This is a genomic window from Thalassospira profundimaris, assembly GCF_003326675.1.
Taxonomy (GTDB): domain Bacteria; phylum Pseudomonadota; class Alphaproteobacteria; order Rhodospirillales; family Thalassospiraceae; genus Thalassospira; species Thalassospira aquimaris.
On record NZ_JPWF01000008.1, the window covers coordinates 115,344 to 173,014 of the forward strand.

The window sequence follows — 57,671 nt, forward strand, 5'->3', positions numbered from 1 at the left end:
TCCGATGTCGCTGGCAACCGAACTTTCCGGCCATCATCTGATCAACGGCAAGCTTGTCGCCCCGAAAAATGGCAAGACCTTTGATGTCATCAACCCTGCCTCCGGCAAGGTTATTGGTCAGGCAGCTGACGGTGACGCCGATGATGTGGGAATCGCGGTTGCGGTCGCAAAGGCAGCACAAAAGGACTGGGCAGAACGCCCTGCCCGTGAACGCGGCAAGCTTGTTGCCGAGTGCGGCCGTATTTTGATGGCACATACCGAAGAACTTGGTCGCCTGGTTGCTCTGGAATCCGGCAAAGCTCTTCGCACCGAAAGCCGGGTCGAGGCATCCGTTCTTGCCGACATGTTCGTCTTCTTCGGCGGCCTTGCCTCTGAACTCAAAGGCGAAACCGTTCCATTTAATCCGAATATGATGACCCTGACCACCCGCGAAGCCGTTGGTGTAGTGGGCGCGATCATTCCATGGAACGTGCCGCTTCTTTTGATGGCGATCAAGGTTGCCCCGGCACTGGTCGCCGGAAACTCGGTAGTCGTCAAATCGGCCGAAGACACGCCGCTTACCGTGCTGCGTGTATGCCAAATCATGCAGGAAATCCTTCCGGCTGGCGTTTTGAACATCCTTTCGGGCTTTGGTCCGTCTTGCGGTGGTCCGCTGGTTGAACACAAGGACGTCAAAAAGGTCTCCTTTACCGGGTCGGTCGAAACCGGTCGTACCGTATACAAAGCCGCCGCCGAAAAACTTATTCCGGTGACGCTGGAACTTGGTGGCAAGTCCCCGATGATCGTCATGGATGATGCCGATCTCGACAAGGCGGTTGCCGGTGCAATCGGTGGCATGCGCTTTACCCGCCAGGGTCAGAGTTGCACGGCATCATCACGTATGCTTGTTCATGAAAAACTTCATGATGAGTTCGTTAAGCGTCTGGTCGACAAGGTTAATACCCTTAAGATGGGTAACCCGCTTGATGAGGAAACCGACATCGGCACGATCATTAACCGCAAGCAGTTTGATAAGGTATGCGGCTATATCGAGATCGGTGAAAAAGAAGGCGCAACCAAGCACGAACTCAGTGCCCTTCCAACCGATGCCGAACTTTCTGACGGTCTTTTCGTTCGTCCGGTGATCTTCACCAATGTTGATCCGAATGCCCGTGTCGCACGTGAAGAAATCTTTGGCCCGGTCGCCTGCGTCTTCAAATTCAAGACATTCGAAGAGGCGCTTGAACTTGCCAATGACAGTGACTTCGGCCTTGCTGCAACTGTATGGACCACGGATCTGAAAACCGCACTGGTTGCAACCAAGCGCCTGGAAGCAGGCTTTGTCCAGGTCAACCAGAACCTTGTTGTTCAGCCGAACCTTTCCTATGGCGGGATCAAGCTTTCGGGCCTTGGCAAGGAAGCATCGCTTGAAAGCATGCTTGAGCATTTCACCTACAAGAAAACCGTCATTCTTAATATGGAATAACGCCGGATACCCCATGCCAGGCGTTTTACTCGACCGGGTTGCAGATACTGCAACCCGGTTTTTCTTTTGCGGGTCTTGACCTTGCCCGGTTAATCCGCAAAGCTGCCTTTCGAAACACATCACCAACCCAGAAAGAACATGGCTATGTCTGCATATACTGACATCCTTTCATCGCATTCCCGTCCGACGCTTCGTGCCGGTGCGATGGCCATGATTATTGGGATTTCCAGCCTGCGAATGTGATCCCTGTCATCTGCGGATGACAGGTCCGGTTAACTACCGTTTTTCACCCATTACATGATATTATTGCCGCCATACCAGATGGATGGTGGCCGCAGGAGCATGGAAATTATGACTGTTTCCTATCACGATATTGTACGCGCATCCGGCTTGCTTGAAGGCATCGTCGCAAAGACGCCGCTGGTAAAATCCCTTACACTTTCAAGCATTTGCCAGGCCGAAGTTTATCTTAAACTTGAAAACCAGCAATATACCGCCTCGTTCAAGGAGCGCGGTGCATATGTCAAACTGGCAAGCCTGACACCCGAAGAACGCGCAAATGGCGTTATCGCCGTGTCAGCAGGCAATCATGCACAAGGTGTTGCCTATAACGCCAAACGCCTTGGCATTCCGGCCACCATTGTGATGCCGAAAAACACCCCGTTTACAAAGGTTCACCATACCCGTTCCCACGGGGCGGAAGTTGTCCTTACCGGGAATGTCTTCGCCGAAAGCCTTGAGGCCGCCGGACGCATCCAGCAGGAACGCGGCCTAACCTTTGTTCATCCGTTTGATGATCCGCATATCATTGCCGGTCAGGGAACAGTCGGCCTCGAAATCCTGAACGAAAATGTTGATATCGACACCATCGTTGTTCCGATTGGCGGCGGTGGACTGGCATCAGGCATCGCAACGGCGGTCAAATCGCGCCGTCCGGATATCGAAATTGTTGGCGTCGAAACCAAGCTTTATCCTTGCATGTATGAAGGCATCCGCGGCGAGGAATATACCGGCGGCGGCGTTACCATTGCCGAAGGCATTGCAGTCAAGCAGCCCGGCGGCCTTACGCTTGAAATCTGCAAGGAAAAGCTCGATGACGTGGTTCTGGTTGATGAAAGCTCGATCGAACGATCCATCCAGATGCTGATCGAGATCGAGAAAAGCGTTGTCGAAGGCGCTGGTGCCGCCCCGCTTGCCGCCCTTCTCGATCATCCGGAAAAATTCAAGGGCAAGAAAGTCTGCCTGATCGTCAGTGGTGGTAACATTGACACCCGCCTTCTGGCGCAGGTCCTGATGCGTGGCATGGCCCGCCAGGGTCGTCTGGTGCGTGTACGCATCGAAATCCCCGATGTACCGGGCGCACTTGCGACCATCAGCTCCCTGATCGGCGAAGAAGAAGCCAATATTATCGAAGTCTATCACCAGCGTCATTTCTATGACGTTCCGGCAAAACAGACCGATGTTGATATGGTTCTTGAAGTTCGCGATACCGGCCATGCCCAGCAGGTCATCGAACGCCTGATCAAAGCCGGGTTTGGCGGACGCCTTCTGGGCAACACGTCGCTTGACTGACGCACGGTCTTAGCTTGTCAGAAAACAGGCATAAAGAAGCGGGCCGCAGAATAAATCTGCGGCCCGCTTTCATTAATAGTTATTCGCGATCAAGTCCGCGATAACGCCCACCGTAATAAAGCAACGGGTCCCCCGTCTGCCCCATCACCAGATGATCGACCTGCCCGACAATGATGCTGTGATCGCCGCCATCATGAACAGCATGGCGTTTGCAAGAAAAGGATGCCAGCGCACCAGTCAGGCGCGGCATGCCATGGCCGTCATCTTCAAATGACACATTATCCCAGCCATCTTGTCCTGGTGCGGAAAACAGCTCGGAAACCGCCTGCTGATTTTGATGCAGGATGTTGATGCAAAAGCGTGTGCACGGCCCGGCAAACAAGGCATGGGTTGCGGCGCGCTGATCAACGGAAAAAAGAACAAGTGCCGGATCAAGCGAAACAGACGCGAAACTGTTGATCGTGATGCCCGCTTTGGAACCGTCCCCGGTACGGGTCGTCACAACTGCAACACCGGTTGCGAATTGACCAAGACAGTCGCGAAAATCACGCGGAGAGAATGACATATTGAAGAATGCTCTTGCTGACTAAACCTATTAAAGCACAGCCCCGTAAAAAGGCTTGGGGAAAATGGCGATTAAACTGCGTTCTGTCAAACCTAACTCGCATCCGATTTAAACGGGATATTAATAAGATTAAAACCTAATAGTGTCATATAGATGCCAGACAGACCTTGTCCCTGCACGTCATTGTTTTGTGATTACATGAACATGTAGTGGGCCAATCTGGATGACTGTCATGGCGTAGCGGGGAAAAATAAGAATGTTTTTGATCATTGGGTACGTCGTTGTGATTGGCGCTGTTCTCGGCGGTTACTTGCCGCACGGCGATTTCGGCGTCCTGGTACAACCCCTTGAAGTTCTTATTATTTTTGGCGCAGCGTTCGGTACATTCCTGATCGCAAACCCGATGAGCATCCTGAAAAAGGCAATTGCCTATACGCTCCGCGCTCTTAAAGGCCCGAAAAAGAAAGCTGCCTATGTCGAATTGCTGGTGTGCCTTTACGCTGTTTTCCGCCTGGCAAAATCAAAAGGTGACCTCGCCCTTGAAAGCCATGTCGAGAATCCGGAAGGCTCCAGCCTGTTCAGCAATTTCCCCGAATTGATGAAAGACCATCACGCAGTTGAATTCCTGTGCGATTACCTGCGCCTTCTGACGCTGGGCACCACGAATGCCTACGAACTCGAAGCCGTGATTGATCAGGAACTGGAAGCCCATCATGAAGAGGACCATATGGTCCCGGCTGCAATCCAGACCGTGGGCGATGCCCTGCCCGGCCTAGGCATTGTTGCAGCTGTTCTTGGCGTTATCGTCACCATGGGATCTGTGACCGAACCGCCGGAAATCCTTGGTGGTCTGATTGCAGCGGCCCTTGTTGGTACATTCCTTGGTATTCTTGCATCTTATGGCTTTGTTGGCCCGACCTCGGAAATCATCAAAAAGACCCTTGATCAGGACGGCAAGTATTTCAGCTGCATGAAGGCGGCACTGATTGGCCATATGCAGGGTTACGCCCCCCAGGTTTCGGTGGAATTTGCCCGTAAAACATTGCCGTCAACCGTTCGACCGAGCTTCAAGGAACTTGAAGACGCCCTTCAGGATGCCCCGTCGGCCTGAGCCTGACAGTCTTACGGATATAAAAAGTAAACCACGGAATTTGCAGCAAAAATGCCTGATATCGTAATCAAGAAAGTCAAAAAAGGCGGACATGGCGGCCATCATGGCGGCTCATGGAAAGTTGCCTATGCTGACTTTGTCACGGCGATGATGGCGTTCTTCCTGTTGCTTTGGCTGCTTTCAAGCGCCACCGAAGAACAGCTGCAAGGGGTTTCGATGTATTTCACCCCGGAAACCATTTCACAGAATGATTCCGGGTCCGGCGGAGTTCTGGGCGGCACCAGCCTGGCAGAAGAAGGATCGCAACGATCCGAATTCGGCATGCCAACTGTCAGCATGGATATTCCGCCGCAACAAACCCCGGAAGAGCGCGAAGCCATCCGGGTTGCCCAGATGGAAGAAAAGGAATTCAACGAAGCCAAGGAGGAACTCCTTAAGGCGATCGAAGAAAGCCCGGAACTTCAGGGCCTCGAAAAGAACATCCGTATCGAGGAAACCCCGGAAGGCCTTCGTATCCAGATCCTTGATGAAGATGGTACTTCGATGTTCCCAAGCGGCAGCGCAGTGATGGCAGACCACACAAGGTTGCTGCTTGATAAGGTCGCGGCTGTGATTGAAAAGATGCCACAGGATGTATCGATCGAAGGTCACACCGATGCAGTGCCATTTAATCGTGCAGATGGCTATTCCAACTGGGAACTTTCGGCAGACCGCGCCTTGGCAACCCGCCGCACGCTTGAAGATCTGGGACTGGAAACGGCACGCTTTGCGAAGGTTGCAGGCCTTTCTGATACAGACCCGCTGGTTCCTGAAGACCCTAAAAACGAAACCAACCGCCGCATCAGCATTACCCTGCTGCGCGGAACCGGCGAACGCCCGGAGCTTACCCAGGAAGGCAGCACAACGGCACCGCAACCAACGGGTGGCGCTATTCCGGCACAGCCACAGGCGGAAACACCACCGGCCGGTGCAACACCACGCCGTCCAACATTCGGCGTACCATCCCAACCGTAATCTATACCCGGCTTGCTGTAGAAATTTCAGTGCCCTTTTGGTTTCATGACCTTTAAACTGTCATAAACAACGCTTAATCTCATAAGATAGATGATCTGACAGGATCGGGATTGAGAACACCAAATGACAGTTAACCAGCGCCGCCTGACGCAGCACTATTTCATGACTGCCCCGATGCCGTGCCCCTACCTGCCCGGCCGGTTTGAACGCAAGCTAGTCACGGAACTTCGCGGGCCGGAAGCGAACAATATCCATGACCTTTTGTCACGTTCAGGTTTCCGTCGCAGCCATTCAATTGCCTATTTGCCAGCATGCAGCGACTGCAACGCCTGTATCCCCGTTCGCGTGCGATGTGCTAATTTTGAAAGCAGTCGATCCTTCCGCCGCATCCAGAACCGCAATGCCGATTTGACCCGTACTGTATTGCCCGCAACAGCAACCCAGGAACAATACCAGCTGTTCAGCACCTATCAGGACGCCCGTCATGGGAATGGTGACATGGCGCGCATGGATGCACGCGACTATCGCGCCATGATCGAAGACAGCACGATTGATACATCGATCCACGAATATCGCCGCCCGGATGGCAGCCTGATTGCCGTTGCATTGGTCGATAATCTTGCCGACGGCCTGTCTGCTGTTTACAGCTTCTTTGATCCGGCAGAGCACAAACGTGGTCTTGGTACATTCATCATCCTTGACCTGATAGAAGAAGCGCAACTTCTTGATTTACCACACATCTATCTGGGCTACTGGATCGGTGACTGTCGTAAAATGTCGTACAAGATGCGCTTTCAACCACTTGAAGGTTTCCGCAACGGTCAGTGGGTCTCGATGAAAAACAGCGGTCATAACATTGATTGACCGCCCCCATTCCGCATAGCCCACTTCTTCACATTAGACTAAAGTCCAAGATCACAATTCGATCCTCAGTTGCCTGTCAGTAAAGACGCATATAAGCTGCTGGTCAAAGCCGATTAACCGGCTTTGACATATAAATCATGAGCTTGCATCTTTGGGAGGCTGTAACTAATGAAACGTCGCCAATTTCTTTCTGGCGCTGCTGTAGCAGGTGCAACCGCTGCTGCATCCACCTTCGCCAAACCGGCACTTGCGCAGGACGTTCGCGAATGGCGTATGGTCACCACCTGGCCGAAAAACTTCCCGGGCCTTGGCACCGGCGCAAACCTTCTTGCTGAATACATCACCAAGGCATCCGACGGTCGCCTGAAAGTCACCGTTTTCGGTGCTGGTGAAATTGTTCCGGCATTCGAAGCAATTGACGCTGTTGGCAGCGGCACCGTCGAAATGGGTCACGGCGCCCCTTACTACTGGAAAGGTAAAGTTGACGCGACCCAATACATCGCAGCAATGCCGTTTGGTCTGAACGCGCAGGAACAGAACGCATGGTTCCAGTGGGGCGGCGGTCAGGAACTTGCTGACAAAGTTTATGCCGAACTGAACTGTAAGTTCTTCCCGTCGGGCAATACCGGCACCCAGATGGGTGGCTGGTTCAACAAGGAAATGAACACCATTGCAGACTATCAGGGTCTGAAAATGCGTATTCCGGGCCTTGGTGGCGAAGTTGTCAAAGCAGCTGGCGCGAACGTTGTGAACCTTCCGGGCGGCGAAATTCCGCCGGCACTTCAGTCGGGCGCGATTGACGCGACCGAATGGGTTGGTCCGTACAACGATCTGGCATTTGGTCTCTATAAATCGGCCAAGTATTACTACTATCCGGGCTGGCACGAGCCGGCGACCGTTCTTGATAACTTCATCAACCTGGATGCATGGAACGCACTCCCGGATGACCTGAAGGCAATCGTTGAACAGGCAAACCGCGCAGTAAACCAGATGGTTCTGTCGGAATTCACCGCACGTAACGTTCAGGCGCTTGATACCCTGCGCAACAAGCACAATGTCGATGTTCGTCCGTTCTCCGACGACATTCTGACTGGCCTTGGCAAACTGTCTGGCGAAGTTCTGCGTGACCTGGTTGCGTCGAACCCGCTGTCGAAAGAAGTCTTTGAAAGCCTTGTGGCATTCCGTACGCAGTCGATCGCATGGTCGAAATTCTCGGAATCTGCATTTGCTCAGGCACGTGTATTGCCGTTCAAATACTAAGTTTTCCGATTTCTCGGAAAACGACGAAGGGCTGGCTTTTGCCAGCCCTTTTTGTTTGCCTGCATGACAGGTAACTCCTCTTTTGGGTGTCGCGTTCGACCGCTGCGCCCAAAGCCCCCTTGCCGCGCACGTCCTAGTCCTAATACAGACATCCGCACATCTAAAGTTTTCAGCGGTCGTTGCGCTTAAACGCACAAGCCGATCCGGTCTAATTGCATAAAGTCGTAGAATATTACCCTGCGACCTCACCGAGCGTTTGACGAGTTATCCGCGATATACGTCCCGCACCATCGTCATAAACGTCCAATATCTTCCTTTTGTCGAAATTCTCATGCACACAGATCGACCAAAAAGATAGAAATATCGACTGAACTTGACGTTATTTTCCGCATTTTATGCTGATACATGACACTTAATATAATACTTATAGATAGTGACATATGTAAAATATCATGATTCTCTAAGGAAAATTAACCCAACCAAATCAACTGCTATATTCCTTAAATAAACATCTTGTCTGTGACCTTCATTTGACACAGAGTTTTGAACTATTGATAAATAGAGAAACAAAACGTAGCAACATGCCAAAATAAACACCTGCGTAGAAGGTTATAAGCATATGACTCGTTTGCTGTTCCTGGGGGCCGGCGATATTGGCAAGGCGATGATTTCGCGCCTGACGGAAACCGGCATGGCTGGGAAAATCGAAATTTCGGTTTGTGACCCGTATTTCAATAATACCGACATTCAAACAACATCCGAAATTACAGCAATCTACCCGACACTCGAAGCAGCCCAGTTGAACGGCGCTTATGATGTAATCGTAATTGCCATTGCGCCCGAGCTTTTTGGTAAACTTGCCCATCTGATGAAGCTCGTCACAACACGGCAATCGCTTGTTATTTCTGTTATGCCCGGGATCAATGTCGAAACATTGCGCCACAATCACGCCTATAGCGTGGTACGGGCCATGCCCAATATCGGTGCTAAATCGGGTCATTCCGCAACCGGCTGCTATGCTGGTCCCTATGTCACCGAAGCTGGTCGCGCCATTGCCACCCGCCTTCTTCAGACAATCGGATCCGTTTACTGGGTCAAGGAAGAAAGTCACCTGCACGCGGTAACAGCCATCTCGGGCTGTGGTCCGGCATATTTCTTTGCCTTTACCGAGGCTCTTGCCAAAGCCGGTATTTCACTTGGTTTGCCAGACGATCTGGCCTTGGATCTTGCCATAGATACACTTCATAGCGCCTCGGCTTCCCTTCACGCGGATCGTTCACCGGCGCGATTGCGCGACGAAGTCACGACACCGCGCGGCGTGACCGCCGCAGCGTTGAAACTGTTTGGCGAAGAGAACAATCTCGAAACACTGGTACGCCGCGCCACAAAGGCGGCCAATGACCGGTCGACGGACCTGGAATAACCCCTTCGGGGGCACCCGTGTCGCGAAAGCGCACGACTGCGACTTCATTTCACACAACATTAGCGCAAAATAATTATGCGACCTGTTTTACTGTTGCGCGTATTTTACTCTACGCCAAATGTCCAATTTTATTATGCATAATTAACCATTTCGATATGCATATCGCATTTATGCTTATTTCTCATTTTGAAAATATCGACACCGTACAAAACTCTGTAATTTACATTTCACATTGTCTAATTCACTGCTTTAAAAATAGTTTTTTCGTCTTTATTTCGCGTTTGCAGCATTCAAGTGATCTGCTTAACGTCAAGCGGCACTGTGTTTTGACATAAAGCACCGTGGCGTAGGGGCTATTACCTGAACAGGGAGACTGCATTCAATGAAAAGACGTCAATTTCTAAGCGGCGCAGCTGTTGTCGGCGCGACCGCCGCTGCTGCTTCTACTTTTGCCAAACCGGCAATTGCACAGGACAAGCGCGAATGGCGTATGGTAACCACCTGGCCGAAAAACTATCCGGGCCTTGGTACCGGCGCTGAATTGCTGGCAAAATACATCACCGAAGCATCTGAAGGCCGCCTGACGGTCAAAGTTTTCGGTGCTGGTGAAATCGTTCCGGCATTTGAATCCATCGAAGCTGTTGGCACCGGTGCTGTCGAAATGGGACACGGCGCACCTTATTACTGGAAGGGCAAAGTTCCGGCGACCGAGTTCATCGCGTCCATGCCGTTCGGCCTGACCGCGCAGGAACAGAACGCATGGTTCTACTATTTCGGCGGACAGGAACTTGCTGATAAAGCCTATGCCGAACTGAACTGCAAGTTCTTTGCATCTGGTAACACTGCGGCAACCATGGGCGGCTGGTACAACAAGGAAATCAACAGCATCGCAGATTTCAACGGCCTTAAGATCCGCATTCCGGGTCTGGGCGGCGAAGTTCTGAAAGCTGCTGGCTCAAACGTTGTGAACCTTCCGGGCGGTGAACTTGCGCCAGCCCTTCAGACCGGATCGATCGACGCTGTTGACTGGGTTGGCCCGTATAACGACCTGGCATTCGGCCTGTATAAATCGGCAAAATACTATGTCCATCCGGGCTGGTACGAGCCGGCAACGGTTCTTGATAACTTCATCAACCTTGATGCCTGGAACGAGCTTCCGGCCGACCTGAAAGCCATTGTCGAAGCAGCAAACAAAGCTGTTAACGTCATGGTGATGTCGGAGTTCACCGCACGTAACAACGATGCGCTGAAAACCCTGATCGAGAAGCACAATGTTCAACTTAAACGTCTTTCTGACGACACCATCAAAGGCCTTGGCAAGCTGACCGGTGAAGTTCTGTCTGACGTCGCGGCGCGTGATCCGCTGGCCAAAGAAGTCTTTGACAGCCTGATCAAGTTCCGCACCCAGTCTGTTGCCTGGTCGAAAATTTCCGAGGGCGGCTTCATGGAAGCCCGCGCGATGGATTACGCATTCCCGACCAGCTAATCTGCCGTCGGTTTGCCCCGACAAAGCTGGTTGCGTGTTCGGAAAAGGGTCGGTTTACACCGGCCCTTTTTCATATCCGCCTATACCGGCAACCGTTTTCTGACCTTGAGTTCCACACCGTTTGCACCGGCTTTTTCGTTGGCAATAAGCCATCTCTTCGCCGGAATTTCCGTTCCCTTGCCCGTGACATATGCACCAAGCAACAAGGTCAAATCACACTCGTCATCAAGTCCGGTCTCGACCTCGCCAAATGCAATTGCGTCGTCAACAAACTGAACCATGACGACCAACGCACGGACCGAAGTATCATTTCCCGCTTCGGCGCTTAAAAGGCGCTTATGATCATCGCTTGAGATATCTATCCGTAATCCCGGATAGATGTGGCTATGATGCGCGCGCATGATAACGGGATCAGTCATCGACACCTTGCCCACTGGAGTCAAAACGTAGGGACTGAAAAGGATCAGAACCCTTCGAATGCTTCGCTGACAATTTCGTAAGTGTTCTGGATATGGTTGCGCGCAGCTTCTTCAGCGCGTTTGGCATCATGCGCCTTCAGACCTTCAAAGATCTCGCGGTGCTGGTCATTGGACGCAACAGTTTGTTCTTTGGTGAAAATGATCGGTAGACGAAGATTCCAGTACTGGAACTGGGTCCGCTCATACATTTCCTTGAAGAAGGGATTGGCAGATGCTTCGACAATCTTTTCATGGAAGTGATGGTTGATGCGGTTGATTTCCGAGCGCGGTTTGCTCTCGACATCATCCATTTCAGAGATCATCGCATCAAGTTCGGCCAGCACTTCTTCTGAGATCTTGGCTGCTGCAAAACCTGTTGCAACACCCTCGATCGCAAAGCGGTTTTCGAACACTTCCTGTATCCGGGATGGCTCGATCGGTTTGACAAACCAGCCCTTTGAGCGGGTTACAAGCCCCTCGCCCTGCAAGCGCAAAAGTGCTTCACGAACCGGCGTTCTGCCCACATTGAGCATAGCAGTGATATCGTCTTCGACCAGGCGTTCTCCAGCGCGAAATTCGAGCGTCATGATCTTGGTACGCAGCATGTCATGAACACTCATTGCTGCCAGATTGCTTGCCGGCTTTTTCGCCATGGTCTTTCTCCAGTTACCTGATTGATCAGGTGATCAGGCAGGGCACCGCAAACAGCGCCCTGCCCGCGTATCAGTTTTCCATCTGCGCGAGGAACTGTCGGCTGCGTTCGTGCTGGGGCGATTCAAAGAATTGCTTTGCAGGAACATCTTCGGCGACCTCGCCATCAACCATGAAGATCACGCGATCAGAGAAACCACGCGCAATGGCCATCTCGTGAGTAGTAATCAACATGGTACGACCTTCATCTGCAAGTGTTTTTATGGTCCCGATCACTTCATGCGACAGCTCGGGATCAAGTGCACTTGTAGGTTCATCAAGCAGAAGCACTTCAGGTTCCATCGCCAAAGCACGGGCAATTGCAACCCTTTGTTGCTGCCCGCCTGAAAGCTGGGAAGGATAAAAAGATGCCTTGTCCGGCAATCCAACCTTTTGGAGCAGTGCATGCGCCTGCGCGATAGCCTCGGCCTTCTCGCGCTTATGCACCATCATGGGTGCGGTGATGATGTTTTCAAGCACCGTCATATGGCGAAACAGGTTAAAGCTTTGAAACACCATACCAACAGTCGTGCGCTGTTCACTGATGCGCTTGTCGGACATTTCCATCAGCCGGTCACCCTGACGCTGATACCCGATAAGTTCTCCATGAACAGAAACCTGCCCCCCATCAATTTTTTCAAGATGGTTGATGCAGCGAAGCATGGTTGACTTGCCAGCACCCGACGGGCCCAACAAGGCAACAACTTCGCCGGGCTGCACGGTAAAGCTGACATTCTTGAGAACCTGCAAGGAGCCAAAGTACTTGCTTACAGCATTGGCAATCACAGCTGGCAAGGTTGGCTTTTCAGAAGTGTTTGTCATGAAGATCACCGTTGCGGGAAGAGTTTTTCAAGCGTCGTCTGCAATGCCGTCGCAAAGGCCGTCATCAACAGATACCAGAATGCGGAAACCGCCAGCAGTTCAACCACACGGAAGTTCGCCGAGTAGATATCTGTCGTAATCCGCAGCAACTCGAGATACCCGATCGCCGATGCAAGCGAAGTTGATTTCAACAGCATAATATACTGGTTGCCCGACGCGGGGATAATGATCCGGCCTGCCTGTGGAATGACGATTTTTCGCAGAACCTGATTGTGCGTCATACCCAGGGCACGTGCAGCAGAACGCTGACCATCATCAACGGCCATGATGCCGCCGCGAATGATCTCGCTCATATAGGCACCTTCCGCAAGGCTAAGCCCGGCCAATGCCGCGATGAACGGCGTGATTACGGTTGTCATGCGCTGATCGATCAGCACGACATCGGTAAACGGGATCGAGATATAAAGATCCGGGAACATGATCGGAAATGCATTGAACCAGAACAGCAACTGGATCAACATCGGGGTTCCGCGGAAGAAATAGACATAGACAGCGGAAACAGATGCAAGGATCGGGTTACCTGAAACACGCATCAGCGCAAGCATAAGCCCGATAATCGCCGAGATGATCAGTGCAAGAGTTCCAAGAACCACGGCGTTAAAGGCACCGCGCATGATCTGTCCGTCAAACAGATAACGATAGAAAACTTCTAGGTCCATGATCTGGGCACGGACAGCGGCAAGGATCATCGTCGACACCACAATCAGGGTGGCAGCGCCGAGGAGCCAAGCTCCCCAGCGCCGACGATGAACAATCTGAAGGCTCATACCCTCGGTGTTCAAGGCATTGGTCATTGTTAATTACCGTTTGGAAGCCGGTTTATTGATGGTGATTTCCGGCAGCGCACCGCCACCAAGACCCCATTTACCCATCAGAATGGCGTAAGTGCCGTCTTCAAGCATCGTTTGCATGGTTTTCTGAACTGCATCACGCAAGCCGTTGGCATTCTTGCCAAAACCCCAGCTGGTGACATAGGGCGTCAGAACAAAATTACCACCTGCAATCTGATACTTACCCGGCATGGTTTCGATCATGTACACCAGTGCAGGGAAATCACCCAGGTAACCGTCGACACGCTTCAGATCAAGCTGCATGCGCGCATCCGGTGCGGACGGAAGCTGTTCGGCCGTGATTGGTTTGCCACCATTGGTTTCACAGATGGCAGATGCCTTTTCAACGGCGTCCATGATGATGCGTGACCCAAGAAGGGTGGCAACAGAACGGCCACAGAACTTGTCGATGTGATCAAGTTTCGCACCATCTTCGTCATCACGGACAAGGATAGAGCCACCCGACATCATGTAGTTTACGAAATCGAGCTTTTCTTCACGGGTTTCATTATCGCTGATACCGCCCGAAGCCATGTCAAAACGACCAGCTTCTACGCCCGGGATCAGGGACGAGTATTCGCCGTGAATATATTCAAGTTTAAGACCGAGGCGGTCAGCAACTTCGGCAAGAAGATCGGCACTGACGCCAACCACCTCGGTTTTACCGGGTTCCCGGAATTCCACCGGCGGAAAAGTCTGCTGTGAACCGACGCGAATCACACCGCTGTCCCGGATCTGTTGGGGGACAAGATTAATCACGTCCTCTGGCATTTTTTCAGCATTTGCTGCTGTTAAAGAGACTGAAAACAGGCCAATGGATAAGGCGCAGCCTGCAAGCAATTTACGAATAGTCTGGTTCATCAGAAGACTCCCTGTTTTATTGGTATCGTGAACCGTAATCCGATGGAAACAAAGGAAAATTAGCGGCTAGCAGCCGATTTTCCGGGGATAGCCGACGGGTTTGGACGGTCGGCATCTGGGCACTCGGCAGCCTCGTCATACATCTTGAGAGTCTGCTGAATATATTCTTCCGGGAAGCCCCACTCTTTCATGCCCTTGGGGATGTGATTCCAGTAGAAATGCGGCGGACGCATCGGAATACCCGGGGTGATCAGACGATAGGTCCAGCACTCGTACATTTTGCCGTCATCGCCATAGGCGGTCAGGAAGCAGCGCTCGAAATCGTCATATTCGTCTTTGAAATGATGGCCTTCATGTTCGAAGATTACACCCAGTGCATTGTTGCCCCATGCGTCACGGGTATCAGCAAGGTGACACCAACCACGATCGGTACGATCAGCCGCTGCATGGAACTCAAGGCGATGGTTGGCAGCGTAGCCCTTGGTCACCATTTTCGCGTTCGGCATGAAGCGGCGAAGTTCCGCATCGTCCAACCAGGTGCAATAACCGAAATAATGCATATTCTTCCTCAATTCTGTTTTGTGGGCGAGACAGCAGGCCGGATACCGGCACTGCCAAAACGTTCCGAAAACACACGACCGCAAATGCCGTTTAGGACCTTTTTTCAATCCGGCTCGGGGTTCGGGTTGTGCTTGCCCTTTGCCGAGAAAAACGATCAGCGCGCTTTCGATATACTCGTTCGTATACGAAGAAATATATCACGCCAAAACCAAAATTATCACATGCTTGCACACCGCAGTTTTCCGGGAAAAATGCGCGAATTTTGATTTACGTAGTTTTCGGTATAACACCCCGTTTTCCGACAATGAGAGACCGGCGAAACCCTTTGCGCTCTGCCGATTCATTCGTTGTTGCTATCGATGGATGCATTTGAAATCACACGGAACTTTCAGTTCGTATATTTTCTTGTATATTTTACCGTATATTGTTATGGCTAAACACCTTGCGGGTGGTCGCCCGACACTTCCACCCCATTTTCAATCTGAAAACGAGACTGCAATGACCAATATGTTCCGCTCTCTTCATCATGTTTGCGTCGTCGTTCATGATCTGGAGAAATCACTGGCCTATTACAAAAGCATCGGTTTTGACGGCTGGTTCGATTACCCGAAGGGCACGGCTTATGAAGTGTTTAATGTGCCCGATGTCGCCGCATCCAAGGCGATGAAATACAAATGCTGTGATCTTGATAACTTCCAGCTGCAACTCTGCCAGCCTGGCCCGGAAGACAGCCCACAGCGCCGTCACCTCGACCGTTTTGGCGAAAGTGTTTATCACTTGGGCTTTGAGGTCGCAGACCTGCTTGGCTCAAAAGCAGATGGCGAACAGGCCGGACTAAAAGTTATTGCCAATGGCCATCGCGAAGATGGCACAGGCTTTTGTTATTTCGACACCAAAGAAGGTGCAGGTGTTGTTTTGGAACTTCGCAAAACCCAGCATCAATAACACCTAGGGTCATCGCAATAAGCCGGAATCAAAAAAGGCACCCTTTCGGGTGCCTTTTTCTTTGGACTATCTTGCTCTGAAATAAGATCAGAACAGAACACTCGGAAGCCAGGTCGCCAGCCACGGGAATGCCGCAACAAGACACAGACCAAGCATCTGGATCATCACAAACGGTATAATCCCGCGATAAATATCAAGTGTCTTGATCGCAGCCGGCGCAACACCGCGCAGATAGAACAGTGCAAAACCAAACGGCGGCGTCAGGAAGCTGGTCTGAAGGTTGATGGCAATCATCACACCAAGCCAAACCGGGTCAATATCCATCTTGAGCAGGATCGGACCAACAATCGGGATCACCACGAAGACGATCTCGATGAAGTCCAGGAAGAAGCCCATGAAGAACATCAACAGCATGACAACCAGCATTGCGCTGAATTCGCCACCAGGAAGGTTGTGCAGCAGGTCTTCGACCAGAAGATCACCACCAAGACCGCGGAACACCAGCGAGAACACCGACGCACCAAGCAGGATAACGAACACCATCGCACTGACCTGAACCGTCTGGCGCACAACATGGCGCAGAACTGCCATATCCAGACGCTTGTAGAATGCAGCCAGAACAATCGCGCCGATCGAGCCGAATGCAGCAGATTCAGTCGGGGTCGCAATACCGGTCAGGATCGAACCCAACACAGCAACAATCAAAAGTCCCGGAGGCAGCAATGCACGAAGCACTTCACCCCAAAGACCTTCCGGACGCTTGCCTTCGACCAGCGCAGGCGCGGCTTTCGGATCGATCAATGACTTGATGATGATCCAGCCAATGTACAACGCAACAAGTAGAAGCCCCGGAATGAATGCACCGGCAAACAGGTCCATCACCGAAATCGGTTCCGGTGCCCAGTTGCCAATTGCACGCTGTGCCTCGGCATAGGCGCCCTGCAGGATATCGCCCAGAAGAACCAGAACAATCGACGGCGGAATAATCTGACCAAGCGTACCCGATGCGCAAATGACACCGGTCGAAAGTTTCGGATCATAACCGGCCTTCTGCATTGCCGGCAGGCTGAGCAAGCCCATGGTCACAACCGTGGCACCGACAATACCGGTCGATGCTGCCAGCAACATGCCAACAATAACCACCGAAATACCAAGACCGCCACGCATGGTGCCAAACAGCATCCCCATGGTGGTCAGAAGCTTTTCGGCGATCCTTGCACGTTCAAGCATGACGCCCATGAAAACGAACAAAGGAATAGCCACATAAAGCTCGTTGGTCATCACACCGAAATAGCGCGACGGCAGCGACCCCAGAAGCGGCATGTCAAATGTGCCCATTGCATTACCGATAAGGGCAAATACAAGACCGGTCCCCGCAAGCGAGAAGGCAACCGGAAAACCAAGAAGAAGCACGCCGCAAGCAACGGCGAACATCACCAGGCTAAGAATTTCCCCCGTCATCAAACGCCCTCGTGCTCTTCTTCTTTGATTTCAAATTCTTTGTGGCCAGCGAGCACCAAAATACTGCGCGCAGCAAGCGAAAGCCCCTGCAACAGCATCAGCACACAGAAGACCAAAATCACCGATTTGTATAAGAACAGGCCCGGAAGACCGCCCGTCTCGTGCGATCCTTCAAGACGGTGCCAGCTCGTCGCAACATACGGATAGCTGTACATCAGGATCATGATGAGCACCGGCATCATCAGGAACAGGGAACCAAAAAGGTCAACCCATGCCTTGTAACGCGCCGATGCCGGACGATAGAAAACGTCCACACGAACGTGACCACCGTGCAAAAGCGTGTAACCCGCTCCTACCATGAACATAATGCCGTAAAGCCACATATAGCTTTCCTGCATTGATACCCAGCCGACTGCGAAGCCATAACGCAATGTGGCTACCAAAAACGTGATCACAACCATCGGGATCACCAGCCAGGCTACCGCGCGACCGATCAGGTCATTAAGACCGTCTATCGCGTGGACGAAATTTCCCAGAAATCTCACTTTTCACTCCCAAGCCCTTATTAATCTCACAGGAATATTGCGGGCTTCCTGTTAATCAGGTTGCGAAGTTACATTTTAACCATCAAAAACACCATATCTTTTGGCACGCAAATCCGCCATATCTGGGTGAATTTGCAGCATATGATGTTGTTTGCATCTATTTTGGCCAATCAAAGGTATAAAAAAAGTCGGAGGGTAAAGCACCTTCCGACTTTTTTGGTTCCAGAATGATCTGTCCGACTATTCGAATTTATTCGACCGCGGGAAGCCATTTGGCGGCATGCGCCCTGCCCCTGCACGTTTGCCGATCCATTCGCCAAGCTCGGTCACAGTGCGGGTGCGGCCTTCGCTGCCCCCCATTGCCCAGCTCAGACCATCTTTAAGATTGAACAGGATCAGGTCAGAAAGACCGCCCTGACGATATTTCTGCAAAATAACGCCCCGGCCACGGGTCATTTCCGGCACTTCACCAACCGGATAGATCAGCAGTTTGCGGTTTTCACCAAGAACAGCGACATGGTCCTTTTCGACCGGAAGGAAGATTTTGGCGACTTCCCCGGTTCCAAGGTTCAGCACTTGCTTGCCGTTTTTGGTCTGGGCAACCACGTCTTTTTCGGCGACCAGGAACCCACGACCACCAGAACTTGCCACAAGCAAGTTACGACCGTCTTTGTGAACAACCATCGATACGATGTCATGTTCCTGCGGCAGATCAATCGACAGACGGATCGGCTCCCCATGGCCCCGGCCACCGGGCAGCTTGTCGCAAGACATGGTATAGCAACGACCCGCCGTCGACAGGATCAGCAGCTTGTCCGTGGTAAAGGCCTTGATCGCAAAGCGATGTTCGTCGCCATCCTTGAATTTAAGATCACTGATATCGGCGGTATGACCTTTGAGTGCACGGATCCAGCCCATTTTTGAACAGATGACCGTAATCGGTTCACGTTCAATCAAGGCTTCAAGCGGCACTTCGATTTCTTCGGGCGCATCGCCAATTTCGGTGCGACGTTTGCCAAGCGCGGTTTTCTTGCCGAAATTCTCGCGCATGACTTCGATCTCGTCGCGGATCTTCTCCCAGCGCAGGCTTTCGCTGGCCAGAAGTGCTTCGAGACCTTCTTTTTCTTCGGTCAGTTTGGCGTGCTCGTTCTTGATTTCCATCTCTTCGAGCTTGCGCAACGACCGCAAACGCATATTCAGGATCGCGTCGGCCTGAACTTCGGTCAGGTTGAACGTCGCCATAAGGGCGTTTTTCGGTTCATCCTCAAACCGGATGATACGGATCACTTCATCAAGGTTCAGATAGGCAACAAGATAGCCTTCCAACACTTCAAGACGATGATTGATCTTTGCCAGGCGATGTTCGGAACGACGGATCAGGACTTCCTGGCGATGAGCCAGGAATGCGCGCAGAACTTCACGCAAATTCATGACGCGCGGCGTGTTATCACCATCAAGAACGTTCATGTTCAAGCCAAACCGGATTTCCAGTTCGGTATTTTTGAACAGCATTTCCATCAGATGTTCCGGCTCGACCGCACGGGTGCGCGGTTCAAGAACCAGACGAATGATATCGGTGGACTCATCGCGCACATCGTTCAGAAGCGGCAGTTTCTTTGCCACCATTAAATCAGCGATGCGTTCGACCAGTTTGGCTTTCTGAACCTGATAGGGAATTTCGGTGATCACAACCTGATAAAGGCCGTGGCTCAGCTTTTCGACTTCCCACTTTGCACGCAGGCGGAATGATCCACGCCCGGTAGCATAGGCTTCAAGAATGTTTTCATGCGGTTCAACCAGAACACCACCGGTCGGGAAATCCGGCCCCGGCACGCAACGTACCAGCTCGGCGATTGATGTTTCCGGCTTGTCGATCAGTTTGATCAGACCCGTGCACAGTTCACCAACGTTGTGGGGCGGAATATTGGTTGCCATACCAACCGCAATACCGGCCGCACCATTGGCCAGAAGGTTCGGGAAGGCTGCCGGCATAACAACCGGTTCCTGTTCCTCGCCATCATAGGTCGGGCGAAAATCAACCGCATCCTCGTCCAGGCCATCCATCAGGGCGGCGGCAACCGCAGTCATGCGGGCTTCGGTGTAACGCATTGCCGCGGCGTTATCGCCATCAATGTTACCGAAGTTGCCCTGACCATCGACCAGCGGATAACGAACCGCAAAATCCTGTGCAAGGCGCACAAGCGCGTCATAGACCGACTGATCACCATGCGGGTGATATTTACCGATCACGTCACCAACAACACGGGCGCATTTCTTGAACCCCTGTTCCGGGTTCAGTTTAAGCTGCCGCATGGCGTAAAGAAGACGACGATGCACCGGCTTAAGGCCATCACGCACATCAGGCAGGGAACGCGACATAATCGTCGACATCGCATAAGCGAGATAACGTTCGCTTAGCGCATCAGCAAGTCGGGTTTCCCTGATTTGACCGGCACCAGCCGGATCGGAAGTCTTGGTGCTCATGAACGATTTTTCTTGTTGCTTGGCAGAATGGACAGGCGCAAGGGTATTCGGGACCCGAACAGCTTGCGATACTCGCAACATACTACGCGGGGCATAGGGGCGGTCAACAGATGCGAACCAAAATGATCAATTTATTTTTCTTCGCTGCCATTCATGCGCCAGACATGGCTGACAAGCCTGTCACGTGCGGCAACCGGTTTGATGCCCTTGGCTTCAAAGATATCGCGATGAATGAAAAATCCCGTCAGCTTCAATCCATCGCGCATCTGATCCGAAAGTTCGGCTTCCTTACGCGTTTGCGATGCCCTGCCAATCGCAAGAAAAGCTGGTAATGGCAACAACCTGTCACGATAGGCATTGCCCGCCGGTTCGCTTACTGCACGGCCGCTTTTGGGGGAAACATAGGCCAGATCACTGGTCGCATCGGTCGCCGCACAATGTTCAAGATCAAGGCCATAGCCAAGCTCTTCGAGCAAACCGACTTCCCAACGGATATAGGTCGGCAACCACTGCTCGGTCTTAAGCGCTGCCATCAGGGCAACCGTCCCATGATACAAATCAGGATGCGTTTCGCGTTCTGGCAGGGTCGCATCCAACATCGCGCAAGCCGAACTCATCGCCATCAGGGGGCCCGGCTGCAACAAAAGATCGGCGGCATGTGCGCCTGTCAACTCACAGCGAAATTGACCCAGATGTTCGGCAAGGCGGGCCGACCACCCTACCCGTATCTCGTTGCCCGGTTCGAGCGTGCCGCGCATGGATTTGCTCATCGCACCGCGTACCATGCCGGCATGACGTCCATAGTCGCAGGTCAGAACCGATAGCCGGACCGAACTTTCGCCCAGTTTGCGTGTCGAAAGAACAATGCCATCATCACGCCAGTCCATTCCGGCCTCTTAGAAATAGCCGCTGGGAACGATCAGGCGTGTCACCAGGAAGAACATACCAACAAGGCAGGATGCCAAAGCAAATATCGCGGCACCAAAGATGACCTTGCGCAGCAACGAACTGTTTTCGACTTCGTCAATCGCCTGATCAATCGGATCGGTAGAATTTCGGGTCATCAGTTTGGTCCTCCGCCCGTCATTTTCCAGAACAGGCCCAGCACAAAAACGCCAACCGCCACCAAAAGCGCAATCAGATTAAGCGGGCGATGCAGAAAAGTTTTCTCGCGTTGCACAGATGCGTTGCCACGACCGTGACGGAATGGTCGTCTGGCAATACGCGCAACGATCATTGCGGCAGCAGCGCCGACAACGATCATCACAACACCCCAGAACGATCCGATTTCCATGAGTTACCCGGCAATTGATGGTCAATCTGTGCAACGCAAAGACTTATGCGTTGGGATCAAGGCCCCACATGGCAAAGCGATTGGGATCATCGCCCCAGTTTTCACGGACTTTAACAAACAGGAACAAATGCACGCGGCGTTCGAAAATGGCTTCGAGCTCCTTACGCGCATCGCTTCCCAATGCCTTGATCCGCTTGCCACCTTTGCCAAGAATAATGGCTTTCTGCCCTTCGCGTTCGACGAAAATGGTCTGTTCAAGCTTGACCGAACCGTCTTTGCGTTCTTCCCAAAGCTCGGTCTCGACCGTTGCCGAATACGGCAATTCCTGCTGAAGCTGATAATACAGTTTCTCGCGGGTGATCTCGGCCGCCAACAGACGCAACGGCATATCCGAAACATCGTCTTCGGGGAACATCCAAGGACCATCAGGCATTTTGGCAGCAAGGAAATTCACAAGATCCTGCGTGCCAGCCCCTTTCTTGGCCGAAATCATAAAGACATCGGTAAAGACTTCGTGGGCAAACAGTTCCTGGGAAAGACGCAGGAGTTTTTCCTTGTCGGAAACCTTGTCGACCTTGTTCAGCGCCAGAATGGCTTTGCGGTTCTGGTCTTTAAGCTGATTGATGATCGCAAGATCTTCGTCGGTGATGCCAGAACCGGCATCAATGACAAGAACCACGAGATCCGCATCATCCGCACCATTCCAGGCCGCTTTGACCATGGCCCGGTCAAGACGGCGTTTGGGTGCGAAAATGCCCGGCGTATCAATGAAAACAATCTGCGCATCTTCGGTCATGACAATACCGCGCACACGGGTACGGGTTGTCTGGACCTTTGGCGAGACGATCGACACTTTCGTGCCGACAAGCTGGTTCAGGAGCGTCGATTTGCCTGCATTAGGCGCACCAACAAGTGCGACAAAGCCGCAACGCTGCTGATAAGGTAATCTGTCTTCGGCCACCGGTGTGGGAACCTCATTCATCGCTTAGTTTGTCCAACATCATGCGAGCGGCAAGTTGCTCCGCCTCGCGTTTAGATTTTCCTTCGGCACTGACGTTTTCGCCATCGCTGGTCGTCAGTTCGATGGTAAAGATCGGTGCATGCGCCGGACCTTCACGTCCGACCATTTCATATTTCGGCAGCGGCTTGCCCCGCCCTTGCAGCCATTCCTGCAACTGCGTTTTCGCATCTTGCGGCGGCTTGTTGGCTTCATCGAGAAGCGGCGTCCACAGCTTTTCGATAAAACGGCGCGCCGGTTCAAGTCCGCCATCAAGATAGAGTGCGGCAATCACGGCTTCCATGCAATCAGATAAAATCGCCGGATTTGTGTCTGCACCTGCTGCCCGTTCGCCCTTGGCCATCTGAATGTGGTCGCCCAGATTGATCTGAATGGCCACACGCGCCAGCGTTTCACGACGCACCAGTGCGACAAAGCGCTTTGCCATCGCTCCTTCGCGCTCTCGCCCGAACCGGGTATAGAGCATCTCGGCAACAACAAGCCCCAAAACCCGGTCCCCCAGGAATTCAAGACGTTCATTGCCACCGCTGAGCGCATCTTTACCCTTGGCCGCACTTCTATGAGTAAGTGCAACACGTAAAAGGTCAGGATTGGAAAAACCGTGATCTATCTCGGCGATCACGGGGATGCCGTCGCTCATCAGTTGACCCCCTGGAACAGGCGATCAAAGCGGATGCTGCCAAGGTCATAAACCGGCTGTGAACTGTCCTTGGAATAGAACAGGAATTCAGCACGACCGACCAAATTTTCAATCGGGACAAACCGGAACCGCGACGGGAATGCACGGCTGTCAGCCGAATTGTCGCGGTTATCACCCATCATGAAGTAGTGACCTTCAGGTACGGTGAATGCCTCAGTATTGTCGCTGGGACCCTGATCCCCGAACAGTTCCAGAATACGGTGAACCTTACCATTCGGAAGCGTTTCGATATATTGCGGGACAGCTGCCGAACGACCACTGCCATCCGTCAGGATGTAATCTTCGATACGTTCGCGTTCGATCAGTTTGTTATTGATATACAAACGACCGTTGGTGACCTGAACCGTATCACCCGGAAGGCCTATCACGCGCTTGATATAGTCCTGGGTGGTGTCAGACGGCAGTTTGAAGACAACCACATCACCACGCTCGGGCTCGGATTCAAACACCCGCCCCGGAATAACCGGAAGACTGAACGGCATGCTGTGTTTCGAATATCCGTATGAAAATTTAGAAACAAACAGATAATCACCAACCAGCAAGGTCGGGATCATCGAACCAGACGGAATATTGAACGGTTCGAAAGCAAAAGTCCGAACCATAAGTGCAATGACAATGGCCCAGAAAACGGTCTTCAAGGTGTCCAGAAGTCCACCCGTTTTCTTTTTCTGCACAAGCTTTTCCATTCCGTATTTAACCAATCAATTTATCTGTCAGTCAGCCGAAATTACCACGACGGCATTCGCCAGCGGGTATTCGTCCGTTAATGTCACATACACCGAAGCAGTTTTACCGTCCGGAGTTAATTCTTCAAGTCGTGCCAGCGCACCGTTGATCAATACCATATCGGGCTTACCACTTGGTTGATGTACCACACCCATGGTGTTGTGATAAACACCGCGGCGAAAACCGGTACCAAGTGCCTTTGAACATGCTTCCTTTGCGGCGAACGCCATTGCAAGGGATGAAGCCGTTCTATGGGGCTTCCGGACGGCACGCGCAATCTCGACATCGGTAAAGACACGCTTCATGAAACGCTCGCCATGGCGTTCAAGGGCAGTCTCTATCCGACGGATATCACACAAGTCTGTGCCAATCCCAATGATCATTTTGCATTGCCCGTCTGATCACGTGCCTCGGTCATCAATCGACGCATTTCTGCAATCGCGTCTTCCAGCCCGACAAAGACCGCTTCACCGATCAGGAAATGCCCGATATTAAGTTCGGCAATCTCCGGCATGGCGGCAATCGGTTGCACGGTTTCGTAATTCAGACCGTGACCGGCATGGATTTCAAGTCCAATCCCTGCCCCGTATTCCACCGCCGCACGAATACGTTCGAGTTCGCGCGCCCGATCTTCTGCGTTTTCAGCATCGCAATAGGCACCGGTATGGATTTCGACCACCGGGGCACCAAGGCTTTTTGCAGCATCAAGCTGCGCACGGGATGCCTCGATAAAAAGTGAAACGCGAATGCCTGCATCCCCAAGCTCGGACACAAAGCGTTTCAGATGATTATGGCCGCCAACAACGTCAAGACCGCCCTCTGTTGTGCGTTCCTCTCGTTTTTCCGGAACAAGGCATACTGCGTGCGGCTTTGTTTCAAGCGCAATCTTCAGCATCTCGTCCGTTGCAGCCATTTCGAAATTAAGCGGCAAATCAACGTCTTGACGCAGCTTTTGCATGTCTGCATCACGAATATGTCGACGATCTTCGCGTAAGTGGGCTGTTATGCCATCGGCACCGGCGGCCTTTGCCAAGGCTGCTGCACGAACAGGATCGGGGCTGTTGCCGCCGCGGGCATTCCGGATTGTGGCAACATGATCAATATTAACGCCGAGCCGAAGTTTCGAACTCATTTGGAGTCATCCTGCTTGCTGATGGTGTGTTTCGCGACATTGCCGATCTTGTCTTTGGCATTCTCAAGCATCGGAACAAGCCCGTGACGTTCCGATTTCTTCATCCTGCGCAAAATACGGTTGTGACGATAAATGATCACTGCACGACGGACCGGAAAATAGAACAAGGCCCAAACCACGATGGAAGTCGGTATGCATCCGATCACCATCGGCCAGATAATATCGACGATACTGGCCCAAAGGTGAGCCAGCGTCTGATGGTCTGCGGCATCCCAGTGACCAAAAATAAGTCCACCGCCGATATAGCTTACGCCGAGAACCACAAAATCCCACAGGACCGCCATGTCAAAATGAACGGCGACAGATGTTTCATCAACACCAAGTATCCAGTTACCGCAGGTATAAAGCCATAACCAGATGAACGGAAACGTCCATGGATTTCCAACAACCGTTCCCAAAATCGACGCAACCACGTTGCTGCGCGTCACAAGACTGATCAGCGCGGACGCAATGAAATGGAAACCGATAAAGGGTGTGAAGGATACGGCGGCCCCGATCGCAAAGCCCGAAGCAATGCTGTATGGTGTGCCGGGCAAACGTGCGACGCGATGAGCAAAGTATTGCGAAGAACGACGCCATCCGCCACGCGGCCAGACTACGTTCCGTACTCTTTGCATTGATGATGGTTTTATGCGGCGGCGAAACATGCGGGTCAGTTCTGAAAATCAGGTAACGCAATAAAAAGTCGAGGCATATGCGTAAGTGCTGACTGCGTACTTGGCAAGGCTTTTACGCGATCCTCACCTAAAAGATGAATAGCTTCACAGCCCGCCATTATCCGCGCGCGCGCTCAACGGCATTGACAACCGGTGTTGCCCGCAATGCCGCAATGATATTGGTCAGATGTTTGACATCGACCACATCGATATCAATCAGCATTTCAAAGAAGTCAGTGGTGCGGTTGGTAAAGCGCAAATTGGTAATGTTGCCGTGGTTCTTGGCAATGACGCTGGTAATTGAACTGAGGGCCCCCTGTTCGTGACCAACGGTTAGACCCAGACGCCCGATGAAATGTTCCGGTTCACCATCATTGTCCCAACCAACATCAAGCCAGCGTTCAGGCTGCTCGGTAAAGGTTTCAAGCGTATCGCAATCAATCGTATGGATCGTCACACCTTTGCCGGTTGTAACAATCCCGACAATACGGTCGCCTGGCAATGGGTGACAACAGCCGGCATAATGCACAGCCATCCCCGGAATAAGGCCCTTGATCGGGATCGCATGATCATGTTTACGAGACCGGACCTTATCAAGTGGCACGATCTTGCGTGCGGTTTCCTTGTCCTTGGTACCCGGGAACACGGCATGAACGACTTCGCGTCCGGTATGGTGCCCTGCCCCGACCAGCGTCAGAAGTGCATCGACGGACGGCTGTTTGAAAATCTTGAGAACACCGTCAATCGCCTTGTCCGAATAGTCGTATCCTTCCTGACGGAATGCCTTCTGCAAGATCGCCTTGCCGAGGTCCTTATATTGGTCTTCCTGCTGCTGACGGATGAAACGGCGAATTCGCGCACGTGCCTTGCCGGTAACAACAAACCGTTCCCAGGTCGGATTCGGTGTTTGCGCCTTCGATGTTACGATTTCGACCTGATCACCGTTATTGAGCATGGTGCGCAGCGGCACCATCGCGCCATTGACCTTTGCCCCGACACAGGTGTCCCCGATATGGGTATGGATCATATAGGCGAAATCGACCGGGGTCGCGCGCGCCGGAAGCGCTATCACATCGCCTTTCGGGCTAAAGCAGAATACCTGATCCTGGAACATCGCCAGTTTGGTATGTTCAAGGAATTCTTCCGGTTCTGATGCGTGTTCGAGAATATCAAGAAGGTCACGCAGCCAGCGATATTGAACGCCTTCTTTTTGCTGCCCGGTCGGTGTGTCCTGCTTATAGGCCCAGTGGGCAGCCACACCGTTCTCGTTGACCTCGTGCATCTGACGGGTGCGGATCTGAACTTCGATACGGTGGTTTTCCGGACCAAGCACCGTTGTGTGAATGGAACGGTATCCGTTGGGCTTTGGCGTCGAGATATAGTCCTTGAACCGACCCGGAACGACTTTGTAATTGGCATGCATATAGCCAAGAACCTCGTAACATTCCGGCAAATCTTCGACTAGAACACGGAACGCCATGATGTCAGAAAGCTCGCCGAACGTGATGTTCTTGCGCTGCATTTTCTGCCAGATCGAATACGGACGCTTTTCACGGCCATAGATATCGACCTTAAGTCCCTGACGGGAAATGACGTCTTTCAGTTCGGCCACAATGCGGTTTACGACATTGTCGTCTTTTTCACGCAGGAATTCCAAACGTGCGATGATAGAATCGCGGGCCTCGGGATTGATATGCTGGAAGGCAAGGTCTTCAAGCTCTTCCTTGATGTCATGCATACCGATACGCTCGGCAAGTGGCGCATAGATTTCAAGCGTTTCAGCAGCGATCCGAACGCGCTTCTCGGGCTTTGAAATATAATGAAGCGTCCGCATGTTATGCAGACGGTCGGCCAGCTTGACGAGAAGAACACGAATATCTTCAGACATCGCAAGCAACAGCTTGCGGAAGTTTTCGGCCTGCTTTGAATCCGCAGATTTAAGTTCGATCTGGGTCAGCTTGGTAACACCATCAACCAACTTCATGATGTTGGTGCCAAAAAGCTTGGTGATTTCTTCTGGTGTGGCGTCTGTATCTTCGATCGTGTCGTGCAGAAGCGCTGTGATAATCGTATCACAATCAAGCTTGTAATTGGTCAGAATGCCCGCGACTTCGATCGGATGGGAAAAGTACGGATCGCCCGATGCACGCTTTTGCGAACCATGTTTCTGGGTTGCATATACATATGCCCGGTTCAGCGTTGTTTCGCACGCTTCCGGATCATAAGCCTTCACCCGTTCCACAAGTTCGTATTGGCGCATCATTCAGGGGCATCTCCGTCTGGTCCACTCGGGGGTTTTGGTCGAACCCCTTCATAAGATAGTACGATTTAGACAAAAAAAAGCCACGGAAGATAATTACCGTGGCTTTTCTTTTGAAACAGGCTCAGTTCAACGTCTATCTGGCCTTATTCTTCTTCAGTCGGCATGATGACGCCAACAGAGGCATCTTCAACTGCTTCTGCAACCAGTTTCGGACCGAAATCGTCTTCGGCTTCTTCCGGCTCGTCGCTTTCAACATGCCGTTGCAGACCCTGAACCATGCCATTGCGCAGATCGTCAAAATCAACCGTTACTTCGGCGATTTCACGCAGCGCAACAACCGGGTTCTTGTCGTTATCACGATCAATGGTCAGTTCTGCACCGGCCGAGATGTTGCGTGCACGCTGAGCTGCAAGCATAACAAGCTCAAAGCGGTTCGGAATCTTGTCAACGCAATCTTCGACGGTAACGCGCGCCATAAATGTCTCCAGAAATACTTTTGGGGTGTCCAGACCGAGCTTTATAGCGCCGGATCATGTGTGTTGCAACAGCGAAACCACTCTTTCGGGCAGGTTTTCGCAAGGTTATTTCAGCTATCTGCCTGCTTTCTGATCTGCTGATCCGCCGGAAGATCGGCAATCAGATAATCAACAGAACGAAGAAGAACAGGATGAACCCAGTCATTTGCCACATCACGCAGGGGCAAAAGCACAAAGGCCCGCTCAGCCATGCGCGGATGGGGAACCTGAATGCCGCCCTCTTCACGCACAAGGTCACGGCCATAGGCGATCAGGTCAAGATCAATTACCCGTGCAGCATTGCGTTCACGGCGCACGCGACCAAATTCGGCCTCGACCTCGTGCAACCGTTCCAGAAGATCATGCGCCGAAAGTCCGGTTGAAATCCGCGCCACACCATTCACATACCAAGGCTGATCCGAGATCGGAACCGGTGCCGTTTCATAAAACGATGACACAAGATCAATCGAAATATCGCCATCCCGACTCAAACGTTGCAGTGCCGCTTTCAATGTTTGCGCAGGCGCACCATATTCATCGGTAGGCAAATTGGCACCGAAAGCAATCAGGATGGCATCAACTGAAGATGCACTGGTCGGAGTTGGTGTCGGCGTGCTCACAAAGCAGACTTTCAGTTCAAGTGGATAGCAGGCAGTTCTTTGCCCGGCGGCTCATTCCCGTCAGGCGCGAAAGACGGCATATCTAAGGGAGGCATCATACGCTGTCTACGATATTTTCGCCTTTCTTTGTCCTACCAGCCACGGTAGATATTGAGTGTTCCGTATTTTTTGGAACGGCATAATTAAATTTGATGTTTGAGGAATTTCAGGATGATTTTTTACCCGCAAGAACGCATCGGGTTGTTTATTGACGGCTCGAACCTCTATGCTGCTGCAAGATCGCTTGGCTTTGACATTGATTACAAACGCCTTTTGGATCTTTTCGCCCAGAAAGGCCAACTTATCCGGGCCTTCTATTACACCGCATTGATCGAAGATCAGGAATATTCCCCGATCCGCCCGCTGGTCGATTGGCTGGATTATAACGGCTATACCATGGTCACCAAACCGACCAAGGAATTCACCGATGCCGCCGGTCGCCGCAAGATCAAAGGCAACATGGATATCGAGTTGGCAATTGACGTCATGGAAATGGCGCAACATCTTGATCATGTTGTTATTTTCTCGGGCGACGGTGACTTCCGCCGCTTGGTCGATGCCGTGCAGCGCAAAGGCGTTCGCGTTACCGTCGTATCCACCGTCAAGTCCAACCCGCCGATGGTGGCAGACGAGTTGCGCCGTCAGGCAGATAACTTTATCGAACTGACCGAACTTGAAGGCACGATTGCCCGCAAGGTTCAGCCGCGCCGTGACGACGGCCATCCCGAAATTGATGATCATCCCGATCATCCGGAACTTGACGATTTCGATTTCGAGTAACGAAGTCCGACTTCGCCCATCACCTTTACGACCGGTTACGGCACCATCCGTAACCGGCAAATTTATCAGACAGCCATGACCAGCTATCAGCAGCCCGATATCGATTGCCAGCTTTGCCCGCGTCTTGTTGAATTCAGGCGCGCCAACCAGGAAAAGTTTCCGCAATTCTATAACGGTCCGGTCCGTCCGTTCGGGCCAATAAATGCAAGATTGCTGATTGTTGGACTTGCACCGGGTCTTAAGGGTGCGAATGCCACAGGGCGCCCGTTCACCGGCGATTATGCCGGTGATCTTTTATATGACACCCTTAAGAAGTTCGGCTTTGCCAAGGGTACTTATGACAAGCGCCCGGATGACGGCCTTGAATTGCTGGATTGCCGTATCACAAATGCAGTGAAATGCGTTCCGCCTGAAAACAAGCCGACCGGGCCAGAAGCCAATGCCTGTCGCCCGTTTCTGATCAGTGAATTTGGCGCAATGGAAAACCTGTCTGCCATCCTGTGCCTTGGACAAGTTGCCCATCAGGCAATGTTGCGCACCTTCGGGCTTAAGCTTTCATCGCTTAAATTTGCCCATGGCGCGTCACATAAAATGGAAAATGGCATCACATTGTTTGATAGCTATCACTGTTCGCGCTACAACACCCAGACCTATCGCCTGACGCCAGAGATGTTTGAAAACGTCTTTGCCGACATCCGCGCACATCTGGACGGTTAATTTGCCTGATTCCTCGCCTATGAATGACCTGCTCGACCGACCTGTTCAACGTCAGCCGATAGACGTGCTGCGCGAGGTATTCGGCTATGACAGTTTTCGGGGCCAACAGGCCGAAATCATTGATCATGTGATTGCCGGAAACGATGCACTGGTTCTGATGCCCACGGGCGGCGGCAAATCACTTTGCTATCAGGTTCCTGCCCTGTGTCGTCATGGCACGGCGATTGTCGTATCGCCTCTGATTGCATTGATGAAAGATCAGGTCGACGCCCTTAATCAGCTTGGCGTCAAGGCAGCCTTTATCAACTCGACCCTGTCCCCGGATGCCGCGCGCGAGATCGAAACCCGCGCTGTTGATGGCGACATCGACCTTTTATATGTCGCACCTGAACGCTTTGCGACGGACCGGTTCCTTAATCTGCTGGACCGTATCAGCATATCTCTGTTTGCAATTGACGAAGCCCACTGCGTTTCACAGTGGGGCCATGATTTCCGGCCGGAATACCGCCGACTTGACCTTTTGCCGACGCGATTTTCGCACGTACCGCGAATTGCCTTGACGGCAACGGCGGATACCCCGACGCGCAAGGACATTGCCGAAAACCTGCATCTGACGGATGCACAGTGTTTCATTACCGGCTTCGACCGGCCCAACATCACCTATCGGATTGAAACCAAGGGCAATTCGAAACAGCGGCTGCTTTCGTTCCTGAACCGCGAACATCCCGAAGATGCCGGCATTGTTTATTGTCTGTCGCGGCGCAAGACCGAAGATGTTGCACAGTGGCTTACCGATAACGGACGCCCTGCCTTGCCCTATCACGCCGGTCTAACACAGGAAACGCGACAACTGCATCAGGACCGCTTCCTGCGCGAAGACGGCATGATCATTTGCGCGACGGTTGCCTTTGGCATGGGGATCGACAAACCCAATGTCCGGTTTGTCGCGCACCTCAACCTGCCCAAAAGCATGGAAGCCTATTATCAGGAAACCGGCCGCGCGGGCCGTGACGGCCTTCCGGCCAACGCCTGGATGAATTACGACCTTTCCGACATCGTTTCGATCCGCAGCATGGTGGCAAGTTCCGACGCCCCCGAAGCACAGAAGCGCATTGAATCACGCAAGCTTGACGCGCTGGTTGGTCTTGCGGAAACCACCAAATGCCGTCGACAGGTCATCCTGTCCTATTTCGGCGAGGATCAGCATCAACCTTGTGGCAATTGCGACACCTGCCTTGAGCCGGTCGAAACATGGGATGCCACCGACGCATCGCGAAAGGCGCTTTCGGCAGTTTATCGTACAGGTCAGCGGTTTGGCCCGGCGCATGTGATTGAAGTTTTAATGGGCCGCAAGACCGAAAAAATCCGCCAGAACGGCCACGATGATCTTTCGGTTTATGCGATTGGCAAAGATATCGCGCAACCACAATGGCGATCCGTCTTCCGGCAACTTCTTGCCATGGGGTATTTGCAGGTTGACGTCGAAGGTCATGGCGGTGTGTACCTGACCGAGGAATCGCGACCGGTTCTGCGCGGCGAGAAAGTCGTCGAAATGCGCATGGACCCGGGCGAAAGCAAACGCGCCATGACCCGTCGCCTGCGCGATTTCGATACCGAATTCGAGAATGAAGACGACCGTGACCTTTGGGAACGGTTGCGCACCATGCGCCGTGAACTGGCAACCAGCCAGAATGTCCCGCCCTATGTGATCTTCAGTGATCGCACATTATGGGAAATGGTCCGCTTCAAACCACGCACACTGCAAGACATGGCATCAATCAATGGTGTCGGGGTCAAGAAGCTCGACCAATACGGTCTGGCATTTCTTGATGTGATGGATGGGCGCCGGTAAGGCTCAACACCCAAACCTGTTTAATTGCTTGGCAGTGCTGCATTGATTGCAGCAATGATCTCGTCATCACCGGGTTTCACCCGTGTGTCAAAACTGGCGACAAGATCACCGTTTTTCCCGATCAAATATTTGTGGAAATTCCATTTGGGGGCATTTTCATCCCCCATGACATCCAATGCCCATTTGAAAAACGGATGCGCATCCGAACCACGGACCACCGTTTTGGACGTCATCGGGAAATCAATGTCGAAATTGACCTCGCAGAATTCCTGAATGGCGGCGTCATCGCCATATTCCTGACCACCGAAATCACCAGACGGCACACCAAGAACAACCAGCCCTCGATCACGGTAATCTTCCCAGAGTTTTTGCAGCCCTTCATATTGCGGCGTAAATCCGCACATCGAGGCGGTATTGACCAACAGGACGGCTTTGCCCTGATAATCGGCGAGATGAAGCTCACCGCCAATGATGGACGGAAATGAAAAGTCATGCGCCGTTTGCGCATCAGCCGATGCCATGGCCCCTCTCCAGGTAAAAATGACTGCAATCACCGTAAGCAAGCATGTTACTGCAAAACGGCGGCCCTTTTCAATTTGGTGTTGAGGATCAGCCATAACGCTCCTCCGTCCAGGGATCGGCATTGTTGTGATATCCACGTTCTTCCCAAAAACCTGGCGCATCGTCTTTGACAAACCGGATCTCGCGCACCCATTTCGTGCTTTTCCAGAAATACAGCTTTGGAACCACAATGCGCACCGGACCACCGTGTTCTTCGGTCAGGGGTTCATCATTCCAGTGATGGGCGATCAGAACGTCTTCATCAAGAAACTGATCAATCCTCACATTTGTGGTGTAACCGTCATGCGCAGTGAACAGAACATGTTTGGCATCGGGATGGGGCCGCACCATTTCCGCCAATGTTAGCGCTAACACGCCTTGCCAGTCATTGTCGTATCGCGACCAGCTGGTTACACAATGAATGTCATTGCGCGCCCGCACATTTGGCAGATCAAGAAGATCAACAAAACTCAGCGACAGCGGGTTTTCAACCAAGCCGGTAATATCAAGTTTGAAGTCATCCGCGCTGACATGTGGCGTGATGCCCAAATCAAGCACCGGCCAATCCTTGACCAGCCTTTGCCCCGGCGGCAGGCGATTTTCACGCGCCGCATCGGATGTTCCGGTTAACAAACGGCCATCTTCGGCCCATTTGCGTTTGGCCTCGATCAGCTTGTCTTTGATTTTGCCCGAAAAGCTTTGTGTCACGGAGGTCTCCTTCCTGACAGGCTGATACGAAAAATGGCGTCGACATGTTCACCATGACAACGCCATTTAATCATAAAATCTGCACGGTAATGCAATTCACTTCCTTGCGATATGTCTCGATCACAACGGAACTAGTTGAAATCGCGCATGATACGCGCCTTGTCACGCTGCCAGTCACGTTCCTTGACCGCTTCGCGCTTGTCGGCTTTTTTCTTGCCCTCGGCAATGGCGACTTCAAGTTTCGCAATCCCGCGATCATTGAAATAGAGTTTGACCGGGACAAGCGTGAAGCCCTTTTTATTCAGGGCATCATGCATCTTGGCGATTTCGCGTTTATGCAACAGCAACTTGCGCGGACGGCGTTCTTCGTGGCCGAACGGCATCTTGCTTTGATATTCAGGAATATATGCGTTGATCAGCCAGACTTCATCATTCTTGGCTTCGGCATAGGATTCCTGAATATTCCCTTTGCCATCACGCAGGGATTTAACTTCGGTGCCGCGCAAGACGATCCCGGCTTCGAAAGTTTCCGTCAGGAAATAGTCAAAGCGGGCTCGCCGGTTTTGCGCAACGACCTTGTTGTTATCTGTCTCTTTCTTGGGTGCCATAAGTCGCTAATTATCGCTTATTGGCCGAGAAGTCCGGCACCTTTAAGCGCGGCTTCGACCTTGCGTTTGGATTCATCGGCAATCTCGACCATCGGCAGACGCATATGGCTACCACAAAGACCAAGAAGTTCAGCCGCGTATTTGACCGGACCCGGGCTTGCCTCGCAGAACATTGCCTTGTGAACCGGCATCAGGCGGAAGTTCAGTTCCTGAACCTTTGCCAGATTGCCCGCGGCCCATGCGGCGTGCAGATCGGCACACAGTTTCGGCGCAATGTTCGAAGTCACAGAAATGCAGCCATGACCGCCCTGTGCAAGGAACGGAACAATCGTACCGTCTTCACCCGACAGTTGGCAGAAATCAGCACCCGCAGCCAAACGGGTCAGTGCCGGACGTTCCAGATCACTGGTAGCGTCTTTAACACCGACAATGCGCGGCAGTTTTGCCAGCTCAGCCATCGTATCGACGCTCATATCAACAATCGAACGACCCGGAATGTTATAGATCACAATCGGAATGTCGGTTGCATCGTGGACGGCTTTGAAATGCGCATACAGACCCTTCTGGGTCGGCTTATTGTAATAAGGTGTCACAATAAGTGCTGCATCCGCACCGGCATTCTGCGCATGACGGGTCAGCGAAACAGCCTCGGCGGTCGAATTCGAACCGGTCCCGGCAATCACCGGACCACGACCCTTGGCAACTTCAAGTGCCAATTCGACAACGCGATGATGCTCAGCATGGCTCAGCGTCGGGGATTCACCGGTGGTTCCGACAGGCACAACACCTGTCGTGCCCTGTTTAAGTTGCCAATCCACAAAAGACTGGAACGCCTTTTCATCAATCGCACCATCTTTCGTGAATGGTGTGATCAAAGCTGTGATTGAACCCTTAAACATGGATATCTCCAAACATTGGATGGATTGAAAGCGGACGCGAAAATAGCGGCTGTTGGTCATTCCCGCAAGCACTGTATACAATAATCGGAAGGAACTGTAATCGGGGTTGCATTTTCCGTTCAGGACTGTTTGGCTTTTATGGATTTCACTGCCATAATGCGCCGGTCTAGAGTGCATTCGCTGCCGGAAGGCAAAGGGGACAAATACATGGCGCAAGCGTCTATCCGCAAGATTTCGGTCTGCGCATTGGCACTGGGCTTTTCAATACTGATGCCAGCAGGACATCAGGTGAAGGCAGCAGCAAACGAAGACAGTGTTCTTCTTATGCAACCGCCCTCGCCGACCTATTCGGCTGTCAGTCGCGCACGCCTGAATGCGTTCCTTGAAGCTGTTGAAAGCGGTCGCACCGAAAGCTTTGAAAAGCTGTTGCCGAACTTTGACGATCCACTGCTGCAAAAGGCCGCAGAATGGATGTTGCTGACATCGGCCAATTCCGGTCGCAGCTTTGAAGAAATCACCACTTTCATTGATGCACATCCCAAATGGCCCAGTCAGGCCCTTTTGCGTCAGCGCGTCGAAGAAGCAATGAGTGATGCCGTGCCGGACGAAGAAATTCTGGCATGGTTCAAGCGTTCCGCACCGGTCACAGCAGATGGCGCCACCCGCCAGATCAAGGCACTTTTGGGTGCCGGACAAGAATCGGCAGCCACAGCACTGATCCGCAGCAGCTGGATCAACGAGAATTTTGGCCGTGGCCAGGAAAAGCGTTTTCTGGATCGATATGGCAAATATATCGATCAGGATACCCACCAGCAGCGCCTTGATCGCCTGTTATGGGAAGGTCGTCTGACGACCGCAGCACGAACCATGAAATATGTCAGCGAAGATTATCGTCTGCTGGCAGAGGCACGCGCAGCGCTGCGTGCCATGAAAGGCGGCGTTGATGCCGCTGTAAACCGCGTTCCGAAAAAATACCAGAATGATCCGGGTCTGATTTACGAACGCGTTCGTTGGCGTCGCGTCAAGGACCGGGACCAGGAAGCCCGCGATCTTCTGTTGTCGCAGGCCAATGACCTTGCCTATATCTCGATCCGCCCGCAATACTGGTGGCTTGAAAAGGCCATTCTGGCGCGCCGTGCCTTACAGAAAGGGCACATTTCGGATGCCTATAATCTGGTCGCCAATCACGGACAGACCGATGCCGGCGACATTGCAGAAGCCGAATGGTATGCCGGCTGGATTGCACTTGAATTCCTGGGCGATGCCGATATTGCCCTGACGCATTTCCAGAATCTTTATGACGTTGTTCAATACCCGATCAGCTTGTCGCGTGGTGCCTATTGGGCCGGACGTGCAAACACGGTCCTTGGCAACAAAGAACGCGCCAAGGAATGGTATCAACTGGCCGCTGAACATGCCCATACATTCTATGGGCAGCTTGCCATTGACGAGTTGGGTTCAAAGCCGACCTATTCGGTTGAACAGCCGGTTCCAAGCCCCGAACAGCGTAAAGACTTCGAAAGCCAGGAACTGGTTCAGGTTGTCCGCAAACTGGGCGACATTGGTCTTGGCAATATCATCCGGCCGTTCATCATGGCACTGGTCTATGAGCATGATGAACCTGAATATCTTGCCATGGCGACCGATCTTGCCCGTGAATACGGCCGTGCCGACCTTGGCATTATTGCCGCCAAGCGCAGTATCCGTGCTGGTAGCGGATATCTTGATGCCGCCTACCCGGTTCATGAACAGGTGCCACTTGGCCGTGCGCCTGACCCGGCACTGGTTCATGCCATCATGCGTCAGGAAAGCCTGTTTAATCCATCGGCCGTGTCATCGGCCGGCGCACGCGGCTTGATGCAATTGATGCCGGCAACGGCAAAGCGGATGGCGCAATCACTTGATCTTGAATATTCGACCGAACGCCTGACTGAAGATCCGTCGTTTAACATCGCACTTGGCCGGGCTTATCTTAACCGATTGCTTGATCGCTGGAACGGTGCCGAGGCATTGACGATTGCCAGTTACAATGCCGGTCCGACCCGTGTAAGCCAATGGATCAATGAATATGGTGATCCACGTGATCCCGATGTTGATCTGGTCGACTGGATCGAAATGATCCCCTATAGCGAAACCCGAAATTACGTTCAGCGCGTGATGGAGGGAACTTATGTCTATCGTCGGCGTTTTGCCCGCGACGAGATTGCAATGGGCCAGAACGACACACCGGATAAGGATTAACTCTCTGCTTTCGGTTTGCGTTTTGGCGTTGCCTGCCCATATTTGATCCATACTGCTTGTCAGAAAAGGTCAGCCAAATGTCCGATAATGCACTGTCTTCCTGCCGCGCATTTGTTTTCGATGCTTATGGAACACTGTTTGATGTTGGCTCTGCCGTCGCAAGACTGCGTGATAGCGTCGGGGATGAAGCAGACCGGCTATCTGCCCTTTGGCGCCAGAAGCAACTTGAATATACCTGGCTTCGGTCCCTGATGGGCGATTTTGCCGATTTCTGGACCGTTACCGGCGACGCCCTTGATTACGCCATGGACCAGACAGGTAAAAAAGATCCTGTGCTGCGCGCCAAGCTGATGGAAACCTATTTGTCGCTTGATACCTTCCCCGAAGTGGTCGAGACGCTTAACAGCCTGAAGGCAAAAGGACACAAGCTTGCCATCCTGTCGAATGGTGCCAAACACATGTTGATCTCGGCGGCCAAGTCATCGGGCATTCTGGCGCTGTTTGATCAGATCATCTGTGTTGATGACCTCAAAACCTATAAACCGCACCCGAATGTCTATCAGCTGGCCGCGGACAAACTTGAACTGCAGCCTGCCGAAATTTCGTTCCAGTCTTCGAACGGCTGGGACATTGCCGGTGCCGGACATTTCGGTTTCCGCACAGCATGGATCAATCGGACCCAACAGCCAAAGGAACGGCTGTCGCACGACGCCGATGTCATTCTGGGCGGTCTTGATGAATTACTGCCTCTGATCGGTGAACCGCAAGGCGCATAGTCCAAAAGGTTCCCTGAAATCATATAAAAAGGCAGGTCCCATCGGGGCCTGCCTTTTTAAATTCTTAAATCGGGACACTGTCAGATGGCCCACCCGCCATCAAATCCCCGGTCATCATCCGGTTCGGATTATTTGTGTTCTTTCTTCACATTGGAAGCAACGATCTGGCCGGCCTGAATGACGGTCAAGCCGCCCTCTTCGGCCACACCTTCGATGCGGCGGCAATGTCCTTCGATATGCGCACCAGGCTCAATCGACAGGCTTTCATGAAGAATATCACCAATCATACGGGCGGTATCAGACAATGATACATCCCGTGCACGAACCTGACCGATGACGGCGCCGCAGATGCGGACTTTATCAGCAACAATTTCGCCGCGCACTTCGCCATGCTGGCCGATTGTAAGCGTACGGGTACGGATATCCCCGTTCACCGAACCGTCAACCTGCACGTCGGATTCAGATACCAGATCCCCGGTAACACGAAGATCTGCGTTGATGACCGAAAGGCCACCACGTTTTTCAGTCGCAGGGTTTCCGTTTTTAGTTGTCCCTGTCTGTGTCGTCTTGCTCGTTTTTGAAAACATAACGTCCCGCCTCAATAAACTTAATAGGATTGACCGGCTTGTCATGAACCAAAACCTCATAGTGCACATGGCTACCGGTGCTTCGACCGGTACTTCCCATAAGCGCGATGTGGTCCTGGTAACGCACTTCGTCGCCCTTCTTGACGAGGACCTTAAATAGGTGTCCATAACGGGTTCGAACGCCGTTACCGTGATCGATTTCGACCATCTTCCCGTATTTTCCACTCCATCCCGCATGCACCACTTTGCCCGGTGCGGTTGCCAAGATGGGTGTCTTCACCGGCCCGGCGAGATCAACGCCGGAATGAAAAGCCCAACGACCATTGATCGGGTCTTTTCGTTTACCGAATGAACTTGACAGATAGTAAGACGTGGCAGGTTCCCCAAGCGGCGTCTTCTTCAATCGGTCTTGCAGATTGGCCAACTGATCCATGCGATCCGTCAGCGCCATTGCGACATTTACAAACTCTTCGTCCTTCGGGTGTTCTGGCTCGAACGCCACGAAGGGTCCACCAACTCCCGGCTCCTGCGGTTTCATCGGCGGCAAAACAAATGCTTCCGGCTGCAAGCCGGTCATCTCGAGCACATTTTCCAGTTCAAGAATGGTGCTGTCTGCCGTTTCGGCGACACGCTGCATGGCTTGTTGCTGGATCGTGTGCAAATCTGCGATACGCTGACGGGCGTCACTCAGTTCACCCTGAAGTTTTTTGGACCGTTGCAAGGCCTGATCACGTTCGCGCATGACACGCGACATCACGGTCTCGACGGTTTCCAATTCATCGCGCAGCGCAAGGTTGCGGTTGGTGATACCGTCAATTTGCCCCTGCAGCGCATTCATCTGGTTATCCATCGACGTGCGAAGGGCCGAAATCCGGACTTTTTCCTTCTCGCTCGAGGCGAGTTTGGAGGTGTAGTCCTGGACCCGCGCTTGAAGCTGCAGGTTCTTTTCAGCCATCGACAACAGATTGCGATGGGTGTCTTCCATTTGCGCGGTGATCTCGCCAAAGCGTCTTTGACTTTCGGTCACACGTGCAATCAAACGATTATAAGACAGTTCGCTGCGGAAAAGCTGTTCTTCACGCGTCGCAAGGCGCTGATCAAGATACCAGCTATAACCGCTAACGCCGACAGACCACGTGATGGCCGCGACACCGAAAGAGGCCAGCGCAAGCTGACCATATTTTCCAAGACGAAGCTGGTAAACGGAATCGTTGGACCGGACAAGAATTTGCCGATCAGGAAACCACTTATCCACCAAGCGACGCATGCCGTGAAACGCCGACATATTTAGTGTCTAACCCCTAGTTGCCCGTAGTTACGCCCGGATAGATCCCGGCGCTGCAAAGTTTCTTTTGACCCCGCCTGCGACTTATTAACCTTTTTCTTTACGCTACCTGTAAGTTTGCACGCAGGCAAGAGTGTTAACACACCCTTAAGAGTAATTTTTTCACCGTCCGAAGCCGCTGCTATGTTACCTATGACCATCGATCACAGCTCATATATATATAATCCATGGCTATTTCCCGTTTTCTGATTACTTGCACTGCCACCTGGTTCTTCAGTGGCAAAAGCCCCAAAGCACCGGGAACTGCCGGTTCACTGGCTGCCTTACCGTTCGGCTGGCTAATCTGGTTTTACGGCGGGAATGAGGCGCTGATCATTGCCAGTGTCATTATTTTTGCCATCGGTGTCTGGGCTGCACATCAGTATAGCCACCTGCTCGGTATTCACGATGCCGGTGAAATCGTTATTGATGAAGTAGTTGGCCAATGGATGTGTCTGCTTGTGGTGCCGCTAAGTGCTGCCTGGAGTGACCTGATGTGGCTTTTGATCGCCTTTATCGCGTTTCGCATTTTTGACATCGCCAAGCCCTGGCCCATTCGCTGGGTTGACCGTCGCGTCGGCGGCGGATTTGGCATCATGTTTGATGATGTTCTGGCGGGTGTCTTTGGCATGATTGTTCTTGCCCTGCTCGTGCATGTGATCGGTGGATAGAAAACAGATGATGATTGATGACGATATCCTCAAAGCAGCCAGTGTGCTGATCACCCGTTGCAAAGCGCAAGGCGAGATGATCGCAACGGCCGAGTCCTGTACCGGCGGTCTGATCACAGGCAGCCTGACCGCCGTTGATGGCAGTTCATCGGTTGTCGATTGCGGATTTGTCACCTACTCGAATGAGGCCAAACATCACCTGATTGGCGTTGGCAACGATTTGCTTGAACAATTCGGGGCGGTTTCAGAACCGGTTGCACGCGCCATGTGCGAAGGGGCGCTGGAACGCGCACCCAATGCATCCATCGCAGTTTCCGTTACTGGCATTGCCGGCCCTGGTGGCGGTACAGACACCAAACCGGTTGGTCTTGTGCATTTTGGATGTGCGGGCAAAGACCGATCAACCGTCACATATCACGAAGTATTTGACGGCGACCGCCATGCTGTTCGCAAGGCCACGGTCCTTAAGGCTTTTGAGCTGATCAGCGATATGCTGGATCAGAAATAGTGCCCTGCCCGATCTGGATGCATCAAATCGGGACAAATCAAAAGCTGTCGTAAGGGATTAAATCGAGGCGAAAGCCTAGCTTTCGGAAGATGGCGTTTCAGGTTCGCCATAAACCTCGCGGGCGCGGGTTTCAAAGGCACCGACCATCAGCTTAACTGCTTCGTTAAAGACGACACCAATCATCTTTTGCAGCAACGCAGACCGAAATTCAAAATCGACAAAGAAGTCGAGCCATGTACCGCCGTCTTCGTCCTTTTCAAATACCCAATGGTTATTGAGATATTTGAACGGTCCCTGAAGATATTCGACATCTACACGGTTGGGGCGATCAAGCGTTACCTTGGATGTGTATTTCTCTCGAAACATCTTAAAGCCGATCACAAGATCAGCCTGAAGCACATCGCCGTCACGCTTGCGTACACGGGATGCCACGCACCAGGGAAGAAACTCGGAATAGGAATCGATATCCGCGACGAGTTCAAAGAGCTGTTCCGGCGTATAGGGCAGTTTCCTGCGCTCTGCATGCGTCGGCACTCGATGTCTCCCCTTATCGTCGCGGCGTATCGTTAAAGCTTATTGGGTTGCGGCTTCTGCGCGCGCAGCCTTTTCCTTTGCAGCATCGGCAGCGGCAAGCTTTTTCTCGCGGGCTTCACGCAGCTGTTCGAAGTCACGGTCAGCATGGTAGCTCGAACGGGTCAGCGGCGTTGCCGACACCATCAGGAATCCCTTGCCACGTGCCATCGATGCATATTCGTCGAACTCGTCCGGCGTTACGAAACGGTGTACCGGTTCGTGTTTCAGCGTCGGCTGCAAATACTGACCGATCGTAAGGAAATCGACATCGGCAACACGAAGATCATCCATGACCTGTGCCAGTTCCTTGCGTTCCTCGCCAAGGCCAACCATCAGGCCGGATTTGGTGAAGATGGTCGGGTCAATCTGCTTTACCCGGTCAAGGATACGCAGCGACTGGTAATAGCGCGCGCCCGGACGGATGTTGGTGTAAAGACGCGGAACCGTTTCAAGGTTGTGGTTGAAAACGTCCGGACGTGCCCTGGCAACGATTTCAACAGCACCCGGCTTGTCGCGGAAGTCCGGTGTCAAAATTTCGATGGTCGTTTCCGGCGATTTGTGACGGATGGCTTCGATGACGCGGGCAAAGTGCGCCGCACCGCCATCAGCAAGATCATCACGGTCAACGGAAGTGATCACAACATGCTTAAGCTGCATGTCGGCAACCGCCATCGCCAGATTTTCCGGCTCGAACGGATCAAGTGCGTTCGGCATGCCGGTCTTCACGTTACAGAACGAACATGCACGTGTGCAGGTATCGCCCATGATCATGAAGGATGCGTGTTTCTTCTGCCAGCATTCACCGATATTCGGGCAAGCAGCTTCTTCACACACAGTATGAAGGTTCAGGCCACGCGCAAGGTCGCGGGTTTCCTGATAGCCCTTGGAGGTCGGCGCCTTGACGCGGATCCAGGACGGCTTGCGTCCGGATGGACGATCTGGCCGTTTTTGCTTTTCCGGGTGACGAAGTGCTTTTGCTTCGTTGCGCGCCGTCGACATAGAGTTACCTCCGAAGAAATGGACGGGCGGCAATTTGCCGCCACGTCACGCATTTGTCAAACCGACATTCGTCAAAAATGGTCATACCGGGCATGTGCGCCCGGTAGAACCCGACTTTTTTAGAAGTGGATCGCACGCCCATAGGCGTCAAGGACCGACTCATGCATCATTTCCGAAAGGGTCGGATGCGGGAAGACCGTATGCATCAGGTCCTCTTCAGTCGTTTCGAGGCCCATGGCAACCACAAAGCCCTGGATCAGCTCGGTCACTTCGGTGCCAACCATGTGCGCACCAAGCAATTCGCCGGTTTTGGCATCAAACACGGTTTTGACAAGACCTTCGGCCTCGCCCAATGCAACCGCCTTGCCATTGCCGATGAACGGGAACTTGCCAACCTTGACTTCGTAACCGGCATCTTTGGCCTTGGCCTCGGTCAGACCGACACTGGCGACCTGCGGATGGCAATAGGTGCATCCCGGAATCTTGAGCGGGTCAATCGGGTGAACGTTTTTGACGCCCGCGATTTTCTCGACACAGATTACGCCTTCATGCTCGGCCTTGTGGGCAAGCATCGGCGGGCCGGCAACGTCACCAATCGCGAAGATGCCCGGTTCTGCGGTACGTGAATATTCATCGGTCCCAATGACGTTGCGATCAACTTTGACCTTGGTGGTTTCAAGACCAAGATTTTCCGTGTTGCCGATCACACCAACAGCCGAAATCACACGATCAACAGTGAGTTCCTGCTTCTTGCCGTCTTTGGTTTCGATGGTAACGACCACATTGTCCGCATTACGTTTCAGATTTGCGACCTTGGCCTCGGTCAGGATCTTCATCCCGTCCTTGGTCATCATCTTCTGCGCAAGGGCTGCGACTTCCTTGTCTTCGACCGGCATGATCTGTGGCATGATTTCAACCACGGTCACATCAGCGCCAAGGGTGTGATAGAAGCTGGCAAACTCGATACCGATGGCACCGGAACCGACAACCACAAGGCTTTTGGGCATTTTGTCCGGCGTCATCGCCTTCTTGTAATCCCAAACGACTTTGCCGTCGGCTTCAAGACCCGGCAGCGAACGCGCGCGTGCACCGGTCGCGATGATGTAGTTCTTCGCGGTATAGGTCCCGGCATCCTTGCCCGTTACGACGATCTTTTTCGGACCATCGAACTTGGCTTCACCATTTATCACGGTGACCTTGTTTTTCTTGAGAAGATGGCCAACGCCACCTGCAAGCTGTTTGGATACGCCGCGCGAACGCTGAATGACCGCATCAATGTCAAAGGACGGCTTTTCACATGACAGGCCATATTCCTTGGCATGCTTCATGTTGCGGTAAATTTCTGCCGAACGCAGCAATGCCTTGGTCGGGATACAACCCCAGTTCAGGCAGATACCGCCAAGATGTTCACGTTCAACAACTGCCGTTTTCAGACCAAGCTGGGCAGAACGGATCGCGGTTACATAACCACCCGGACCTGCACCAATCACGATTACGTCGAAATTGCTATCCGCCATCGTAGGATCTCCTTCGCCTGCCCGTTTTCGGTCGCAGGTCTTTTAATTCAAATGCTTGCGGGGACCACTTAAAGTCCCCGCGCAACTTTGGACCGTTAGAGCAACATGCTCAGCGGATCTTCAATCAGCTTTTTGAATTCGGCCATGAACTGTGCACCGACCGCGCCGTCGACCGCACGGTGGTCAACAGACAGGGTGCAGCTCATGACGGTTGCAATGGCCAGTGCGCCATCCTTGACGACCGGGCGCTGTTCACCAGCACCGACAGCCAGGATGCAACCCTGTGGCGGGTTGATGATGGCAGAGAATTCCTTGATGCCAAACATACCAAGGTTGGAAACCGAGAAGGTCCCGCCCTGGTAATCTTCGGGCATCAGTTTGCCATCACGGGCTTTGCCAGCAAGTGCCTTCATCTCGGAGGAGATTTCAGCAAGACCTTTGGAACCGGCATCACGAACGACCGGCGTGATCAGACCACCATCAATGGCAACGGCCACCGAGATGTCCTGTTTCTTGCACTGCAAGGTCGCCTTGTCGGTCCAGATGGAGTTCGCAGCCGGAACTTTCTTAAGGGCCAGCGAAACAGCGCGAATCACAAAGTCATTGACCGAAATCTTGATGCCATCACCAGCTTTTTCGTTCAGCTGCTTGCGGGTCGCCAGAAGATTGTCGAGTTCGCAATCGACCGTAAGGTAGAAGTGCGGAACCTGCTGTTTGGATTCCGACAGACGACGCGCGATGGTTTTGCGCATACCGCTGTTCGGGATTTCTTCGTATTCCGGAAGACCGGTAAGATCCGGGTTCCAGCCCGAAGCTGCCGGTGCGCTTGCCGCCGGAGCGGAAGGTGCAGCCTGTGCCGCCGGGACAGCAGCAGCCGCGGCCGGTTTAGCAGATTTTGCAGCTTCGACATCGCGCTTGACGATACGACCACGCGGACCGGAACCGGTCACAGCATTCAGATCAACACCTTCGTTGGCAGCAATGCGACGTGCCAGCGGGCTTGCCTTGACACGATCACCACCGGAAACCGGTGCAGCCGCTGCCGGGCTTGCCGCAGCGGGAGCTGCTGCCGGGGCCGGTGCGGCTTCTGCCGGTGCTTCCGCGGCCGGTGCAGCACCAGCAGCAGAGGTATCAGCACCATCAAGAGCACTGTCGTCTTCGCCTTCTTCGAGAAGAAGTGCGATAACTTCGTTTACAGCAACGCCCTCGCTGCCTTCGGCAACAAGGATTTTACCGATCTTGCCTTCGTCGACGGCTTCAACTTCCATCGTGGCTTTGTCGGTTTCGATTTCTGCGATGACATCGCCCGATTCAACGGTATCACCTTCCTTGACGTGCCATTTTGCCAAGGTGCCTTCGGTCATGGTCGGCGACAGGGCCGGCATCAATACTTTTACAGGCATGAACACATTCTCCCGGTAACGGGGCGGCGCGCTGTTACACGGCGCCTGCCCCTGTCCGTATCACTTAGCGATAGCAAACGGCCTTGGCCGCATCGACGATGTGCTGCTCTTGCGGAAGCGCAAGCGCTTCGAGATTTGCAGCATACGGCATCGGAACATCTTCGCCGGTTACACGGGCAACCGGTGCATCGAGATAGTCAAAGGCATGTTCCATGACCACGGATGCGATTTCCGAACCGATACCGGCGAAGTGCCAGCCTTCTTCACAGGTAACAAGACGGTTGGTCTTCATTACCGAGCGAATGATGGTGTTCACATCGAGCGGACGAATGGTGCGCAGGTTGATGACCTCGGCCGAGATCCCCTGCTCTGCCAGCTTTTCAGCAGCCTTAAGCGCCTTGCCAACCATGATCGAGAAAGCAACGATGGTGACATCGGTCCCTTCGCGTTCGATCTTGGCCTGACCGATCGGCAGAACGAAATCTTCGTCGTCAGGAACTTCGAAGCTCTGACCATACATGATTTCGTTTTCAAGGAAGACAATCGGGTTCGGGTCGCGGATAGCAGCCTTCAGAAGGCCTTTTGCATCTGCTGCCGACCACGGTGCAATAACCTTGAGACCCGGGCAGTGTGCATACCAGGATGCATAGCACTGGGAGTGCTGTGCGCCAACGCGGGCAGCCGCACCGTTCGGACCACGGAAGACAATCGGGCAACCCAACTGGCCACCGGACATGTAAAGCGTCTTGGCAGCAGAGTTGATGATGTGGTCGATTGCCTGCATGGCGAAGTTGAATGTCATGAATTCAACAATCGGCTTAAGGCCCATGAAGGCCGAGCCGGTCGCCAGACCGGTGAAACCGATCTCGGTGATCGGGGTATCGACGACACGTTTGTCACCGAATTCGTCCAGCAGACCCTGGGTGACTTTGTAGGCACCCTGATACTGCGCAACTTCTTCACCCATGACGAAGACGTTTTCGTCGCCGCGCATTTCTTCGGCCATTGCATCACGCAGGGCTTCACGAACGGTCTGGGTTTTGAAGCTGGTATAGGTTTTTTCGTCCTGGGTCGCGTTCATCACGCTCATGGCGCGCGGTTCTGCGTCCGAACGTTCGATTGCACCACTGGCAGCAACCGGTGCAGCAGCACTTGCCGCCGGAGCGGCTTCTGCGGCCGGAGCAGCAGGTGCCGGAGCTGCTTCTGCCGCCGGGGCCGCAGCGCCAGCCGATGCAGAAACGTTATCAAGTGCAGATGCGTCTTCGCCTTCTTCGAGGATATAGGCGATGACCGCATTTACTGCGACATTTTCGGTACCTTCGGCGATAACGATCTTGCCCACAGTACCTTCATCGACAGCTTCGACTTCCATCGTTGCTTTGTCGGTTTCGATTTCTGCGATGACGTCACCGGAGGCAATCGTATCGCCTTCCTTGACGTTCCATTTGGCAAGCGTGCCTTCGGTCATGGTCGGCGACAGGGCCGGCATCAAAACTTCAATCGGCATTGTTCCCTCTCTCCCGGGAAAAATCGGTCAAAAGCGGTTCGCGAAAGTCGCGATCACGCGTCGATCAGAATATCGGTGAACAGTTCAGAAACATCCGGTTCCGGGCTGTTCTGCGCGAATTCGGCCGCTTTTGCGACTTCGGCTTTCACTTCCTTGTCGATATCCTTAAGGCCAGCTTCGTCGATGATGTTGCCATCAATCAGCAGCTTTTTGACCATATCGATCGGGTCGTGTTCCTTGCGCATCTTGTCGAGTTCGTCCTTGGTGCGATATTTCGCAGGATCGGACATCGAGTGACCGCGATAACGGTATGTCTTGAGCTCAAGGATATAAGGGCCTTTGCCTTCGCGACAATGCGCAACGGCACGTTCACCGGCTTCCTTGACGGCCAGAACATCCATGCCGTCAACCTGTTCGCCCGGAATGCCATAGGCAACACCGCGCTGATAAAGGTCCGGGCTGGACGAGTGACGCTGGGTCGAGGTGCCCATGGCGTACTGGTTGTTCTCGATGCAATAGATCACCGGAAGCTGCCAGAGAGCGGCCATGTTGAATGCTTCATAGACCTGACCCTGGTTGACAGCACCGTCACCAAGATAGGTCAGGCAAACACGGTCTTCACCGCGATATTTGTAGTTAAAGGCAATACCGGTACCAAGCGGAACCTGACCGCCAACGATGCCGTGTCCACCATAGAAGTTCTTTTCTTTGGAGAACATGTGCATCGAGCCGCCTTTACCGCGGGAATAACCGCCTTCGCGGCCCGTCAGTTCGGCCATAACGCCGCCGGCATCCATGCCACAAGCCAGCATATGGCCATGGTCACGGTAACTGGTGATCACACCATCGTCGCCGGTAATGGCAGATTGCATGCCGACAACAACGGCTTCCTGCCCGATGTAAAGGTGGCAGAAGCCACCGATAAGACCCATGCCATACAGCTGACCGGCTTTTTCTTCAAAGCGGCGGATCAGAAGCATTTCACGGTAATATTTGAGGAGATCGTCACTGCTCGCCTGGTTGTCGGCGCGCGTAGTGGCGCGTTTGCGTTTCGTGGTCGCCATGTTTCCTCCCGGTGGATGGCTATCGCTTAAGCATCATGTATGAGCGCTTAATTCGGTACTGGACCACCGAAATGACTACCTAAAACGACCACCAAGGGCAAGCAATCAAACGCCGAATAAACTGTTGTTTTGCAACGCACAATCACAAATAAACTGCATTTAGGTTAAAATGACACAATCGGCAAATATACGGAGATCCAGCATTTTCAGTCACTTGAGGAGATACGTTGATTTTCGTTCATTCCCTTGTGTCACAAATGCTATGCTTTTATGACGATAATACCGCATAGCCGTTGACGCCCGAAAACAACCCCAAGAACGCATTCATTATCAATGCAATCAACCCGTCTCGGCAAAAAAGCAAATTTAAACCAGAAGTCAGTTTAAACAACAACTTATCCAAGCGCGTTCATTGCTGAACAAAATTCACAACCGGAAATTTTTATCATAGCCGCTCAATTCCGGCAGAATTTGATAACATTCGGCCCCTGTTGGAACAAAAGTTAATCTGCCGGATTCTCCGCCCTGTTCAAGGGGGATTTCAAAATCAGTTGGTATGGGCCGCGATGGTTGAAAGATCCTGATAACCATTGTGATGGAAGATAATCACATCATCAGGATGCGCAGCATTGAGCATGGCGCGCGCACGTTCATCGAGCAGATCAGGATCAAGATGCCCTGCCCGCAGCGATATGACATGCTGTTCAAGGTCTTTGCGCCGTTCCGAAGTTTCTTCGAGGACATTGGCAATCTCGGTCACGCGATCTTGCATTGACCAATAGGCCAGCAAACCGCGATCACCTTCCACGCTGTGGAAGATGAAATATGCCATCACTGTAAATGCGATTACCGGTGCGACTGCCTGTTTAAGGCGACGAAAGACCGGTGATGTTGACGACATTTACCCCTGCCCCTTGGCGACATCGCCATTTTGGCGACATTCCGAATCATTTCGAACCCACAACATGAAAACAACATACGTTATTTACCTTTGTTTTCTGCCACTTACAGAAGAACAAAGTCATAGCAGGCCCAAATTTACAGAACCAGTAACACAGAGATTGGTAAAAATAGAATTAAGTGACCACAGCAAGGCTGTGAAATTACGGTCATTCAGATAATTCTGATCAAGTCTTTCGGTATGGAAACAAGGGGCTATTTAGATGCGTTTCACATAAAAACAGGGCGCGCTGCCATCGCAACGCGCCCAGCAAGAAATGTCCGGTCTAAGACCGTCAAATCAAATTATTTCAGGATCGAACGACCCGGGAAGTATGCACCGGCACCCAGCAGTTCTTCGATGCGGATCAGCTGGTTGTATTTTGCCATACGGTCAGAACGCGACAGAGAGCCGGTTTTGATTTGGCCGCAATTGGTGGCAACAGCAAGGTCGGCAATGGTCGAATCTTCGGTTTCGCCCGAACGGTGCGACATGACGGCGGTATAGCCGGCACGGTGCGCCATTTCGACGGCCTCGAGAGTTTCCGACAGCGTACCGATCTGGTTGACTTTGACCAGGATCGAGTTAGCCACGCCTTTTTTGATACCATCAGAAAGACGTTTCGGGTTGGTCACGAACAGGTCATCACCAACCAGCTGGGTTTTGGCACCAATGGCCGAAGTCAGTTCAGCCCAGCCATCCCAATCGTCTTCAGCCATACCGTCTTCGATGGAGAAGATCGGGTATTTGCCAACAAGGTCGGCCCAGTATTTGACCATCTCGCTGGAATCAAGGGTTTTGCCCTCGCCCGACAGAACATATTTGCCGCCTTTGTAGAATTCGGTCGATGCGGCATCAAGAGCCAGAACGACGTCTTCTTCCGGGCGGTAGCCAGCAGCTTCGATCGACTTCATGACATAGCTGATTGCAGCTTCGGTCGATGCGATGTTCGGTGCAAAACCGCCTTCATCACCGACATTGGTGTTCAGACCATCAGCCGACAAAGCTTTTTTCAGGCTATGGAAGATTTCCGCACCCATACGGATGGCGTCGGAACCGGTCTCTGCCGATACCGGCATGATCATGAATTCCTGAACGTCAATCGGGTTGTCCGCATGTTCGCCGCCATTGATGATGTTCATCATCGGAACCGGAAGCGTACGTGCGAATGCACCACCAACATAACGGTAAAGCGGAAGGCCCGCGTCTTCGGCAGCCGCCTTGGCGGTTGCAAGCGAAACACCAAGAATGGCGTTTGCGCCCAGACGGGATTTGTTTTCGGTGCCATCAAGTTCGATCATGATGCTATCGACAGCAACCTGGTCTTCGGCATCCATGCCAACCAGAGCTTCGAAAATCTCACCATTGACCGCAGCAACTGCCTGGGTCACACCTTTGCCAAGATAGCGGTCTTCTTTGTCACGAAGCTCGACTGCTTCGTGCGCACCGGTGGATGCACCAGACGGAACGGCAGCACGACCAAAGGCGCCATTTTCCAGGGTTACATCAACTTCGACCGTCGGGTTACCACGGCTGTCAAGGATTTCGCGGCCGCGAATATCGATAATAGCGGTCATGACAGAAACGTCTCCTCACTGGTAGGAACCATGCCGTTTGTTCGGCATGAAGGTTACAGCAAAAAAGAATGCCGCCAATGACGATTGGCGGCATTTGAAAATCATGCGTCGAACATATCCAGACGAACCGGATTGGCTTTTGCCACTTTGTCCAATTCCATCAGAACCGAAAGAACTTCGGGCAATTTGTTCAACGGGATTTGGTTCGGGCCATCAGAGATGGCCGTTGCCGGATTATCGTGGGTTTCGATAAACAGTGCCGCGATACCAACCGACACGGCTGCGCGGGCCAGAACAGGCGCGAATTCGCGCTGGCCACCTGACGAGGTGCCCTGTCCGCCTGGCTGCTGGACCGAATGGGTTGCATCGAAGACAACTGGGTAGCCCTGACGGGCCATGGTGGGAAGTCCGCGGAAGTCCGTGACAAGCGTGTTGTAGCCAAAGCTGGTCCCACGGTCACAGAGCATAATATTTTCATTGCCGGTAGCGGCAAGGTTGTTGGCAACGTTAACCATGTCCCAGGGAGCCAGGAATTGGCCTTTTTTAACGTTGACCGCACGTCCGGTCTTGCCCGCTGCCTGCAACAGATCCGCCTGACGGCACAGGAATGCCGGGATCTGAAGAATGTCGGCAACTTCGGCCACGGCCGCACACTGATCTGGCAAATGCACATCGGTTACAATCGGAAGGCCGGTAACAGATTTCACTTCTGCCAGAATGTCGAGGCCTTCGGAAATACCAACGCCGCGTTTGGACGTGGTGCTGGTACGGTTGGCCTTGTCAAACGAGCTTTTGTAAACCAGTCCGATGCCAAGCCCTTCGGACAATTCCTTAAGGGCTGCGGACATTTCCAGTGCGTGCTGACGGCTTTCAATCGCGCAAGGCCCTGCCAAAACGGCAAAGGGCTTGTCATTGGCGATTTCGATGTTGCCGACTTTGACAGTTTTAATTTCGGTCATTGCGATGACTTTCATTCAAGCATGCGGCACACGGCCACGCGCGCAGTCAGACTGCGTATCGATTATACCAGACGGCTGCGCTCTTTGGCGGCCTTGATATAAGACACGAACAGCGGATGCGGATCGAGCGGACGCGAACGCAGTTCCGGGTGGAACTGAACACCGATGAACCACGGGTGATCCGGGTATTCAACGATTTCCGGCAGACGACCATCCGGCGACAGGCCCGAGAATTTAAGACCTTTTTCCTCAAGCTGCGACATGAAGTTTACGTTAACTTCATACCGGTGACGGTGACGTTCAAGAACGGTTTCACTGCCATAGATGTCACGTGCATGGGTGCCGTCAACCAGCTTGCACTCGTAATTGCCCAAACGCATGGTGCCGCCCAGATCATCTTCGCCGGTACGGCGTTCCACCGAACCACCATCCTTTGCCCATTCGGTCATCAGACCGACAAGCGGGGTTTTGGTCGGGCCGAATTCGGACGAGGATGCATCTTTCAGACCGGCAAGGTTACGGGCTGCTTCCAGAACTGCCATCTGCATACCAAAGCAGATGCCGAAATACGGAACCTTGTTTTCACGGGCATAACGTGCAGCAGCAATTTTGCCTTCTGCTCCGCGTTCACCAAAGCCACCCGGCACCATGATTGCATCAAGTTTGGACAGCATTTCGTTGACGTTGCCTTCTTTTTCCAGCTCGTCAGACGCGATCCATTCCAGATTGACACGGACCTTGTTGGCGATACCACCATGGGTCAATGCTTCGGTCAGGGACTTATAGGCATCGGGAAGCTGGATGTATTTGCCAACGATACCGATGGTGACTTCACCTTCCGGGTTACGGATGGTGTTGCAAATGTTTTCCCACGGCGCCAAATCCGGGTCCTGCGCCTGCAGGCCGAAGTGATGCAGAACTTCGCTATCAAGACCGTACTGGTGATAGCTGATCGGCACCTGATAGATATTGTCGACGTCATAGGCCGGAATAACAGCGGCTTCACGGACGTTACAGAAACGCGCAATCTTGCGGCGTTCATTGATCGGAATTTCACGATCACAACGGCACAGCAGAATATCAGGCTGGATACCAACGCTTTGCAGTTCCTTGACGGAATGCTGGGTCGGTTTGGTTTTCAGCTCACCCGCGGTCGAAATATACGGAACCAGGGTCAGATGCATGAACAACGTGCGGCCATCGCCAAGGTCGTTGCCCATCTGGCGGATCGCTTCAAGGAACGGCAGGCTTTCGATATCGCCAACCGTGCCACCGATCTCGACAAGGACAAAGTCCTCGGTCGCATCAGACTGAACGAATTCCTTGATGGCATCCGTGATATGTGGGATGACCTGAACGGTTCCGCCCAGATAATCGCCACGACGTTCACGTGCAATCACGTTTGAATAAATACGGCCAGTGGTCACGTTATCGGAACGGCGCGATGATACGCCGGTGAAACGTTCATAGTGACCAAGATCAAGATCGGTTTCGGCACCGTCTTCGGTCACATAGCATTCGCCGTGCTGGTAAGGGCTCATGGTGCCCGGATCAACGTTGATATACGGATCAAGCTTACGCAGACGAACAGTAAAGCCGCGTGCCTGTAACGAAGCACCCAAAGCAGCGGAAGCCAGGCCTTTGCCCAGCGAAGAAACAACGCCACCGGTAATAAAGATATAACGAGTCATTTCTTTGCCTCATCTCAAAGCACAAAGCCTCGGTTCAATGCCGTTTAGTGCATCACGAACCGGGGAATACAACAATCAAAAATTGAGGCGGCAAGTTTGCCGCCTCGTGTCGTCGGTTAATTTGTTTAGCGGGTCGGAGCCGCGGGCCCGGTATCCTCAGCGGGTTCAGTAACCGCCGGGGCCGAAGCCGGTGCCTGTTCCAGAATGGAAGTTGGCTTGGTGTGGCTGTTGGACTGCAATGCAAGAATGATGCTGGTGATCATGAATGCACCTGCCAGAATCGCAGTGGTACGGGTCAGGAGGTTTGCAGCGCCGCGCGAGCTCATCACGCCGAAGCCGCCGCCTCCACCGCCGCTGTTACCGCCGATACCAAGCCCACCGCCCTCGCTGCGCTGTACGAGAATCACGGCGATCAAGCCAAGCGCAAGAAGAAGGTGGATTACCAGAATGACTGTATGCATGGTCTCGAAACTCTTGTCCTAACTTCCGATCCGAACACAGTTTGGCCCGGATCGGGCATAAATTTGATGCGTATTTAACGCGTTTTATGGCTGTTGGCTAGGCGCAAGTTTCAATAATTTGCCAAAAATCTTCAACCTTGAGGCTCGCCCCGCCGACAAGTGCGCCATCGACATCTTCAAGTGCAAGCAATTCTGCCGCATTGGACGGTTTGACCGAACCACCATAAAGAATGCGGAATTCGTTACCGTCTTCAAAGCGTTTGACAAGTTCGGCACGGATTGCGGTGTGAACTTCGGCAACTTCTTCGACACTTGCTGTGCGGCCAGTGCCAATTGCCCAGACCGGCTCATAGGCGACCACGGTGTTCTTTGCAGTCGCGCCGTCCGGGACAGAAACAGCCACCTGCCCGTTCACAACAGAGAGGGTCGCACCAAGATCGCGTTCCTGTTCGGTTTCGCCAACACAGACGACCGCAAACAGGCCCGCATCATGTGCAGCAATGGCCTTGCGGCGAATATCGGTCGAGCTTTCACTATGATCGGCGCGACGCTCGGAATGACCAACCAGAACATAACCGGCACCAATATCAGCCAGCATCGGAGCAGCGATATCACCGGTATGTGCGCCCGAGGTCGCAACATGGCAATCCTGTCCGCCAACAGCAACAGCACTATCCTTCGTGACACCAACAACTTCTGACAACAAAGTTGCTGGCGGACATACCAGCACATCACACCCAAGCTGACCCTTTTCAGAAGCCTTTGCAGCCAGACCGGACGCCAGTGCAAGACCGTCTGCGCGCAAACAGTTCATTTTCCAGTTTCCGGCAATCAGGGGACGGCGTTGGGTCATGTCAAAGTACCTCGTGCTGATCATGTTCAGACAATCTTGTTTTCAAACAGCACCTTAACTTTACCAGACTGGCCGTTACGAACTGTTACAAGATCAATTTCGATGCGGCTTTTAGCATGTCCACCGCATGGGGCCAAGTACCGGAAAGCACGCGATCATGCATTTCGTTTGGTATTGCAATGATCTTCTATGCAATCGGCTGTTGCCGCTGCTACGTCTCGCCATTAAGATGCCCGGCAATTTCGTCGGGATTTACGTCCAGTGACGACCATAATTAAAAGCTGTCGATACATTATATCGACACCAAACCACGAATTGTTAGGCTTATCATATGCTTGCTGGCATTCGCACATTTTCGAAATCAATCTTTGCCAAGATCATCTTTGGCGTGATTGCTCTGAGCTTCGTGATCTGGGGCCTGAACGCATCGATGCTTAATCTTGGCACGTCGCGTGAAGTTGCCGAAATCGGCAGCCAGAAAATTACCCCGATTGAACTGGACCGCGCCTTCCAGCGCAGCGTGCAGAATATGCGAAATGTATTCGGCCCGAATTTCAACCAGCAACAGGCCATCCAGATGGGCCTTCTGAACAATACGGTGCAGTCGCTCGTATCTCAGAAAGTGCTGCGTGAAGACGCCAAGGACATGGGGATTGGCATCAGCGACGATAAAGTCCGCGATACCATCTTCACATCGGACAATTTCAAGGACCCGACCACCGGCCAGTTCAGCCGTGACCGTTTCCTTCAGGCGCTTTACACCGCAGGTTACACCGAACAGGAATTCATCGAAGGCGTTCGTGGCGATCTGATGAGCCAGCAGGTTGTCGGCAGCCTGACCGGCACCGCTGCCGTTCCGGAAATGATGGCAAAGCAGATTGTTGCCTATCGCAAGGAACAGCGTAGCGGTTCTTTCTTTGCGCTGAATGCTGCCGGCTTTGAAAATATTGCCGTTGCCGATGATGCGACCCTTCGTAAATTCCACGAAGAAAACGCTGCACAGTTCACGGCACCGGAAAGCCGTGATGTGACCCTGGCAACGCTGAGTGCATCGGATGTGATTTCGACCATTGCGGTTACCGACGAAGAAATCGCCGAATCCTACAAGCAGCGTGAAGCTGAATTCCAAACCCCGGAAAAGCGTGCCGTCGAGCAGATCCTGTTCGCACCGAATGACGAACAGTCCGCGCATGAAGCCTATAAAAAGCTTCAGGAAGGTGCCGACTTCATGGCAATCGCCAAAGAAGCGGGCATGGATGAATCGATGGTCAAGCTTGGCGAATTCACCGCCAACGACATTCTGCCTGATCTGAGTGCCGCGACCTTCGCCCTGTCTGAAGGTGGCGTTTCCGAGCCGGTTGAAACTGCACTTGGGTGGCACATCCTGCGCGTCAGCTCGATTACCCCGGGCAGCACCCAGTCAATTGACGAAGTTCGCGACATCCTTGTTGAAGGCTTGAAGCAGTTCAAAGCCGAAGACGCTATTTATGATCTTGCCGCCTCGTTCGACGAGGAACTTGGTGCAGGTACTTCTATCGAAGATGCCGCACGTGACGTTGGCGCCAAGACCTATAAGCTGAACGGTGTTGTCCGTGGCGAAGGTCTTTACGGCGAAGCAATTGACGGTGCCGATGAAATCAATGCGAAGATCTTTGAACTTGGTAACGGTGAAGAGAGCTTCCTTGAAGAAACCGGTTCCGGCACGCGCTATGTTCTGCGTGTTGAGAACGTAACCCCGTCGGCCCTGCGTCCGTTCGAAGATGTTCGCGATGACGTGGTTGCGGCCTGGACTGCGGACGAGCGTCAGAAACAGATGATGGCCAAGGCCGAAGAACTGGCAAACAATGTCAATTCAGGTTCCGACATTGCAACGCTTGCACTTGATGATGCTGCGTCGCTTAAGGAAACCGGCCTGACCAAACGTACCGGTCAGGGTCTTGGCAATGATGTTAATCCGTCTGTTGCAGCCGCCCTCTTCACCCTTGAAGCTGGCAAGGCAAAGGCAATCCAGACCGGCGAAGAAATCCTGGTTGTCCGTCTTGATGACATCAAGCTTGCAGATGCGCAGACCGCAGATGCATCCTCGATCAATGACGAGCTGAAATCCGCAATCAACGAAGATATCCTTTCGCAATATCTTGGTTATCTGCGCGATGAAATCTCGGTGACGGTCAACAACACCGTCATCAACGGGCTTTATGCCCCGACAGCGACAAACTGATACCAGCACAAAGGGCGACCGGTTAATCCGGTCGCCCTTTTCTTTTTATAAAAGCCGATCACCAGACCAACATTTGGATAGACCATGGAAATCAAACCGGATTTCAACAGCTTCAAGCAAAATTACGAAAACGGCATATCGCAGGTTCTTTGGACCTCCTTGACCGCCGATCTC

Annotated in this window: 58 protein-coding genes (2 of these 58 cut by a window edge); 18 read left to right on the plus strand and 40 right to left on the minus strand. The window is 52.8% G+C overall.

All coding sequences use genetic code 11. From position 1 onward, the window contains the following. Positions 1-1,465, plus strand: the 3' portion of a protein-coding gene (locus TH19_RS13290; RefSeq protein ID WP_114102843.1) for an aldehyde dehydrogenase family protein. Its footprint begins 23 nt before the window's first position; only the last 1,465 of its 1,488 coding nucleotides appear in the window; its start codon lies off the left edge, out of view; the stop codon is at positions 1,463-1,465. A gap of 351 nt (positions 1,466-1,816) precedes the next feature. Further along, positions 1,817-3,037: a threonine ammonia-lyase gene (locus TH19_RS13295; protein WP_114102943.1), complete on the plus strand. Its 1,221-nt coding sequence runs from the start codon at positions 1,817-1,819 to the stop codon at positions 3,035-3,037. A gap of 79 nt (positions 3,038-3,116) precedes the next feature. On the opposite strand, the gene TH19_RS13300 is transcribed toward TH19_RS13295, so the two are convergent. After that, positions 3,117-3,602 (minus strand): flavin reductase family protein, encoded by a 486-nt coding sequence (locus tag TH19_RS13300; RefSeq protein WP_114102844.1) that lies wholly within the window; start codon positions 3,600-3,602, stop codon positions 3,117-3,119. Between the two features lie 256 nt (positions 3,603-3,858). Here TH19_RS13300 and motA point away from each other — a divergent pair, with 256 nt between their 5' ends. The 6 genes from motA to TH19_RS13330 all read left to right on the plus strand — a co-directional run bounded on the left by motA (position 3,859) and on the right by TH19_RS13330 (position 10,760). After that, positions 3,859-4,713, plus strand: coding sequence for a flagellar motor stator protein MotA (gene motA / locus TH19_RS13305; RefSeq protein ID WP_114102845.1), 855 nt, complete (start codon positions 3,859-3,861; stop codon positions 4,711-4,713). A 51-nt stretch (positions 4,714-4,764) separates the two neighbouring features. Beyond that, positions 4,765-5,727 (plus strand): flagellar motor protein MotB, encoded by a 963-nt coding sequence (locus tag TH19_RS13310; RefSeq protein ID WP_114102846.1) that lies wholly within the window; start codon positions 4,765-4,767, stop codon positions 5,725-5,727. 123 nt (positions 5,728-5,850) lie between these two features. Continuing rightward, positions 5,851-6,591 carry an arginyltransferase gene (locus tag TH19_RS13315; RefSeq protein ID WP_114102847.1) on the plus strand — a complete coding sequence of 247 codons (741 nt, stop codon included), beginning with the start codon at positions 5,851-5,853 and terminating at the stop codon, positions 6,589-6,591. A 168-nt stretch (positions 6,592-6,759) separates the two neighbouring features. After that, positions 6,760-7,851: a TRAP transporter substrate-binding protein gene (locus TH19_RS13320; protein WP_114102848.1), complete on the plus strand. Its 1,092-nt coding sequence runs from the start codon at positions 6,760-6,762 to the stop codon at positions 7,849-7,851. A gap of 619 nt (positions 7,852-8,470) precedes the next feature. After that, positions 8,471-9,274 (plus strand): pyrroline-5-carboxylate reductase, encoded by an 804-nt coding sequence (gene proC / locus TH19_RS13325; RefSeq protein ID WP_114102849.1) that lies wholly within the window; start codon positions 8,471-8,473, stop codon positions 9,272-9,274. 382 nt (positions 9,275-9,656) lie between these two features. After that, on the plus strand, positions 9,657-10,760 hold the full coding sequence (locus tag TH19_RS13330) for a TRAP transporter substrate-binding protein (protein ID WP_114102850.1): 1,104 nt from the start codon (positions 9,657-9,659) through the stop codon (positions 10,758-10,760). A gap of 80 nt (positions 10,761-10,840) precedes the next feature. On the opposite strand, the gene TH19_RS13335 is transcribed toward TH19_RS13330, so the two are convergent. The 6 genes from TH19_RS13335 to TH19_RS13360 all read right to left on the minus strand — a co-directional run bounded on the left by TH19_RS13335 (position 10,841) and on the right by TH19_RS13360 (position 15,041). After that, entirely contained in the window at positions 10,841-11,179 is a 339-nt protein-coding gene (locus TH19_RS13335; protein ID WP_147250765.1) for a hypothetical protein, read from the minus strand. A 44-nt stretch (positions 11,180-11,223) separates the two neighbouring features. After that, positions 11,224-11,871, minus strand: a complete 648-nt coding sequence (locus tag TH19_RS13340; protein ID WP_114102852.1) for a GntR family transcriptional regulator — start codon at positions 11,869-11,871, stop codon at positions 11,224-11,226. Between the two features lie 70 nt (positions 11,872-11,941). Next, positions 11,942-12,730 (minus strand): amino acid ABC transporter ATP-binding protein, encoded by a 789-nt coding sequence (locus tag TH19_RS13345; RefSeq protein ID WP_114102944.1) that lies wholly within the window; start codon positions 12,728-12,730, stop codon positions 11,942-11,944. A 5-nt stretch (positions 12,731-12,735) separates the two neighbouring features. Beyond that, positions 12,736-13,584, minus strand: coding sequence for an amino acid ABC transporter permease (locus TH19_RS13350; RefSeq protein ID WP_114102853.1), 849 nt, complete (start codon positions 13,582-13,584; stop codon positions 12,736-12,738). A 6-nt stretch (positions 13,585-13,590) separates the two neighbouring features. Continuing rightward, on the minus strand, positions 13,591-14,481 hold the full coding sequence (locus TH19_RS13355) for an ABC transporter substrate-binding protein (RefSeq protein ID WP_114102854.1): 891 nt from the start codon (positions 14,479-14,481) through the stop codon (positions 13,591-13,593). A 59-nt stretch (positions 14,482-14,540) separates the two neighbouring features. Further along, positions 14,541-15,041: a gamma-glutamylcyclotransferase family protein gene (locus TH19_RS13360; RefSeq protein ID WP_114102855.1), complete on the minus strand. Its 501-nt coding sequence runs from the start codon at positions 15,039-15,041 to the stop codon at positions 14,541-14,543. 499 nt (positions 15,042-15,540) lie between these two features. Here TH19_RS13360 and TH19_RS13365 point away from each other — a divergent pair, with 499 nt between their 5' ends. Next, complete coding sequence (locus tag TH19_RS13365) at positions 15,541-15,987, plus strand: VOC family protein (RefSeq protein WP_114102856.1); 447 nt, start codon at positions 15,541-15,543, stop codon at positions 15,985-15,987. Between the two features lie 87 nt (positions 15,988-16,074). Here the strand turns inward: TH19_RS13365 and TH19_RS13370 are convergent, their stop codons facing one another. From TH19_RS13370 to folK, 15 genes are all read right to left on the minus strand, one after another. Continuing rightward, the gene (locus TH19_RS13370) at positions 16,075-17,448 is read right to left on the minus strand and encodes a TRAP transporter large permease (protein WP_114102857.1); all 1,374 of its coding nucleotides are present in this window, start codon (positions 17,446-17,448) and stop codon (positions 16,075-16,077) included. Next, positions 17,448-17,993, minus strand: coding sequence for a TRAP transporter small permease subunit (locus tag TH19_RS13375; RefSeq protein ID WP_181846410.1), 546 nt, complete (start codon positions 17,991-17,993; stop codon positions 17,448-17,450). Before TH19_RS13375 ends, TH19_RS13370 begins: the two co-directional genes overlap by 1 nt. Positions 17,994-18,233: 240 nt before the next feature. After that, positions 18,234-20,477: a DNA topoisomerase IV subunit A gene (parC, locus tag TH19_RS13380; protein WP_114102945.1), complete on the minus strand. Its 2,244-nt coding sequence runs from the start codon at positions 20,475-20,477 to the stop codon at positions 18,234-18,236. A 131-nt stretch (positions 20,478-20,608) separates the two neighbouring features. Then, the gene (recO, locus tag TH19_RS13385) at positions 20,609-21,364 is read right to left on the minus strand and encodes a DNA repair protein RecO (protein ID WP_114102859.1); all 756 of its coding nucleotides are present in this window, start codon (positions 21,362-21,364) and stop codon (positions 20,609-20,611) included. 9 nt (positions 21,365-21,373) lie between these two features. Next, positions 21,374-21,541, minus strand: a complete 168-nt coding sequence (locus TH19_RS22765) for a hypothetical protein (RefSeq protein ID WP_181846411.1) — start codon at positions 21,539-21,541, stop codon at positions 21,374-21,376. Beyond that, positions 21,541-21,771, minus strand: coding sequence for a hypothetical protein (locus TH19_RS13390; protein ID WP_114102860.1), 231 nt, complete (start codon positions 21,769-21,771; stop codon positions 21,541-21,543). Before TH19_RS13390 ends, TH19_RS22765 begins: the two co-directional genes overlap by 1 nt. Positions 21,772-21,814: 43 nt before the next feature. Next, positions 21,815-22,753, minus strand: coding sequence for a GTPase Era (gene era / locus TH19_RS13395; RefSeq protein WP_114102861.1), 939 nt, complete (start codon positions 22,751-22,753; stop codon positions 21,815-21,817). Continuing rightward, positions 22,746-23,429, minus strand: a complete 684-nt coding sequence (gene rnc / locus TH19_RS13400; RefSeq protein WP_114102862.1) for a ribonuclease III — start codon at positions 23,427-23,429, stop codon at positions 22,746-22,748. Before rnc ends, era begins: the two co-directional genes overlap by 8 nt. Continuing rightward, positions 23,429-24,175, minus strand: a complete 747-nt coding sequence (gene lepB / locus TH19_RS13405) for a signal peptidase I (protein WP_114102863.1) — start codon at positions 24,173-24,175, stop codon at positions 23,429-23,431. The genes rnc and lepB overlap by 1 nt, the downstream gene beginning before the upstream one ends. Positions 24,176-24,202: 27 nt before the next feature. After that, positions 24,203-24,598, minus strand: a complete 396-nt coding sequence (acpS, locus tag TH19_RS13410) for a holo-ACP synthase (RefSeq protein ID WP_114102864.1) — start codon at positions 24,596-24,598, stop codon at positions 24,203-24,205. After that, entirely contained in the window at positions 24,595-25,347 is a 753-nt protein-coding gene (locus TH19_RS13415; protein ID WP_114102865.1) for a pyridoxine 5'-phosphate synthase, read from the minus strand. The genes acpS and TH19_RS13415 overlap by 4 nt, the downstream gene beginning before the upstream one ends. Continuing rightward, positions 25,344-26,024 carry a DUF2062 domain-containing protein gene (locus tag TH19_RS13420; protein ID WP_258547955.1) on the minus strand — a complete coding sequence of 227 codons (681 nt, stop codon included), beginning with the start codon at positions 26,022-26,024 and terminating at the stop codon, positions 25,344-25,346. Before TH19_RS13420 ends, TH19_RS13415 begins: the two co-directional genes overlap by 4 nt. A gap of 157 nt (positions 26,025-26,181) precedes the next feature. Beyond that, a complete protein-coding gene (locus TH19_RS13425) occupies positions 26,182-28,326 on the minus strand; it encodes a RelA/SpoT family protein (protein ID WP_114102867.1) in 2,145 nt (714 codons plus the stop codon). 143 nt (positions 28,327-28,469) lie between these two features. Beyond that, the gene (gene rpoZ / locus TH19_RS13430; protein WP_114102868.1) at positions 28,470-28,802 is read right to left on the minus strand and encodes a DNA-directed RNA polymerase subunit omega; all 333 of its coding nucleotides are present in this window, start codon (positions 28,800-28,802) and stop codon (positions 28,470-28,472) included. A 110-nt stretch (positions 28,803-28,912) separates the two neighbouring features. Next, positions 28,913-29,461: a 2-amino-4-hydroxy-6-hydroxymethyldihydropteridine diphosphokinase gene (folK, locus tag TH19_RS13435; protein WP_114102869.1), complete on the minus strand. Its 549-nt coding sequence runs from the start codon at positions 29,459-29,461 to the stop codon at positions 28,913-28,915. Positions 29,462-29,671: 210 nt separating this feature from the next. Between folK and TH19_RS13440 the strand changes: the two genes are divergently transcribed. From TH19_RS13440 to recQ, 3 genes are all read left to right on the plus strand, one after another. Beyond that, positions 29,672-30,280 carry a LabA-like NYN domain-containing protein gene (locus tag TH19_RS13440; protein WP_114102870.1) on the plus strand — a complete coding sequence of 203 codons (609 nt, stop codon included), beginning with the start codon at positions 29,672-29,674 and terminating at the stop codon, positions 30,278-30,280. 75 nt (positions 30,281-30,355) lie between these two features. Beyond that, positions 30,356-30,997 (plus strand): uracil-DNA glycosylase, encoded by a 642-nt coding sequence (locus tag TH19_RS13445; RefSeq protein WP_114102871.1) that lies wholly within the window; start codon positions 30,356-30,358, stop codon positions 30,995-30,997. A 19-nt stretch (positions 30,998-31,016) separates the two neighbouring features. After that, complete coding sequence (gene recQ, locus TH19_RS13450) at positions 31,017-32,849, plus strand: DNA helicase RecQ (protein WP_114102872.1); 1,833 nt, start codon at positions 31,017-31,019, stop codon at positions 32,847-32,849. 20 nt (positions 32,850-32,869) lie between these two features. On the opposite strand, the gene TH19_RS13455 is transcribed toward recQ, so the two are convergent. The 4 genes from TH19_RS13455 to dapA all read right to left on the minus strand — a co-directional run bounded on the left by TH19_RS13455 (position 32,870) and on the right by dapA (position 35,625). After that, the gene (locus TH19_RS13455) at positions 32,870-33,370 is read right to left on the minus strand and encodes a glutathione peroxidase (RefSeq protein WP_114102873.1); all 501 of its coding nucleotides are present in this window, start codon (positions 33,368-33,370) and stop codon (positions 32,870-32,872) included. 88 nt (positions 33,371-33,458) lie between these two features. Beyond that, positions 33,459-34,118: a sulfite oxidase-like oxidoreductase gene (locus tag TH19_RS13460; RefSeq protein ID WP_114102874.1), complete on the minus strand. Its 660-nt coding sequence runs from the start codon at positions 34,116-34,118 to the stop codon at positions 33,459-33,461. 131 nt (positions 34,119-34,249) lie between these two features. Continuing rightward, positions 34,250-34,726: an SsrA-binding protein SmpB gene (gene smpB, locus TH19_RS13465; protein WP_114102875.1), complete on the minus strand. Its 477-nt coding sequence runs from the start codon at positions 34,724-34,726 to the stop codon at positions 34,250-34,252. A 17-nt stretch (positions 34,727-34,743) separates the two neighbouring features. Then, on the minus strand, positions 34,744-35,625 hold the full coding sequence (dapA, locus tag TH19_RS13470) for a 4-hydroxy-tetrahydrodipicolinate synthase (protein ID WP_114102946.1): 882 nt from the start codon (positions 35,623-35,625) through the stop codon (positions 34,744-34,746). Between the two features lie 207 nt (positions 35,626-35,832). Here dapA and TH19_RS13475 point away from each other — a divergent pair, with 207 nt between their 5' ends. Both TH19_RS13475 and TH19_RS13480 read left to right on the plus strand, forming a co-directional pair. Beyond that, positions 35,833-37,866, plus strand: coding sequence for a lytic transglycosylase domain-containing protein (locus TH19_RS13475; RefSeq protein WP_114102947.1), 2,034 nt, complete (start codon positions 35,833-35,835; stop codon positions 37,864-37,866). Positions 37,867-37,943: 77 nt separating this feature from the next. Beyond that, positions 37,944-38,642, plus strand: coding sequence for a haloacid dehalogenase type II (locus tag TH19_RS13480; protein WP_114102876.1), 699 nt, complete (start codon positions 37,944-37,946; stop codon positions 38,640-38,642). A 128-nt stretch (positions 38,643-38,770) separates the two neighbouring features. Here the strand turns inward: TH19_RS13480 and TH19_RS13485 are convergent, their stop codons facing one another. Both TH19_RS13485 and TH19_RS13490 read right to left on the minus strand, forming a co-directional pair. Continuing rightward, positions 38,771-39,229, minus strand: a complete 459-nt coding sequence (locus TH19_RS13485; protein ID WP_114102877.1) for a bactofilin family protein — start codon at positions 39,227-39,229, stop codon at positions 38,771-38,773. After that, on the minus strand, positions 39,186-40,496 hold the full coding sequence (locus TH19_RS13490; protein ID WP_258547956.1) for a M23 family metallopeptidase: 1,311 nt from the start codon (positions 40,494-40,496) through the stop codon (positions 39,186-39,188). The genes TH19_RS13485 and TH19_RS13490 overlap by 44 nt, the downstream gene beginning before the upstream one ends. 245 nt (positions 40,497-40,741) lie before the next feature. Here TH19_RS13490 and TH19_RS13500 point away from each other — a divergent pair, with 245 nt between their 5' ends. Together TH19_RS13500 and TH19_RS13505 are read left to right on the plus strand one after the other, a co-directional pair. Next, on the plus strand, positions 40,742-41,224 hold the full coding sequence (locus TH19_RS13500; RefSeq protein ID WP_181846412.1) for a phosphatidylglycerophosphatase A family protein: 483 nt from the start codon (positions 40,742-40,744) through the stop codon (positions 41,222-41,224). Positions 41,225-41,231: 7 nt separating this feature from the next. Further along, complete coding sequence (locus TH19_RS13505; protein WP_114102880.1) at positions 41,232-41,732, plus strand: CinA family protein; 501 nt, start codon at positions 41,232-41,234, stop codon at positions 41,730-41,732. Positions 41,733-41,807: 75 nt separating this feature from the next. Here TH19_RS13505 and TH19_RS13510 read toward each other — a convergent pair whose 3' ends face one another. The 12 genes from TH19_RS13510 to tpiA all read right to left on the minus strand — a co-directional run bounded on the left by TH19_RS13510 (position 41,808) and on the right by tpiA (position 55,276). Beyond that, complete coding sequence (locus TH19_RS13510; protein ID WP_114102881.1) at positions 41,808-42,266, minus strand: type II toxin-antitoxin system RatA family toxin; 459 nt, start codon at positions 42,264-42,266, stop codon at positions 41,808-41,810. A 39-nt stretch (positions 42,267-42,305) separates the two neighbouring features. Next, positions 42,306-43,304, minus strand: a complete 999-nt coding sequence (lipA, locus tag TH19_RS13515) for a lipoyl synthase (protein WP_114102882.1) — start codon at positions 43,302-43,304, stop codon at positions 42,306-42,308. A gap of 119 nt (positions 43,305-43,423) precedes the next feature. Then, on the minus strand, positions 43,424-44,821 hold the full coding sequence (lpdA, locus tag TH19_RS13520) for a dihydrolipoyl dehydrogenase (protein ID WP_114102883.1): 1,398 nt from the start codon (positions 44,819-44,821) through the stop codon (positions 43,424-43,426). Positions 44,822-44,916: 95 nt separating this feature from the next. Beyond that, positions 44,917-46,224: a pyruvate dehydrogenase complex dihydrolipoamide acetyltransferase gene (locus TH19_RS13525; protein WP_114102884.1), complete on the minus strand. Its 1,308-nt coding sequence runs from the start codon at positions 46,222-46,224 to the stop codon at positions 44,917-44,919. A gap of 64 nt (positions 46,225-46,288) precedes the next feature. Further along, a complete protein-coding gene (locus TH19_RS13530) occupies positions 46,289-47,731 on the minus strand; it encodes a pyruvate dehydrogenase complex E1 component subunit beta (protein ID WP_114102885.1) in 1,443 nt (480 codons plus the stop codon). 53 nt (positions 47,732-47,784) lie between these two features. Continuing rightward, on the minus strand, positions 47,785-48,795 hold the full coding sequence (gene pdhA, locus TH19_RS13535; protein ID WP_114102886.1) for a pyruvate dehydrogenase (acetyl-transferring) E1 component subunit alpha: 1,011 nt from the start codon (positions 48,793-48,795) through the stop codon (positions 47,785-47,787). 547 nt (positions 48,796-49,342) lie between these two features. Beyond that, positions 49,343-49,696 (minus strand): FtsB family cell division protein, encoded by a 354-nt coding sequence (locus TH19_RS13540; protein WP_114102887.1) that lies wholly within the window; start codon positions 49,694-49,696, stop codon positions 49,343-49,345. A gap of 344 nt (positions 49,697-50,040) precedes the next feature. After that, positions 50,041-51,312 (minus strand): phosphopyruvate hydratase, encoded by a 1,272-nt coding sequence (gene eno / locus TH19_RS13545; RefSeq protein WP_114102888.1) that lies wholly within the window; start codon positions 51,310-51,312, stop codon positions 50,041-50,043. Positions 51,313-51,413: 101 nt separating this feature from the next. Next, positions 51,414-52,271: a 3-deoxy-8-phosphooctulonate synthase gene (gene kdsA / locus TH19_RS13550; protein ID WP_114102949.1), complete on the minus strand. Its 858-nt coding sequence runs from the start codon at positions 52,269-52,271 to the stop codon at positions 51,414-51,416. Positions 52,272-52,333: 62 nt separating this feature from the next. After that, a complete protein-coding gene (locus tag TH19_RS13555) occupies positions 52,334-53,962 on the minus strand; it encodes a CTP synthase (RefSeq protein ID WP_114102889.1) in 1,629 nt (542 codons plus the stop codon). 125 nt (positions 53,963-54,087) lie between these two features. Next, positions 54,088-54,423, minus strand: coding sequence for a preprotein translocase subunit SecG (secG, locus tag TH19_RS13560; RefSeq protein ID WP_114102890.1), 336 nt, complete (start codon positions 54,421-54,423; stop codon positions 54,088-54,090). Between the two features lie 97 nt (positions 54,424-54,520). Beyond that, positions 54,521-55,276 (minus strand): triose-phosphate isomerase, encoded by a 756-nt coding sequence (gene tpiA / locus TH19_RS13565; RefSeq protein WP_114102891.1) that lies wholly within the window; start codon positions 55,274-55,276, stop codon positions 54,521-54,523. 331 nt (positions 55,277-55,607) lie between these two features. Here tpiA and TH19_RS13570 point away from each other — a divergent pair, with 331 nt between their 5' ends. Then, the gene (locus TH19_RS13570; protein ID WP_114102892.1) at positions 55,608-57,497 is read left to right on the plus strand and encodes a SurA N-terminal domain-containing protein; all 1,890 of its coding nucleotides are present in this window, start codon (positions 55,608-55,610) and stop codon (positions 57,495-57,497) included. An 84-nt stretch (positions 57,498-57,581) separates the two neighbouring features. After that, positions 57,582-57,671: the start of an anthranilate synthase component I gene (trpE, locus tag TH19_RS13575; protein ID WP_114102893.1), read on the plus strand. The gene runs 1,410 nt beyond the window's last position; 90 of the gene's 1,500 nt are visible here — the first part of the coding sequence; its start codon is at positions 57,582-57,584; its stop codon lies off the right edge, out of view.

Excerpts from the sequence above, each read along its gene's own strand:
- TH19_RS13295 (WP_114102943.1), top strand. The coding sequence starts at position 1,817 with ATGACTGTTTCCTATCACGATATTGTACGCGCATCCGGCTTGCTTGAA.
- TH19_RS13300 (WP_114102844.1), bottom strand. The coding sequence starts at position 3,602 with ATGTCATTCTCTCCGCGTGATTTTCGCGACTGTCTTGGTCAATTCGCA.
- motA (WP_114102845.1), top strand. The coding sequence starts at position 3,859 with ATGTTTTTGATCATTGGGTACGTCGTTGTGATTGGCGCTGTTCTCGGC.
- TH19_RS13310 (WP_114102846.1), top strand. The coding sequence starts at position 4,765 with ATGCCTGATATCGTAATCAAGAAAGTCAAAAAAGGCGGACATGGCGGC.
- TH19_RS13315 (WP_114102847.1), top strand. The coding sequence starts at position 5,851 with ATGACAGTTAACCAGCGCCGCCTGACGCAGCACTATTTCATGACTGCC.
- TH19_RS13320 (WP_114102848.1), top strand. The coding sequence starts at position 6,760 with ATGAAACGTCGCCAATTTCTTTCTGGCGCTGCTGTAGCAGGTGCAACC.
- proC (WP_114102849.1), top strand. The coding sequence starts at position 8,471 with ATGACTCGTTTGCTGTTCCTGGGGGCCGGCGATATTGGCAAGGCGATG.
- TH19_RS13330 (WP_114102850.1), top strand. The coding sequence starts at position 9,657 with ATGAAAAGACGTCAATTTCTAAGCGGCGCAGCTGTTGTCGGCGCGACC.
- TH19_RS13335 (WP_147250765.1), bottom strand. The coding sequence starts at position 11,179 with ATGACTGATCCCGTTATCATGCGCGCGCATCATAGCCACATCTATCCG.
- TH19_RS13340 (WP_114102852.1), bottom strand. The coding sequence starts at position 11,871 with ATGGCGAAAAAGCCGGCAAGCAATCTGGCAGCAATGAGTGTTCATGAC.
- TH19_RS13345 (WP_114102944.1), bottom strand. The coding sequence starts at position 12,730 with ATGACAAACACTTCTGAAAAGCCAACCTTGCCAGCTGTGATTGCCAAT.
- TH19_RS13350 (WP_114102853.1), bottom strand. The coding sequence starts at position 13,584 with ATGACCAATGCCTTGAACACCGAGGGTATGAGCCTTCAGATTGTTCAT.
- TH19_RS13355 (WP_114102854.1), bottom strand. The coding sequence starts at position 14,481 with ATGAACCAGACTATTCGTAAATTGCTTGCAGGCTGCGCCTTATCCATT.
- TH19_RS13360 (WP_114102855.1), bottom strand. The coding sequence starts at position 15,041 with ATGCATTATTTCGGTTATTGCACCTGGTTGGACGATGCGGAACTTCGC.
- TH19_RS13365 (WP_114102856.1), top strand. The coding sequence starts at position 15,541 with ATGACCAATATGTTCCGCTCTCTTCATCATGTTTGCGTCGTCGTTCAT.
- TH19_RS13370 (WP_114102857.1), bottom strand. The coding sequence starts at position 17,448 with ATGACGGGGGAAATTCTTAGCCTGGTGATGTTCGCCGTTGCTTGCGGC.
- parC (WP_114102945.1), bottom strand. The coding sequence starts at position 20,477 with ATGAGCACCAAGACTTCCGATCCGGCTGGTGCCGGTCAAATCAGGGAA.
- recO (WP_114102859.1), bottom strand. The coding sequence starts at position 21,364 with ATGGACTGGCGTGATGATGGCATTGTTCTTTCGACACGCAAACTGGGC.
- TH19_RS22765 (WP_181846411.1), bottom strand. The coding sequence starts at position 21,541 with ATGACCCGAAATTCTACCGATCCGATTGATCAGGCGATTGACGAAGTC.
- TH19_RS13390 (WP_114102860.1), bottom strand. The coding sequence starts at position 21,771 with ATGGAAATCGGATCGTTCTGGGGTGTTGTGATGATCGTTGTCGGCGCT.
- era (WP_114102861.1), bottom strand. The coding sequence starts at position 22,753 with ATGAATGAGGTTCCCACACCGGTGGCCGAAGACAGATTACCTTATCAG.
- rnc (WP_114102862.1), bottom strand. The coding sequence starts at position 23,429 with ATGAGCGACGGCATCCCCGTGATCGCCGAGATAGATCACGGTTTTTCC.
- lepB (WP_114102863.1), bottom strand. The coding sequence starts at position 24,175 with ATGGAAAAGCTTGTGCAGAAAAAGAAAACGGGTGGACTTCTGGACACC.
- acpS (WP_114102864.1), bottom strand. The coding sequence starts at position 24,598 with ATGATCATTGGGATTGGCACAGACTTGTGTGATATCCGTCGGATAGAG.
- TH19_RS13415 (WP_114102865.1), bottom strand. The coding sequence starts at position 25,347 with ATGAGTTCGAAACTTCGGCTCGGCGTTAATATTGATCATGTTGCCACA.
- TH19_RS13420 (WP_258547955.1), bottom strand. The coding sequence starts at position 26,024 with ATGCAAAGAGTACGGAACGTAGTCTGGCCGCGTGGCGGATGGCGTCGT.
- TH19_RS13425 (WP_114102867.1), bottom strand. The coding sequence starts at position 28,326 with ATGATGCGCCAATACGAACTTGTGGAACGGGTGAAGGCTTATGATCCG.
- rpoZ (WP_114102868.1), bottom strand. The coding sequence starts at position 28,802 with ATGGCGCGCGTTACCGTCGAAGATTGCGTTGACAAGATTCCGAACCGC.
- TH19_RS13440 (WP_114102870.1), top strand. The coding sequence starts at position 29,672 with ATGATTTTTTACCCGCAAGAACGCATCGGGTTGTTTATTGACGGCTCG.
- TH19_RS13445 (WP_114102871.1), top strand. The coding sequence starts at position 30,356 with ATGACCAGCTATCAGCAGCCCGATATCGATTGCCAGCTTTGCCCGCGT.
- recQ (WP_114102872.1), top strand. The coding sequence starts at position 31,017 with ATGAATGACCTGCTCGACCGACCTGTTCAACGTCAGCCGATAGACGTG.
- TH19_RS13455 (WP_114102873.1), bottom strand. The coding sequence starts at position 33,370 with ATGGCATCGGCTGATGCGCAAACGGCGCATGACTTTTCATTTCCGTCC.
- smpB (WP_114102875.1), bottom strand. The coding sequence starts at position 34,726 with ATGGCACCCAAGAAAGAGACAGATAACAACAAGGTCGTTGCGCAAAAC.
- dapA (WP_114102946.1), bottom strand. The coding sequence starts at position 35,625 with ATGTTTAAGGGTTCAATCACAGCTTTGATCACACCATTCACGAAAGAT.
- TH19_RS13475 (WP_114102947.1), top strand. The coding sequence starts at position 35,833 with ATGGCGCAAGCGTCTATCCGCAAGATTTCGGTCTGCGCATTGGCACTG.
- TH19_RS13480 (WP_114102876.1), top strand. The coding sequence starts at position 37,944 with ATGTCCGATAATGCACTGTCTTCCTGCCGCGCATTTGTTTTCGATGCT.
- TH19_RS13485 (WP_114102877.1), bottom strand. The coding sequence starts at position 39,229 with ATGTTTTCAAAAACGAGCAAGACGACACAGACAGGGACAACTAAAAAC.
- TH19_RS13490 (WP_258547956.1), bottom strand. The coding sequence starts at position 40,496 with ATGCGTCGCTTGGTGGATAAGTGGTTTCCTGATCGGCAAATTCTTGTC.
- TH19_RS13500 (WP_181846412.1), top strand. The coding sequence starts at position 40,742 with ATGGCTATTTCCCGTTTTCTGATTACTTGCACTGCCACCTGGTTCTTC.
- TH19_RS13505 (WP_114102880.1), top strand. The coding sequence starts at position 41,232 with ATGATGATTGATGACGATATCCTCAAAGCAGCCAGTGTGCTGATCACC.
- lipA (WP_114102882.1), bottom strand. The coding sequence starts at position 43,304 with ATGTCGACGGCGCGCAACGAAGCAAAAGCACTTCGTCACCCGGAAAAG.
- lpdA (WP_114102883.1), bottom strand. The coding sequence starts at position 44,821 with ATGGCGGATAGCAATTTCGACGTAATCGTGATTGGTGCAGGTCCGGGT.
- TH19_RS13525 (WP_114102884.1), bottom strand. The coding sequence starts at position 46,224 with ATGCCTGTAAAAGTATTGATGCCGGCCCTGTCGCCGACCATGACCGAA.
- TH19_RS13530 (WP_114102885.1), bottom strand. The coding sequence starts at position 47,731 with ATGCCGATTGAAGTTTTGATGCCGGCCCTGTCGCCGACCATGACCGAA.
- pdhA (WP_114102886.1), bottom strand. The coding sequence starts at position 48,795 with ATGGCGACCACGAAACGCAAACGCGCCACTACGCGCGCCGACAACCAG.
- TH19_RS13540 (WP_114102887.1), bottom strand. The coding sequence starts at position 49,696 with ATGTCGTCAACATCACCGGTCTTTCGTCGCCTTAAACAGGCAGTCGCA.
- eno (WP_114102888.1), bottom strand. The coding sequence starts at position 51,312 with ATGACCGCTATTATCGATATTCGCGGCCGCGAAATCCTTGACAGCCGT.
- kdsA (WP_114102949.1), bottom strand. The coding sequence starts at position 52,271 with ATGACCGAAATTAAAACTGTCAAAGTCGGCAACATCGAAATCGCCAAT.
- TH19_RS13555 (WP_114102889.1), bottom strand. The coding sequence starts at position 53,962 with ATGACTCGTTATATCTTTATTACCGGTGGCGTTGTTTCTTCGCTGGGC.
- secG (WP_114102890.1), bottom strand. The coding sequence starts at position 54,423 with ATGCATACAGTCATTCTGGTAATCCACCTTCTTCTTGCGCTTGGCTTG.
- tpiA (WP_114102891.1), bottom strand. The coding sequence starts at position 55,276 with ATGACCCAACGCCGTCCCCTGATTGCCGGAAACTGGAAAATGAACTGT.
- TH19_RS13570 (WP_114102892.1), top strand. The coding sequence starts at position 55,608 with ATGCTTGCTGGCATTCGCACATTTTCGAAATCAATCTTTGCCAAGATC.